Origin of the sequence: Rhizobium acidisoli (genome assembly GCF_002531755.2) — a bacterium.
GTDB classification, from domain to species: Bacteria; Pseudomonadota; Alphaproteobacteria; order Rhizobiales; family Rhizobiaceae; genus Rhizobium; species Rhizobium acidisoli.
This window is the reverse complement of record NZ_CP035002.1, coordinates 173015-229867: the sequence shown is the minus strand read 5'-3', so window position 1 is coordinate 229867 and position 56853 is coordinate 173015. Positions and strand designations below refer to the sequence as shown.

At 62.7% G+C, this 56853-nt stretch carries 50 protein-coding genes and 4 pseudogenes (2 of these 54 only partly in view); 20 read left to right on the top strand and 34 right to left on the bottom strand.

The window, feature by feature from the left end:
* From CO657_RS33475 to CO657_RS33465, 3 genes are all read right to left on the bottom strand, one after another.
* Nucleotides 1-1590: the 5' portion of a GGDEF domain-containing protein gene (locus CO657_RS33475; protein WP_054184270.1), read on the bottom strand. 66 nt of this gene lie to the left of the window's left edge; the window shows 1590 of its 1656 coding nt (coding positions 1-1590); its start codon is at nt 1588-1590; the stop codon falls past the left edge of the window.
* 177 nt (nt 1591-1767) lie between these two features.
* Entirely contained in the window at nt 1768-2637 is an 870-nt protein-coding gene (locus tag CO657_RS33470; RefSeq protein WP_197283905.1) for a glycerophosphodiester phosphodiesterase, read from the bottom strand.
* Between the two features lie 141 nt (nt 2638-2778).
* Nucleotides 2779-3531 (bottom strand): GntR family transcriptional regulator, encoded by a 753-nt coding sequence (locus CO657_RS33465; RefSeq protein ID WP_054184272.1) that lies wholly within the window; start codon nt 3529-3531, stop codon nt 2779-2781.
* A gap of 259 nt (nt 3532-3790) precedes the next feature.
* Between CO657_RS33465 and CO657_RS33460 the strand changes: the two genes are divergently transcribed.
* Together CO657_RS33460 and ligM are read left to right on the top strand one after the other, a co-directional pair.
* On the top strand, nt 3791-4669 hold the full coding sequence (locus tag CO657_RS33460) for a methylenetetrahydrofolate reductase (RefSeq protein ID WP_054184273.1): 879 nt from the start codon (nt 3791-3793) through the stop codon (nt 4667-4669).
* Between the two features lie 48 nt (nt 4670-4717).
* Entirely contained in the window at nt 4718-6121 is a 1404-nt protein-coding gene (gene ligM / locus CO657_RS33455; RefSeq protein ID WP_054184274.1) for a vanillate/3-O-methylgallate O-demethylase, read from the top strand.
* Nucleotides 6122-6194: 73 nt separating this feature from the next.
* Here ligM and CO657_RS33450 read toward each other — a convergent pair whose 3' ends face one another.
* The 9 genes and pseudogenes from CO657_RS33450 to CO657_RS33410 form a co-directional block, all read right to left on the bottom strand.
* Complete coding sequence (locus CO657_RS33450) at nt 6195-7289, bottom strand: pyridoxal-phosphate-dependent aminotransferase family protein (protein ID WP_054184275.1); 1095 nt, start codon at nt 7287-7289, stop codon at nt 6195-6197.
* Between the two features lie 11 nt (nt 7290-7300).
* A pseudogene (locus CO657_RS33445) lies at nt 7301-8082 on the bottom strand (ABC transporter ATP-binding protein).
* Nucleotides 8079-8876, bottom strand: coding sequence for an ABC transporter ATP-binding protein (locus CO657_RS33440; protein WP_054184276.1), 798 nt, complete (start codon nt 8874-8876; stop codon nt 8079-8081). Before CO657_RS33440 ends, CO657_RS33445 begins: the two are co-directional and overlap by 4 nt.
* Nucleotides 8873-9706 carry an ABC transporter permease gene (locus CO657_RS33435; RefSeq protein ID WP_054184277.1) on the bottom strand — a complete coding sequence of 278 codons (834 nt, stop codon included), beginning with the start codon at nt 9704-9706 and terminating at the stop codon, nt 8873-8875. Before CO657_RS33435 ends, CO657_RS33440 begins: the two co-directional genes overlap by 4 nt.
* Nucleotides 9703-10692 carry an ABC transporter permease gene (locus CO657_RS33430; protein WP_054184278.1) on the bottom strand — a complete coding sequence of 330 codons (990 nt, stop codon included), beginning with the start codon at nt 10690-10692 and terminating at the stop codon, nt 9703-9705. The genes CO657_RS33435 and CO657_RS33430 overlap by 4 nt, the downstream gene beginning before the upstream one ends.
* Nucleotides 10693-10834: 142 nt before the next feature.
* On the bottom strand, nt 10835-12445 hold the full coding sequence (locus CO657_RS33425) for an ABC transporter substrate-binding protein (protein ID WP_054184279.1): 1611 nt from the start codon (nt 12443-12445) through the stop codon (nt 10835-10837).
* 168 nt (nt 12446-12613) lie between these two features.
* Entirely contained in the window at nt 12614-14011 is a 1398-nt protein-coding gene (locus CO657_RS33420; protein ID WP_054184280.1) for an LLM class flavin-dependent oxidoreductase, read from the bottom strand.
* Between the two features lie 16 nt (nt 14012-14027).
* Nucleotides 14028-15089: an ABC transporter permease gene (locus tag CO657_RS33415; protein ID WP_054184281.1), complete on the bottom strand. Its 1062-nt coding sequence runs from the start codon at nt 15087-15089 to the stop codon at nt 14028-14030.
* Nucleotides 15086-16570 carry a sugar ABC transporter ATP-binding protein gene (locus CO657_RS33410; protein WP_054184349.1) on the bottom strand — a complete coding sequence of 495 codons (1485 nt, stop codon included), beginning with the start codon at nt 16568-16570 and terminating at the stop codon, nt 15086-15088. The genes CO657_RS33415 and CO657_RS33410 overlap by 4 nt, the downstream gene beginning before the upstream one ends.
* A gap of 229 nt (nt 16571-16799) precedes the next feature.
* On the opposite strand from CO657_RS33410, the gene CO657_RS33405 reads away from it, so the two are divergent.
* Both CO657_RS33405 and CO657_RS33400 read left to right on the top strand, forming a co-directional pair.
* Nucleotides 16800-17846 carry a substrate-binding domain-containing protein gene (locus CO657_RS33405; protein ID WP_054184282.1) on the top strand — a complete coding sequence of 349 codons (1047 nt, stop codon included), beginning with the start codon at nt 16800-16802 and terminating at the stop codon, nt 17844-17846.
* Nucleotides 17847-17924: 78 nt separating this feature from the next.
* Entirely contained in the window at nt 17925-19133 is a 1209-nt protein-coding gene (locus CO657_RS33400; protein ID WP_054184283.1) for an acyl-CoA dehydrogenase family protein, read from the top strand.
* Between the two features lie 80 nt (nt 19134-19213).
* Here CO657_RS33400 and CO657_RS33395 read toward each other — a convergent pair whose 3' ends face one another.
* From CO657_RS33395 to CO657_RS33380, 4 genes and pseudogenes are all read right to left on the bottom strand, one after another.
* The gene (locus tag CO657_RS33395; protein ID WP_054184284.1) at nt 19214-20431 is read right to left on the bottom strand and encodes an SfnB family sulfur acquisition oxidoreductase; all 1218 of its coding nucleotides are present in this window, start codon (nt 20429-20431) and stop codon (nt 19214-19216) included.
* A gap of 255 nt (nt 20432-20686) precedes the next feature.
* A pseudogene (locus tag CO657_RS33390) lies at nt 20687-20997 on the bottom strand (type II toxin-antitoxin system RelE/ParE family toxin).
* Nucleotides 20987-21268, bottom strand: coding sequence for a ribbon-helix-helix domain-containing protein (locus CO657_RS33385; protein WP_003595651.1), 282 nt, complete (start codon nt 21266-21268; stop codon nt 20987-20989). The pseudogene CO657_RS33390 and the gene CO657_RS33385 overlap by 11 nt, the downstream one beginning before the upstream one ends.
* Before the next feature lie 146 nt (nt 21269-21414).
* A complete protein-coding gene (locus tag CO657_RS33380; RefSeq protein ID WP_054184285.1) occupies nt 21415-22458 on the bottom strand; it encodes a substrate-binding domain-containing protein in 1044 nt (347 codons plus the stop codon).
* A 215-nt stretch (nt 22459-22673) separates the two neighbouring features.
* Between CO657_RS33380 and CO657_RS33375 the strand changes: the two genes are divergently transcribed.
* From CO657_RS33375 to CO657_RS33345, 7 genes are all read left to right on the top strand, one after another.
* On the top strand, nt 22674-23708 hold the full coding sequence (locus CO657_RS33375; protein ID WP_054184286.1) for a Gfo/Idh/MocA family protein: 1035 nt from the start codon (nt 22674-22676) through the stop codon (nt 23706-23708).
* Nucleotides 23709-23719: 11 nt separating this feature from the next.
* Complete coding sequence (locus CO657_RS33370) at nt 23720-24622, top strand: sugar phosphate isomerase/epimerase family protein (protein WP_054184287.1); 903 nt, start codon at nt 23720-23722, stop codon at nt 24620-24622.
* A 62-nt stretch (nt 24623-24684) separates the two neighbouring features.
* On the top strand, nt 24685-25917 hold the full coding sequence (locus CO657_RS33365; RefSeq protein ID WP_054184288.1) for an ABC transporter substrate-binding protein: 1233 nt from the start codon (nt 24685-24687) through the stop codon (nt 25915-25917).
* A 321-nt stretch (nt 25918-26238) separates the two neighbouring features.
* On the top strand, nt 26239-27141 hold the full coding sequence (locus tag CO657_RS33360; RefSeq protein WP_003595640.1) for a carbohydrate ABC transporter permease: 903 nt from the start codon (nt 26239-26241) through the stop codon (nt 27139-27141).
* On the top strand, nt 27138-27968 hold the full coding sequence (locus CO657_RS33355; protein ID WP_054184289.1) for a carbohydrate ABC transporter permease: 831 nt from the start codon (nt 27138-27140) through the stop codon (nt 27966-27968). Before CO657_RS33360 ends, CO657_RS33355 begins: the two co-directional genes overlap by 4 nt.
* The gene (locus CO657_RS33350; protein WP_054184290.1) at nt 27965-29035 is read left to right on the top strand and encodes an ABC transporter ATP-binding protein; all 1071 of its coding nucleotides are present in this window, start codon (nt 27965-27967) and stop codon (nt 29033-29035) included. The genes CO657_RS33355 and CO657_RS33350 overlap by 4 nt, the downstream gene beginning before the upstream one ends.
* 111 nt (nt 29036-29146) lie before the next feature.
* Nucleotides 29147-29980, top strand: coding sequence for an inositol monophosphatase family protein (locus CO657_RS33345; protein ID WP_054184350.1), 834 nt, complete (start codon nt 29147-29149; stop codon nt 29978-29980).
* 5 nt (nt 29981-29985) lie between these two features.
* On the opposite strand, the pseudogene CO657_RS33340 reads toward CO657_RS33345, so the two are convergent.
* The 4 genes and pseudogenes from CO657_RS33340 to CO657_RS33325 form a co-directional block, all read right to left on the bottom strand.
* Nucleotides 29986-31065, bottom strand: a pseudogene (locus CO657_RS33340) (ABC transporter ATP-binding protein).
* A 29-nt stretch (nt 31066-31094) separates the two neighbouring features.
* A pseudogene (locus CO657_RS33335) lies at nt 31095-31676 on the bottom strand (ABC transporter permease); the annotation flags it as partial.
* A gap of 49 nt (nt 31677-31725) precedes the next feature.
* Complete coding sequence (locus tag CO657_RS33330; protein WP_054184291.1) at nt 31726-32616, bottom strand: ABC transporter permease; 891 nt, start codon at nt 32614-32616, stop codon at nt 31726-31728.
* A complete protein-coding gene (locus CO657_RS33325) occupies nt 32616-33761 on the bottom strand; it encodes an extracellular solute-binding protein (RefSeq protein WP_054184292.1) in 1146 nt (381 codons plus the stop codon). Before CO657_RS33325 ends, CO657_RS33330 begins: the two co-directional genes overlap by 1 nt.
* Nucleotides 33762-33950: 189 nt before the next feature.
* Here CO657_RS33325 and msrA point away from each other — a divergent pair, with 189 nt between their 5' ends.
* Nucleotides 33951-34460, top strand: coding sequence for a peptide-methionine (S)-S-oxide reductase MsrA (gene msrA, locus CO657_RS33320; RefSeq protein WP_054184293.1), 510 nt, complete (start codon nt 33951-33953; stop codon nt 34458-34460).
* Between the two features lie 242 nt (nt 34461-34702).
* Nucleotides 34703-35482: a class I SAM-dependent methyltransferase gene (locus CO657_RS33315; protein ID WP_054184294.1), complete on the top strand. Its 780-nt coding sequence runs from the start codon at nt 34703-34705 to the stop codon at nt 35480-35482.
* A 51-nt stretch (nt 35483-35533) separates the two neighbouring features.
* On the opposite strand, the gene CO657_RS33310 is transcribed toward CO657_RS33315, so the two are convergent.
* From CO657_RS33310 to CO657_RS33285, 6 genes are read right to left on the bottom strand one after another with little or no spacing between them, the layout of a single operon-like run.
* Complete coding sequence (locus tag CO657_RS33310; RefSeq protein ID WP_054184295.1) at nt 35534-36823, bottom strand: amidohydrolase family protein; 1290 nt, start codon at nt 36821-36823, stop codon at nt 35534-35536.
* 26 nt (nt 36824-36849) lie between these two features.
* Nucleotides 36850-37794: an ABC transporter permease gene (locus CO657_RS33305; RefSeq protein WP_054184296.1), complete on the bottom strand. Its 945-nt coding sequence runs from the start codon at nt 37792-37794 to the stop codon at nt 36850-36852.
* A complete protein-coding gene (locus tag CO657_RS33300) occupies nt 37791-38840 on the bottom strand; it encodes an ABC transporter permease (protein ID WP_054184297.1) in 1050 nt (349 codons plus the stop codon). Before CO657_RS33300 ends, CO657_RS33305 begins: the two co-directional genes overlap by 4 nt.
* Entirely contained in the window at nt 38830-40362 is a 1533-nt protein-coding gene (locus CO657_RS33295; RefSeq protein WP_054184298.1) for an ABC transporter ATP-binding protein, read from the bottom strand. The genes CO657_RS33300 and CO657_RS33295 overlap by 11 nt, the downstream gene beginning before the upstream one ends.
* Complete coding sequence (locus CO657_RS33290; RefSeq protein ID WP_054184299.1) at nt 40359-41771, bottom strand: amidase; 1413 nt, start codon at nt 41769-41771, stop codon at nt 40359-40361. Before CO657_RS33290 ends, CO657_RS33295 begins: the two co-directional genes overlap by 4 nt.
* 8 nt (nt 41772-41779) lie before the next feature.
* Entirely contained in the window at nt 41780-42766 is a 987-nt protein-coding gene (locus tag CO657_RS33285; protein WP_003595613.1) for a BMP family protein, read from the bottom strand.
* Nucleotides 42767-43033: 267 nt separating this feature from the next.
* Here CO657_RS33285 and CO657_RS33280 point away from each other — a divergent pair, with 267 nt between their 5' ends.
* The 3 genes from CO657_RS33280 to CO657_RS33270 are packed head-to-tail and all read left to right on the top strand — an operon-like array spanning nt 43034 to nt 45206.
* The gene (locus CO657_RS33280) at nt 43034-43663 is read left to right on the top strand and encodes a CDP-alcohol phosphatidyltransferase family protein (RefSeq protein ID WP_054184300.1); all 630 of its coding nucleotides are present in this window, start codon (nt 43034-43036) and stop codon (nt 43661-43663) included.
* Nucleotides 43660-44280: a lysophospholipid acyltransferase family protein gene (locus CO657_RS33275; protein WP_003595611.1), complete on the top strand. Its 621-nt coding sequence runs from the start codon at nt 43660-43662 to the stop codon at nt 44278-44280. Before CO657_RS33280 ends, CO657_RS33275 begins: the two co-directional genes overlap by 4 nt.
* Nucleotides 44277-45206, top strand: a complete 930-nt coding sequence (locus CO657_RS33270; protein ID WP_054184301.1) for a phosphatidate cytidylyltransferase — start codon at nt 44277-44279, stop codon at nt 45204-45206. The genes CO657_RS33275 and CO657_RS33270 overlap by 4 nt, the downstream gene beginning before the upstream one ends.
* Nucleotides 45207-45228: 22 nt before the next feature.
* Here the strand turns inward: CO657_RS33270 and CO657_RS33265 are convergent, their stop codons facing one another.
* From CO657_RS33265 to CO657_RS33255, 3 genes are all read right to left on the bottom strand, one after another.
* Nucleotides 45229-45552 (bottom strand): chaperone modulator CbpM, encoded by a 324-nt coding sequence (locus tag CO657_RS33265; protein ID WP_054184302.1) that lies wholly within the window; start codon nt 45550-45552, stop codon nt 45229-45231.
* A 2-nt stretch (nt 45553-45554) separates the two neighbouring features.
* Complete coding sequence (locus tag CO657_RS33260) at nt 45555-46469, bottom strand: DnaJ C-terminal domain-containing protein (RefSeq protein ID WP_054184303.1); 915 nt, start codon at nt 46467-46469, stop codon at nt 45555-45557.
* A gap of 93 nt (nt 46470-46562) precedes the next feature.
* The gene (locus CO657_RS33255; protein WP_054184304.1) at nt 46563-47030 is read right to left on the bottom strand and encodes a universal stress protein; all 468 of its coding nucleotides are present in this window, start codon (nt 47028-47030) and stop codon (nt 46563-46565) included.
* 212 nt (nt 47031-47242) lie between these two features.
* Here CO657_RS33255 and CO657_RS33250 point away from each other — a divergent pair, with 212 nt between their 5' ends.
* Nucleotides 47243-48109, top strand: coding sequence for an NAD(P)-dependent oxidoreductase (locus CO657_RS33250; protein ID WP_054184305.1), 867 nt, complete (start codon nt 47243-47245; stop codon nt 48107-48109).
* Between the two features lie 191 nt (nt 48110-48300).
* Complete coding sequence (yghU, locus tag CO657_RS33245; protein ID WP_054184306.1) at nt 48301-49176, top strand: glutathione-dependent disulfide-bond oxidoreductase; 876 nt, start codon at nt 48301-48303, stop codon at nt 49174-49176.
* A gap of 82 nt (nt 49177-49258) precedes the next feature.
* Here the strand turns inward: yghU and CO657_RS33240 are convergent, their stop codons facing one another.
* Genes CO657_RS33240 through CO657_RS33220 form a run of 5 tightly spaced genes read right to left on the bottom strand, consistent with a single transcriptional unit; the run spans nt 49259 to nt 55226 of the window.
* Nucleotides 49259-50773, bottom strand: coding sequence for an ABC transporter substrate-binding protein (locus tag CO657_RS33240; RefSeq protein WP_054184307.1), 1515 nt, complete (start codon nt 50771-50773; stop codon nt 49259-49261).
* A 21-nt stretch (nt 50774-50794) separates the two neighbouring features.
* Nucleotides 50795-52504 (bottom strand): dipeptide ABC transporter ATP-binding protein, encoded by a 1710-nt coding sequence (locus tag CO657_RS33235; RefSeq protein ID WP_054184308.1) that lies wholly within the window; start codon nt 52502-52504, stop codon nt 50795-50797.
* The gene (locus tag CO657_RS33230; RefSeq protein ID WP_054184309.1) at nt 52501-53349 is read right to left on the bottom strand and encodes an ABC transporter permease; all 849 of its coding nucleotides are present in this window, start codon (nt 53347-53349) and stop codon (nt 52501-52503) included. The genes CO657_RS33235 and CO657_RS33230 overlap by 4 nt, the downstream gene beginning before the upstream one ends.
* The gene (locus tag CO657_RS33225; protein WP_054184310.1) at nt 53346-54284 is read right to left on the bottom strand and encodes an ABC transporter permease; all 939 of its coding nucleotides are present in this window, start codon (nt 54282-54284) and stop codon (nt 53346-53348) included. The genes CO657_RS33230 and CO657_RS33225 overlap by 4 nt, the downstream gene beginning before the upstream one ends.
* Before the next feature lie 51 nt (nt 54285-54335).
* Nucleotides 54336-55226, bottom strand: coding sequence for a proline iminopeptidase-family hydrolase (locus CO657_RS33220; protein ID WP_054184311.1), 891 nt, complete (start codon nt 55224-55226; stop codon nt 54336-54338).
* A 128-nt stretch (nt 55227-55354) separates the two neighbouring features.
* On the opposite strand from CO657_RS33220, the gene CO657_RS33215 reads away from it, so the two are divergent.
* Both CO657_RS33215 and CO657_RS33210 read left to right on the top strand, forming a co-directional pair.
* The gene (locus CO657_RS33215; RefSeq protein WP_012560003.1) at nt 55355-56131 is read left to right on the top strand and encodes a helix-turn-helix transcriptional regulator; all 777 of its coding nucleotides are present in this window, start codon (nt 55355-55357) and stop codon (nt 56129-56131) included.
* Between the two features lie 83 nt (nt 56132-56214).
* Nucleotides 56215-56853 carry the 5' portion of a proline iminopeptidase-family hydrolase gene (locus CO657_RS33210; RefSeq protein WP_054184312.1) on the top strand. It continues 264 nt past the right edge of the window, so only the first 639 of its 903 coding nucleotides appear in the window; it begins with the start codon at nt 56215-56217; its stop codon lies off the right edge, out of view.

The following is a 56853-nucleotide window of genomic DNA, read 5'->3' as shown; positions in this document are numbered from 1 at the left end:
AATCTCGGTCGGAGAATTGGCCGACAGCGTGCCGGCCACACCGATGCTGATCGTGACGCGCAGTCCGTTGCAGATCTCCGACCAGTTCCATTGTTCAACGGCCGTGCGCAACCTCTCGCAGACATCGGCGGCGCCTCGGGGAGTGCCAGCCAGCAGGACGACGAACTCCTCGCCGCCGAAGCGGATGGCCTGATCGGTAATCCTGAGCTGTTTGCGCAATATGGTTCCGATGGCGCTTAGAACCTGGTCGCCGATCATGTGAGAGAAATTGTCATTGACCGACTTGAAGTGATCGACATCCAGCATCGCGATGGAATAGGGACGTTTCTCTGACGTCAGCTCCTTGAAGCGGCTGTCGAGATATTTGCGGTTATAAAGTCCGGTCAATGCATCCAGATAGACGGCATTGGCAAGAATATCGGTTTCTTCCTGCAGTTTCTGATAGGAAGCCTCCAGCGTATCGGCGCGTTTCGCCTCGGTTTCGGCAACTTCCTTCAACCGCTTGGTTTCATAATAGATTTCGGCCAGACGTGCGCGCTGTTGGGTTCTCTCGGCACTGTTCTGCAGATAGGCCTGGTGGTATTTCTTGTGAGCCTCCAGCGCCAGGTCGAACTGCCCCAGCCCTTCATGGGCCTGCGACAGATAAAAATAGATCTGGATATAGGAATCGAAACTGCCGCCCTCGCCGATCGACTCCATCGCTTCGATGAGCACCGATCGGGCTTCCTCGAATTTTCCGTGATTATTGTAGATCTGGCCGAGCGTGTAGAGAAATTGCTGCCGGTCTCTGACATAGCTGTTTTCCTGAAACAGCTGATAGCGCTCCATGCACCGGACCGCTTTGTCGTGTTCGCCCAGGTGGCTGTAATAATCGGCGTTGTTGCCGAGGCAGATGCGCGCAGCCCAGCTGTCGCCGAGTTCAATGGCGAGATCGAGCGCCTGATCGGTCAGCTCAAGCGCTCTCGTCAGCATCCGGCGCCCCTCTTCCGGCTGGCCGAGCGCTTGTGCAATATATCCGCCTTCCGAATGGGCGCCGCCAAGATTGACGAGCCACCAGCATTCATAGGTCTTGTCACCGATCGATCTGGCGAGCTCGACGGACCGCTCGCTCATCAGGATGGCCCGGTCGGGCTGCTTGTTGTACCAGAAGATAATTCCAATGACGTTGGTGGCGAGGCTTTGCGCCTTCGGGTCTGCGATCCTGTCGGCCAGGTCCAGCGCCCGCGTGGCCTCTTCGATCGCTTCCTCGGGCAGGCCCATTTCCAGCAGCAACCATCCGAAATAGGCCCGAGCATAGGCTTCCTCGGCCGGCTCGCCGGTTGATTTCCAGAAGTCCACCGCCCGGCGGACATGCGTCAGCCCCAGTTCGGCCTTGCCGGTTTGAAAACAGTACCAGGCAATGTCCGTATCGCATCGAGCGGCGAGCCGGTCGTCGCCCCGCGCCCTGGCATCGGCAAGAATTTCGCCGGCTAGCGTGAGTGCCTCGAGCGAACGGCCCGTACACCCAAAATGCCACGCTTTCTGTAAGCTGGAATCTGCCTGTTGAGTAAATGCTAAAGTATCAATAACTTGCATATCGCACACCAACATTTGTCTGTTGGAGATGGATAACATCAGAAGTTTAAAATGGTGCAAATTGTGCAAAACATGCGGCAAGCCCTGAAATAATGCATGTCGCCGGCAGTGTGCCGCGGTTCCGGGATAGCGACATGCCTAAATACCAAGAGCTAAAACCGCTCGCACCTTTCGGCAGTCAGGGCACCTATGTCACTCCGCCATGCGGAGCTTCCAGGCGCGTTCGGTCGCCGGCGCCTCGTCGGTGGTGATCTGATCCGGCTTCAGGGCCATCAGCGCCTGAAAGTTCCGCCATTCCTCGTCGCTGAAACCGACCTCGGGATGCTTCAGGGTAAAGGTCCAGGCATCGACGCGTTTGCCCTCGTCCTGGCAGAGCGCGATCATATCGAGACCTTCCCTGGCGGCATCAAGGATCAGCCGCCAGTGGAGATAGATCGTGTCCGGTTCGGTCGGGCCGCGCAGGTCGGCCCGCAATTCCATCTCCACCGCCTTCCAGCCGCTGGCCTGCCAGATATTGTAGAGCTTGTCTGTGGGATCAATGCCGCGCAGGAGATGCGGAAGCTTCTCCTTGACCGCCACGATGAGGTCGAGACTGCCGGCGCTGACGATCACCGAGGCGGCGATATCGCGGAAATGCGTCGCAAGGTGCTCGATGCCCCTGGTGCCGGTCGCCTCATATTCATCCTTCATGTCGAACTGCAGCAATGCGGCCGGATGCGTCGATTGCATCATGGCGGCGAGATCCTCGCTGAGGATCAGCGGCCGGTCGCCCTCTTTCATCCTGATATCGCCGAGATCGCCGATGGTCTTTTTGGCGATCGGCCCATGTCCTGTGGTTTCACCGTCGAGCTCTTCATCATGCAGGACGACGAAGCCGCCATCGGCACGCACCCGCAGATCGAGTTCCATCGAGGCGCCGGCTGCAAAACCCTCCGCCATCACTTCGGCGGAGAACAGCGGATCGGCAAACCGCTTGCGCAGCCGGTGCCATTTCAGGCGGGTGCGATGTCCCTCATGCGAAATCTCCAGGCCCTGCGCATCCAGCAATCTCGTCATCTGCATCAAATCTCCGCGATGCTACTCTCCTGCCTTGACGAGCCGTGATTATCAAGAGCCGGATACGGCTGCATCGGGATGCTGGAGTGGCAATCACGGCTTTTCTCCTCCTCTTACCGGCGATCGATACGATCCGCCGGCCGCGTCTCACGTCGATATCAGCGTCAGTCCCGGAACGCGGGTGATCAGGCTGCGATCCTCTTCCATGACGAATTCCAGATTGTGGCGCGCAAGCCGCGCATGTTCCCGCGCCAGCGCTTCGGCGCGGGTGCCTTCGCGCATCTCGATCGCCGCAACGATGTCGCGGTGCTGACGCTGCGCATGCACCAGCGACAGGCGGAAGGCCAGCACATCCTCCTGCTTCTCCAGAAAGGCGCTCGGCGAGGCGAACGGCAGCTGCGCTGCCCGTTCCACCTCGCGCCGCATCGTCTCGCTGCCGGCAAGACCGGCGAGCATGGAGTGGAATTCCGCATTGAGTTCGACATACTGGGCAAACAGCATGTCCTCCGGCCGATCGCGAAAGCATTTATCGAGTTCGAGGATCAGTCCTTTGATCGCCTTGAGTTTGGCTGGCGTGACGCCGCGTTCGGCGGCAAGCCGCGCTGCCGTGCCTTCAAGCACGCCCCGCAGCTCGATAGCGTCGAAAACATCCGCCGTGGTGAAGCCGCGCACGGCATAACCGCCGGAGGGGATCTGCTCGAGCAGGCCTTCCTGTTCGAGACGGGCAAGGGCAGCGCGCAGCGGTGTGCGCGAGATGCCGAGCTTTTCGGCGAGCCAGACCTCCGAAAGACGCTCGCCCGGCGAAACACCGCCGCCGAGCACGAGATCGCGCACGCCGAGAAGGCCTTTCAAGGCCTGGCTGTCGCGCTTGCGATCCACGTTTCCCTTCTCCGCAGCCATCTCTCATCCCTATTCCGGCGCTTGGGCTCTCACGAAATCCGTCCCTCTAGAAGGGAGTACGACGTGTATACCGCCTTCTGTCAAGAGATTATTGCATGACGGCCTACATAGCAATTCATATCCAAAAAGTTATCTATATAGTGCAATCTGGAGATTTTTCCATGATATTTGTTATGTCACTTGCTGACGGCGTAATTTTCGGCCTATCATTGTATACAGGATGGACACATGAGATCCTGCACGGTGAGGAGAGAGGCTTATGATGATTGCGCCGCAAAGCGAGAGCCGGGAGAAGACGCCTCTTGCCGATCTTCTTTCGCATTATTCCATCGAGGTGACGTCGCGCGACCTTCCGTCGCTGCAGAGCATGACGGCGACCCTGCCGCCGGGCTCCGAGGTCTTTGTCGCCCATCTTCCGAACGAGGATATCGGGCTTCTGGTGAGGGCCGCAGCGGGTTTGAGAGACGCCGGCTTCGTGCCGGTTCCCCATATCGTCGCCCGCAACATCCGCAACCGCCCGGAACTCGACACCATGCTTGCCCGGCTATCCGAGGAGGCCGGCGTCCGCCGTGCGCTGGTCCTCGGCGGTGATCGGGACGATGCCGCCGGGACCTTCGGCTCCGCCCTGGACCTGATCGAAACTGGGCTCTTCCAGACATATGGCATCGGCCGTATCGCCATCGCCTGCTACCCGGAAGGGCATCCGCGCATCGCCGGCGCCGTCCTCGACACCGCGCTGACGGCAAAGGTCGATGCGGCTGCCCGTGCCGGGCTCGATCTGTTATTGGTGAGCCAGTTCCTGTTCGATCAGAAACCGCTCCTCAGCTTCGCACAGCGGCTTCGCGAACGGGGCTTAACAGTGCCGCTCAGGGTCGGCATCGCCGGACCGGCCAGCCGCACCAAGCTTCTCAAATACGCGCTTCGCTGCGGTGTCGGCGCATCCTTGCGGGCGCTGCGCGAAAGAAGCGAGATCGCCCGCAACGTGCTTTCGGGCGAAACGCCGGAAGAGTTGCTGATCGATATCGCCGCAGCGCAGGCCGCCGAACCGGATCTCGGCATCAGCGGCGTGCATTTCTTCACCTTCGGCGATCCGGCCCAATCCATCCGCTGGGCAGAACAGCAGCAGCCTTCTGACTGAAACCGGCCGCAAGGCCTCGACCATCACTCGTTCAATGGGAGGAATATCATGACGAAACAGAGCCTGGAGCAGAAGCTGAGCGCCGCCGGCAATACGGTGAATATGCTCCGCAATTCGCAAATCGGCGCCTATATCTATCCCGTCGTGCCACCGGAATTCAGCAACTGGCGCGACGAGCAGCGCGCCTGGCGCGAAACCGCCGTGCTCTTCGACCAGTCCCACCACATGGCCGAACTGATGATCGAGGGGCCGGATGCGGTGAAGCTCATCTCCTATCTCGGCATCAACAGCTTCGCCAATTTCCCGGTCAACCGCGCCAAGCAATTCGTGCCGGTCAGCCATAGCGGCCATGTCATCGGCGATGTCATTCTCTTCCATCTGGCCGAAAACCAGTATCTCATCGTTGGCCGCGCGCCGACGATCAACTGGGTGGAGTTCCACGGGCAGACCGGCGGCTACGACGTCAAGCTCGACCGCGACGACCGTTCGCCATCGCGTCCGGGCGGCAAACTGGTCGTGCGCCGGCGGTACCGCTATCAGATACAGGGGCCGAACGCCTGGAAAATCCTCGAAAAGGTCAATGGCGGGCCGCTCGCCGACGTCAAATTCTTCAACATGGACACGATGAACATCGGCGGCCGGCGCGTGCGCACCCTGCGCCACGGCATGTCGGGCGCTCCTGGCCTCGAGATTTTCGGACCCTATGAAGAAGGGGACGAGATCCGCAACGTCATCCTGGAAGCCGGTGAGGAATTTGGCCTGCGCCAGGTCGGCGCCCGTGCCTATGCGACAAACACGCTGGAATCCGGCTGGATTCCCTCGCCGCTGCCGGCAATCTATACCGACGAGCGCATGAAGCCCTTCCGCGAGTGGTTGGGCGCCGACAGCTATGAAGCAACCGGCTCGATCGGCGGCAGCTTCGTCTCCGACAATATCGAAGATTATTATCTGACCCCATACGAACTCGGCTACGGCCCGTTCGTCAAATTCGATCACGACTTCATCGGCCGCGCCGCGCTGGAAAAGATAGCCGACAAGCCGCATCGCAGGAAGGTGACATTCGCATGGAACCAGGACGATGTCGCCAAAGTCTTCCAATCGCTGTTCGACCCTTCAGGCGATAACTATAAATATATCGACCTGCCGCTGTCGAACTACGCGTCATCGAGCTACGACCAGGTGACGAAGAACGGCCGGACGATCGGCGTGTCGATGTTCTCAGGCTACAGCCACAACGAGCGCACCATGCTTTCGCTCGGCACCGTCGAGCCGGACGTTCAGGTCGGCGACGTGCTGACCCTCGTCTGGGGCGAACCGGATGGCGGAACTCGGAAGACCACCGTCGAACGTCACAAGCAGATCGAGATCCGGGTCAAGGTCGCGCCGGTCCCTTACGCGCGCGATGCCCGCGAGGCCTATGCCGACAGCTGGCGCACCCGGCAGACGGCGTAAACCAAAGCAGGCCGCCTGGCCATCCACGCCGGGCGGTCCCCCATGCCGCTTTGTCGATTGCGACAGTACGCTCTCAGCGGCTGTAGACCTCACATACCGCCTCCGCAGCAGCGGCGATATCGCAGTCATGGCCGGCCTGGCTGAGGGCCGCGCCATAGGCCACGACATTCGAAAGCACCGTCTGGAACGAGGCGCGCGGTCCGGTGTGGTTCAGCCGCATCAGCCGGACCGGCGTGGTTCCCACACCTTCGGTCACCTCCACTCCCAGCCGCCCGGCGGCGGCGATCAGCGCATCGGGCGCCAAGCCCGCCGGCATCGGCACCGCGGTCACCAGGTTCGAAGCCTTTGCTGCTGGCACCCAGGCCGGGGCGCCGAGGGCGGTTAGTCCTGCCCGCGTCGCCGATGCCGCCAGCGCATGGCGAGCGACGACATTCTCCAGGCCTTCGGCCTCGATGCGGTCGAGTGCGACCTCCAGCGCGAAGAATTCCAAGGGCGCCGGCGTTCCCGGCAGAGCCCGCCGGCCGCCATCGACCCATGTTCTGAGGTCGGCCAGCGACAGGATTGAATCGCGCGGGGCGCCGCCGCTCAGGATCAGATCCCAGGCGCGAGCGCTGAGCGAAAGCGCCGACACGCCGGCCGGTCCGCCGAGCGCCTTCTGCGGGCCGATCACTGCGATGTCGATGCCGAGATGATCGACATCGAGCCGATGGCCGCCGACCGAGGCGACCGCATCGACGACGGTGACGATGCCACGGGCGCGCGCCAGCGCGAGTATCTCTGGCAGCGGGTTGAGAATGCCGTTCGCCGATTCCGCATGAACCACGGCGAGTACATCGATATGAGGGCCGGCATCGAGCGCCCTGGCAACCGCTTCGATCTCGATCGGCAGGCCCGGTTCGGCGACGACATCCTGGACCGCGGCACCACCCCGCCGCAGCCATTGCCCGAACCAGCCGCCATAGGGACTGGTGACGATATTGAGGGCGGAAAGGCCGGGGCGCGCAAGGCTGGCCGCGACGGCTTCGAGCGCCACAACCGCCTCGGCCTGCACCAGCACGATGTCGCTGCGGCTGCGCAAGATGCCGCCGATCCTGTCGGCGAGGATGGCGTAGCGCTCCGCAGGATAGGAGGGCACGCCGTGCAGGGGATTCCAACCAAGATCGGACATGGGCTTCTCCTTCAGGACGGATCGGTCACCAGAGACGAGGGACGGCGGCAACGAGCGCGCGGGCGGCCTCGGATTGCGGCGCTGCAACGACTGTCGCCGCCGGACCGGTCTCGACGACCCGCCCGCCGTCCATGACGGCAATGCGGTGTGAGACGGCGCGGACCACGGCAAGATCGTGCGAAATGAACAGACAGGCAATGCCCTGTTGCTTCTGCAGATCGACCAGAAGTTCGAGGATCCTGCCGCGCACGGTGACGTCAAGCGCCGAGACCGCCTCGTCGAGCACCAGCAGCGACGGCCGTGTCGCGATCGCCCGGGCAATCGCCACACGTTGGCGCTGGCCGCCGGAGAGCGCGCGGACCGGCCGGCAGGCATACTCGGCAGGCAGGCCGACATGTTCGAGAAGCGTGGCGATCTCGCCGGCACGCCGGTGTTTCGAAGCGACGCCGTGGATGCGCAAGGGATCGTCGAGGACGGTGCCGACATTCGCCAGCGGGTTGAAGGCGGCCAGCGGATCCTGGAACACCATCTGCATTCGCGCCCGCCTGCGGCGCAGGGCGGCACCCTTCAGCGTCAGCCAATCCTCTCCCTCGAAGCGGATCGCACCGGCATCACAGGAGAGAAGCCGCAGCAGGATGCGCGACAATGTCGATTTTCCGCTGCCGGAGGCGCCGACCAGACCGAGCGTTTCGCCGGCTGCGATCGCCAGCGACACCTTGTCGAGGGCGACAACCCGGCGGCCCGACGACGAAAAGCCTTTCGAGATGTTCTCGATGGAAAGCAGCGGGCTCACGGCGCTACCTCTGAAATCAGCGGTGGTGTCGCCAGGTCGCGATGGCTGGCAATGAGGGCCGCGGTATAGCTGCTTTCGGGCGCCGAAACCACCGAGCGGACGGGACCGGCCTCGACCAGCCGTGCATGCCGGAAGACGGCGATCCGGTCGACGAAGCCGGAAGCGAGCGCGATATCGTGGGTGATGAAAAGCAGCGTCATGCCGTCCTCGCGCACCAGCCCGTCGAGCAGACGGACGATCTCGGCCTGGACAACGACGTCGAGGGCGCTGGTCGCCTCATCGGCGATCAGCAGCGCAGGTCTTGCAGCGATCGCCGCCGCGATCGCCACCCGCTGGCGCTGGCCGCCGGAAAGCTGATGCGGAAAGGCCCGCAACGCCTTGCCGGGCTGCGGCATCCGCACTCGCCCAAGCAATTCTTCGGCTCTGAGAGAGGCCTGTTTCCAGCTGAGCCCGAGATGACGCCTGGCGCCTTCGGCGATCTGCTCGCCGATCGTCAGGACGGGATTGAGGCTCGTGCCGGGATCCTGGAAGACGAAACCGAAATCGCGGCCCGGGCGGGGCGGGTGGCCGAGGGCGGGCCAGAGCATCTCGCCGGCGACTTTCGTTCCCTCGGGCAGCAGACCGGCGAGCGACCGGGCGAGCGTGCTCTTGCCGGAGCCGCTTTCACCGATGATTGCCAGCCTTTCGCCGGCGGCGATATCGAGATCGATACGGTCGAGAGCGGCGGCAGCATTGTTTTTGCCGCGCCGATAGGTGACCGAAAGCTGCCGGAGGCTGCAGAAGATGTCGCTCATGCCGCCCTCCCGCCGTCATCGCCAAGCGCACTGCCGAGACCTTCGCTGAAGAGATGAACGCCGAGCACGGTCACGGCAAGTGCGGCGCCCGGTATGACGGAGAGATAGGCGGCCGAGCGCAGGACACTGCGGCCCTCGGCGATCATCGAGCCCCAGGTGGCGATATTCGGATTGCCGAGGCCGAGAAAGGAAAGGGCGGCCTCGGTGAGGATCGCGCCGGCGACGATGGTGGCGGAGAGCGCCAGCACGGGCGGCAGCGCGTTCGGCAGGATCTCGCGGAAGGCGATCTCCGCGGGATGCATGCCGATCACCCTTGCCGAGGCGACGTAATCCTGTTCGCGAATGGAAAGCACCTGCGCCCGTGTCAGCCGCGCCGGATCGGCCCAGGCGCCGAGCGCGATGGCAAGCACGACGATCGGGGTCGAGACGCCGATGGTGCTGACGAAGGCGAGGGCAAGCAGGAAGGCCGGCACGATCTGGAAGGCGTCGACCACGCGCATCAGCGCCTCGTCGACGATGCCGCCGGCAAAACCGGCCGCCATGCCGACACAGACGCCGAGGATCATCGCCGAAAAGGCCGCCGCAAGGCCGACGGCAAGCGAGGTGCGCGCGCCATAAAGGAGGCCGGCGAGCACGTCGCGGCCCAGCCGGTCGGTGCCGAGCGGAAAGGCCGGATCGGTGAAGGGCGGCAGCAGCGCCCGCCCGGCGATCCTGAGTGGATCGCCGGGCGAGATGATGGGGGCAAGCAGCCCGAACAGAAGCAGGATGACAAGGATCGCAAGCCCGATCACTCCTTCCGGTGTGCTGAGGATGCGGCGGAGACGGCTCATGCATCACCCTCCGAAGCGCCGATGCGCGGGTCGAGCCCGGCATAGACGAGATCAACGAGGAAATTGACCGCAATGACAAGCACGGCGCTGGTGAGGATGATCCCCATCAACAGCGGCGCGTCGCGGCCGTTGACCGCTTCCTGCGCCAGGCGCCCGAAGCCGGGGACCGCAAAGACACTCTCGATCACTACGCTGCCGCCGAGCATGGCCGCCGATTGCAGCCCGAGCATGGTGACGAGCGGCAGCAGCGCATTGCGCGCGACATGGCTCAGCACGATGCGGCTGCGCGACAGGCCTTTGGCGCGGGCAAAGAGGACGAAATCGAGCTTCCACACCTGCCCCATGCCGGCGCGCATCACCCGCAGGAACAGAGCGAGATAGATCAGGGCAAGCGCGCCAACCGGCAGGATCAAGTGATCTGATATGTCGAGCGCGCGTGAAAACCCGGTCTTTCCTGAAGCGATCGTCTCGATGCCAGCGATCGGAAACCAGCGCAGTTTCACCGAAAAGACGATGCTGAGAACAAGGCCGAGCCAGAAGCTCGGGATGGCGTAGACGATCAGCGAGCCGATCGACAGCATCCGGTCGCGCAAGGACCCCGGCCGAGCCCCGGCAAGAATGCCGAGCGCCGAACCGAGGCCGAAGGAAAGCGCGGTCGCACTGCCCATCAGCAGCAGCGTATTGGGCAGGCGTTCGGAGATGAGTTCGCCGACCGGCCGGCCGAAGGCGACCGACCAGCCGAGATCGAACCGCGCCAGCGAGGAGAGATAAAGCCAGAGGCGCGCCAGCATGGAGTGGTCGAGGCCGTAGCTCTCATGCAGCGACTGCCTGAGCGCCGCATCGCCGCCGCCGATCGAGCCGAGATAGGCGTCGACGGCATCGCCCGAAGCGGATTCGAGCAGGAAAAAGGTGAAGATCACCACGATCAGCAGCACCGGAAGGCTGCTGATCGCCCTGCGCCGCAGGAGTAGGATTGCACGTTTCACGCCGGACAGGGCCTCCGGAAGAGAATTGCCGCCGATCCTAGAGCATTTCCGTTTTTCTTCGAATCACGAAAATGTTCTATCTCTTTGTTTTTACGCAATTCCGAACGCAAAACCGCTTCGCATTTTTGCTGGAGTTGCTCTATCACGACTGCAGCGCGGTATCGCCCCAGTTCGAGACGGCCCAGCGCGGATTGTCCGAGACGTTGAGCACCGTGTCGCGGGCGACGGTGATGAAGCCCCACTCCGCAACGTTGATCAGCGGCAGGTCGGCGACGACGAGCTGTTGGAACTTGCGGTAGAGATCGGTGCGCGCCGCCGTATCGACTGTCTCGGAGGCCTGCTTGATGATCTTGTCGAGCTCCGGATTGACGTAACCGCCCTGGTTGGAGAAGGGAACACTGTCAGGCGTGCCGGATTGGACGAGAATGGTGGTGGAGATCGCCGGATCGCCGCGGAAGACCGGCGGGCCGACAGCAAGGTCGAAATCGTGATCCGTATAAACAGCCTTCAGGTGCGCGGCCGCATCGGCATTGACGATCTCCGCATCGATGCCGATCACGGCGAGCGCCTGGCGAAGGTAATCGCCGAATTGCCGGGTCTCGTTGAAATAGGGTGCGGGGCGAAGCTTCAGCTTGAAGCGGTTGCCGTCCGCTCCTTGTTTGTACCCCGCCTTGTCGAGAATATCGTTGGCGGCGGCCGGGTTGAAATCATAACTCGCGACATCGGATGTATAGAATTCCGGCGCATTCTTCGGCACCGGGCCCGTGGCGGCGGCGGCATAGCCGAGGAAGATCGTGTCGACCACGAATTTCTTGTCGATCGCCTGCGCAATCGCCTGTCGGACCCGGAGGTCGGCGAGCTCCTTGCGGCGGTGATTGATCTCGACGACGAGCTGGTAGGTCAAGGCCTCATACCCCTTCGAGATCACCTTGATGCCGTCGACTTTGGAGATGCGGTCGAGATCGGCCAGCGGCACCGCCGAGAAGGCTGCCAGCTGGATTTCGTCGGCTTCGAGCGCCGCACCGGCAGACGCGCGGTCGGGCAGCACCCGGAAGACAATCTCGTCGAGCTTCGGCTGGTCCTTGCCCCAATAGTTCTCGTTGCGCGTCAGCCGGTAATATTCGCCGGGCTTGTATTCGGCGAACTTGAACGGACCGGTGCCGACGAGCGCGTTGTTGGCCGGATTGGCGGCGATATCGCTCCCGTCGAAGATGTGCTTGGCGACGACGCTGGTGACGACCGGCAGGGCATTGCGGATGAGCTGGAACGGCGTCGGCTTGGAGAAGCGGAACACGGCGGTGTAATCGTCGGGGGTATCGACGGCTTCGAGATTGGCAAAGACCAGGCGGCCGAGATTCTGCAACGGCTTCCAGATATTGAGGGCGGAGAAGGCGACATCGAGCGAGGTGAACGGCTTGCCGTCGTGCCAGGTAACGCCGTCGCGCAGCTTGAAGGTGACGGAGAGACCGTCCGCCGAGCCCTCCCAGGAGGTGGCAAGCCGCGGTGCAAGCCCGTCCTTGCCGTCGAACGAGGCTTCGGCCAGCGGCTCGATCACCTTACTGGCGATGAAGAACACGCCGTTCGAGGCGACGATGGCAGGATTGAGATTCTTCGGTTCGGAATCGGCCGCAACAATCAGCCGGCCACCGGCCGGCGCGGCCTGCGCCAGCCCCTGTCGGGCGAGCGCCGTCGAAGCAAGCAGCAGGGCGGTGCCCTTCATCAGCGTGCGCCGCGAGATAGATGCTACGGTCATGACCTCTCCTGATCGATCAAAATCCAAGCGCCCATATTCAGGGCGAAATACCGATTGTCATAGAGATTAAATTCGAATGATCGGGCTTCCGCGAGACATTTTTTGTCACCCAACCATTATTCGTTCAGAACAGGATGTCGCCCGAAAACCGCTCACACTTTTTCGGCATCATGCTCTGGCAGCGATGCGTGCTGGCTCGCCGAAAAGATCGCGATAGGCCGCACCCGGATGCGGCGCGGCAAGCCGCGGCCCCGCTCCGCCAAGTTTTTCCCGCAGCGTTCCCTTGGCATAGTCTGTCTTGTAGACGCCGCGCTTCTGCAGTTCCGGCACCAGCAAATCCACAGCATCCTCGAAACTCTCAGGCGTCACGGCATAGGCAAGGTTGAAGCCGTCGACATCGGTGTCCTCGATCCATTCCTGCATCAGATCGGCGACGGTCTGCGGCGAGCCGACGAAAACCGGGCCGAAACCGCCGACGCCGACCCAGTCGGCCATTTCTCGCACCGTCCATTCCTTGGTCGGATCGATGGTGGTGAAGGTTTCGACGGCCGATTGCACCGCATTGGTATGACGGTGGCGCAGCACTTCGTCCGGCCCGAACTGGCCGAAATCGATGCCGGTCCAGCCGGAAATCAGCGTCAGCGCGCCCTCGAAGGAGGCATATTTGCGGTATTCGTTGAACTTCCGCTGCGCCTCGGCATCGGTTTCGCCGAGGACGACGGTCTGCAGGTTGAAAGCGAGAATGTCGCGCGGGTTGCGGCCGATACGTTCGGCCGCCTCGCGGACATTGGCGACGTAGCGCTTCAGCACGGGTTTCGACGGCGACGCCACGAAGATGCATTCGGCATGGGCGCCGGCGAAATCCTTGCCGCGGCTGGAGGCGCCGGCTTGGTAGAGCACCGGCGTGCGCTGCGGCGAGGGCTCGCTCAGGTGAATGCCCGGCACGGTGAAATGCCGGCCGGAATGGCCGATAGGATGGACCTTGTCGGGATGGGTGAAGATGCCGGCTTCCCGGTCGCGGACGACGGCGCCATCCTCCCAGCTGCCCTCCCAGAGCTTGTAGCAGACCTCGAGATATTCCTCGGCAAGATCGTAACGATCATCATGCCGGGTCTGCGCCGGCTGGCCGATATTGAGCGCGCCGCTGTTGAGATAGGAGGTGACGATATTCCAGCCGACGCGTCCCTTGGTCAGATGATCGAGCGTCGAGATCCGGCGGGCGAAGGTGTAGGGATGCTCGAAGGAAAGCGAGGCCGTCAGGCCGAAGCCGAGGTGCTCGGTGGCGTAGGCCATCGTCGGGATAAGCTGCAGTGGATCGTTGACCGGCACCTGCGCCGAATGGCGAAGGGCCGCATCGACATTGCCGTTCAGCACATCATAGACGCCGAGCACATCGGCGATGAACAGCCCGTCGAACTTGCCGCGCTCCAGCGTCTTTGCCAGATGCACCCAGTAATCGAGATCCTTGTAGGTCCAGGAGTTGTCGCGCGGATGGCGCCAGAGCCCCGGCGACTGATGTCCGACGCAATTCATGTCGAAGGCGTTCAGCCTGATTTGGCGGGTCATGTCTTTTTCCTTGGGATTAGGGATTGCTGCGGCCGAGGCCGTAGGTCAGGGCCAGGGCGCTGACGAGCACAGCGCCCTTGACGAAATCCTGGGTGTAATAGGGAGCGTTCAGCATGGTGAGACCATTCAGGAGCACGCCGACGAAGACTGCGCCGGCAATGGCGCCAACGACGTTCGGACGCCGCAGGTTGAGAACGGCAAAACCGATCAGCGCGGCGGCAACCGAATCCATCAGCAGCGAGCCGCCGGAAGAGATGTCGCCACGCCCGACGCGGGCGGCAATCACGATGCCGCCGAGCGAGGCGAGTGTACCCGACAGGACATAGGCGAGCGTCTTCAGCCTGACGGTCGAGGCCCCCGCGAGCCGGGTGGCAACCTCGTTGCCGCCGGTCGCAAACAGCAGCCGGCCGATGCGGGTGCGTTCGGTGAGAACGAAAAGCAGGACGGCGACCGCCGCCATCAGCACCACGGAAACGGGCAGGGTGCCGAGGATGCTGTAGCGGCCGATCAGCAGGAAGGCCGGGTCGTAGGCCCCGGTCGCCTTCGTGCCGTCGGGCAAGGTGAGGCCTGCTGAAATCGACCGGCCGGCCGTCGGAATCAGCTGCAGGCCGGAAAGCAGGAACATCATCGCCAGCGTCGCCAGCAGATCCGGCACCTTCAGGCGCACGATCAGGAAGGCGTTGACGAGCCCGACCAGAGCGCCGAAGGCAAGCACCAGCGGCACCGTCGCATAGGCGTCGAGGCCCCAGACGATCATCGCGTAACTCGCCGCCATCACGCTCGATGCGGCAACGGCGCCGATCGACAGATCGAAACCGCCGACGGCGAGCGTGACGGTGACGCCGGCGCCGAGGATGGCGACGACCGACACCGCCTGCAGGATGCTCATCAGATTGGCGATGGTGATGAAGGCGGGCTCGGCGATGGTGAAGCTGACGATGAGCAGCGCAAGCAGGATGAACACCGCGCCGGCCCGCAGAAATGCGCCGAGAGCGGCAAGATGGCCGCCAGCGGCTTGCGGCGACGCCCTTGGCCGGGTGCCAGTCTTTGAAAGAGCGTCGTCGTCGATCGTCGTCATGCGGATATTCCCTGAATGGCGAAAGGAGCGGCTAGTCCGCCTGCGACGGGGCCTAGCACATGGCGATCGATGACGAGGATGCGGTCGGCCACCTCATAGGCCTCCTCCGGATCGGAGGTCGCGATCAGCGTCGCCCGGTCGGTGCGGGCGCGGATTGCCTGATTGATGTCGCGGCGGGCGCCGACATCGACGCCCTGGAAAGGTTCGTCGAGCAGCAGAAGCCGGCTTGGCTCCGCCTCCCAGCGGGCAATCACCGCCTTCTGCTGGTTGCCGCCGGAGAGCGACCAGACCGAGGCCAGCGGGCCGGCGGCCTTGATGCCGAAACGGGCAATCGCCTGTTCGGCCTCACGTCGTTCGCGGGCGCCGACAAGGAAACCGCGCGGATACCATTTGGAGAGATGCGGCAGGCTGATCGTCGCCGCCAGCGAATGGCCGGGCCACGCCGGCGGCATCAGCGAGGAGCGGTGACGGTCTTCCGCTGCCATGGCAACACCCGCCGCAATCGCTTCGGCCGGACTTTTCGGCCGGTAGGGCCGGCCGTCAAGATACATCGCGCCACCCTTAAGCGCCGTCACGCCGAAGATTGCCTGGAGCAGCCGGCTCTTGCCGGCGCCGAGCACGCCGGTCACCGCCACCACCTCGCCCTCATGCAGCGACAGATCGAAAGGCGCGCCCGCCGGCAGCAGACTGGCATCGCGCATTTCGAAAATCACAGGGCCGGTCGCGGGCCGAGCATGCGGCCGCGCTGCATCGAGCCTGCGGCCGATCATCGTCTCGATGGCGCTCGAAAAATCGATTGGCCGGGTGAAAGTGCCGACGACGCGGCCGCCGCGCATCACCAGCGCGCGGTCGGCGATCGCTTCAAGATCGGCGGTGCGATGCGAGATATAGAGGATCGCCAGCCCGCGGCTGCGAAGCCTCAAAAGAATATCGAAGAGCCGGCGGCTCTCTTCCCCGGAAAGGCTCGCCGTCGGCTCGTCGAGAATGAGGAGATCGGCGCGGTTGGCAAGGGCGCGAGCGATCGCCACGAGTTGGCGGTCGGCGCTGGCGAGTTCGCCGAAATCACGGTCGAGCGGCAGGCTGAAGCCGGCGGCATCGAGCATTGCCTGCGCGGCGCGGCGAATGCCGGCGCGCGAGACGAAGAAGGGCGTGCTGCGATGGGCGAAACGGTTGAGAAGCAGGGCGTCGGCGACGGTCAGGCCGGCAGCACCGACCAGATCCGTCGATTGATGCACAGTGACGACGCCGGCGCCTGCCGCTTCGGCCGGGCTCTGCGGAGCGAAGAGGCGGCCCTCGAGACGGATCGCGCCACCATCGGCCGGAAGCACACCGGACAGGATCTTCACCAGCGTTGATTTACCCGCGCCGTTTGCGCCCATGAGCGCCACGATCTCGCCGCGCTCGATCGAAAGATCGGCGCCCGCAAGCGCCCGCGTCGAGCCGAAGCTGCGGCTTATGTTTTCAACGTGTAGAAGCGGCATCGACCAGATCCGGAACTGCATTTGTCCCGGGAGTGTGCCCCGTTCGGACGGTCGAATTCCAGGCAAGCCTTTCCCCGATGGACAGCGCCGGGGAAACAAAGAATCTCCCGCAGACGGCAAAATCGGATCATTTAATCTACTAAAAACATAGAGATTATATCTAATAACTTAACGCGTCGCGGGGGCTGCCTGTCAGACGACGCCGCTTGTTGTTAAAAGGAACGCGACGATGAAATCCCTCGCACGGCTTGCACTGTCTGCCGCCGTCATTCCGTTCATTTTCATTCACGGTGCAAAGGCTGACGGCCTGTCCGGTGCTCCGGCTCCCTTCGACAAGGGCGGCGTCAAGATAGCACTGATCAGCTACATCTCGGCCGGCGATTTCTTCCAGGCCTATCAGGCGGGCGCCGAGGCCCAGGCCAAGGCGCTGGATATCGACCTGCGCATCTTCCCCGGGCGCCAGGATGCAGCCGAGCAGCGCGAACAGATCCTGCAGGCGATCAATCTCGGCGTCTCCGGCATCGTCATCGACCATGGCCTGTCGGAATCGCTTGGCGACGTCGTGCAACAGGCGCTCGACAAGGGCATCAAGGTCGTCGCCTTCGACGTCAACCTCAACAATCCCAAAATCCCGCAGGTGGAGCAGAGCGACCACGAGCTTGCCTCGCTGGCGCTCGAACAGGTGGTGAAGGACAACGGCAAGAGTTTTAACGCCGGTTACGTCTATGTTGCAGGCTTTGCGCCGCTCGACCGCCGCAACGAGGTTTGGGACAAATTCAAGTCGGACAATTCGGGCGTCGTCGAAAAAGCCCGCTTCGGCAATGTAAGCGACACCACCGCGACCTCGACAGCCGACCAGGCGAAGGCCGCGCTCACTGCCAATCCGGATATTTCGGTGGTCTTCGCCCCCTATGACGAATTCGCCCGCGGCGTAAAACTCGCCGCCAACGATCTCGGCATATCGAAGAAACTCAAGATCTATTCGGCCGACGTCTCCACAGCCGATATCCAGGAGATCACCGAGGAAGGCAGCCCGTGGGTTGCGACCGTCGCCACCAATCCGGCCGTCGTCGGCGCCGTCTCCATCCGCGCCGCGGCCCTCGAAATCGCCGGCCAGACTGTTCCCCATCAGATTACCGTCAAACCGACGCTGCTGACCCAGGAGAGCCTGCGCGCGGCCGGCGTCAAGACGATCGAGGATCTGGCGCAGAAGATCCCGGCCTTCAGCACCAGCGATGCGGCGACCGCGACCTGGATCCCGGACAAGCTGTTCTAAGGCTTTTCACCTCGATCCTTCCGGCGGGGGCGTACGGCTCGCGCCGGATCGTCTTTTTGCAGAATTGGAGTTCCGCCCATGAGCCAGTCCAATGTCGTCTACGCGGCGAGCCGCAACCCAACGCGGCAAGACCTGTTTGCACGCGCCGAGGAGATCTCGGCCGACCTTTCCCAGCGCGCGGCCGAACTCGACCGCGACGGCCGCCCGCCGCTTGCAGAAATCGTCAAGCTGAAGAATGCCGGACTGCTCAATGCGCTGCATCCGATAGAGATCGGCGGCGGCGGTCTCGATTGGGTCGACGGGCTGAGGCTGGTCCGCATTCTCGCCCGCGGCGAGAGCTCGATCGGGCAGCTGCTCGGCTACCATTACGTCAACAGCCAGTATGTCTACTGGGCGCTCGATGCAGCGCGCGCCCATGCGCTGGGCAGCGAGACGGTGGCGAAAAACCTCTATTGGGGTGCAGCCGTCAATCCCCGCGATCCCGGACTGGTGCTGACCCGCCGCGGCAACGGCTATGTGCTGAACGGCCGCAAATCCTTCTCCACGGCGGCGCGGGTCTCCGACTATATCAATGCCAATGCGGCGCTCGACGACAAGATCGCCGGCTTTGCCGTGCCGACCAATCGCCCGGGCTACGTCGCCAATGACGACTGGGAGAATATCGGCCAGCGCCTGTCCGACAGCGGCAGCGTCGAGTTCCACGATTTCCCCGTCTACGAGGAGGATTTCGTCGGCGCCCCCACAGCACCCGATGTGGCGCCGCCGGTGCTGTCGACCTTCAACACGCCGTTCATCCAGCTGGTTTTCGTCAATTTTTACCTCGGCACCGCCGAAGGCGCGCTGCAGGCGGCGGTCGACTATGTCAGAACCACGACGAGACCGTGGATCACATCCGGTGTCGAGCGGGCAGCCGACGATCCCTATATCCTCGAGCGCGTCGGCGAATTCACCGCGGCGCTGAAGGCCTCCGCAGCCCTTGCCGACAATGCCGCTGCCGCCGTGCAGGCGGGTCTTGCCCGCGGCCGCGACGTGACGGCGCGCGAGCGCGGCGAGGCGGCGGTCGAAGCCTATGCCGCCAAGGTCCATGCCACCCATGTCTCGCTCGACATCACCTCGCGCGTCTTCGAACTGACGGGCGCGCGCTCGACGGCGGACAAATACCGCTTCGACCGGTTCTGGCGCAATGTCCGCACCCATACGCTGCACGATCCGGTCTTCTACAAGGCCAAGGAAGTCGGCGAATTCGTGCTGAACGACAGGATACCGGAGGTCAGTCTCTACAGCTGAGGCGAGTGCGTCGATATCGAAAGCAAAACCCCGCTGCCGGCGCCGGCAGCGGGGTTTTCATTTGGGAATGAGACAAAAGCTCAGAGCGCGCCGTTCTTCGGCGGCGTGACGCCGTTCAGATGATAGTTGCCGACGACGTGGTACTTCCAGCGCACGGGGTCATGAAGTGTGTGGGTGCGGGCGTTGCGCCAGTGGCGGTCGAGATTGAGGCCAGCCTGCACCGACGAGGTGCCGGCAAGCTCGAAGAGCGTATTCGAAGCCTCGAGCGCCACTTCCGTTGTCAGCACCTTGGCGGCGGCGACCGCAAGCGTTGCCTCGATCACTTTCTGCTCAGTCGTCTCGACCTGCGCGGCATCGACCTTGTGGCCGGCGCGCTCGACGAGGGCGGTCGCGGCTTCGAGCCGGATGGCGATCTGGCCGACCCTAGCGATCGTCAGCGGATCGTCGGAGGCGCGGTCGAGGCCGCTATCCATCCAGGGGCGCGATCTCGTCCTGACGAACTCAAGCGTTTCGGCGAAGGCCGCCCGAGCAATGCCGAGATCGACGCCGGCATGGATGATCTGGCCGACGGAGCCGATCGTCGTCGGGCGCTCGAAGCCCTTGTGATGAAACACGACGGAATCGGCGCTGACATAGACATTATCGAGAACAGTCGTGCCGCTGCCGGTGGTGCGCTGGCCGAAGCCGTCCCAGTCGTCGACGATCTCGACACCCTCGGTGCCCTTCGGGACGAAGGCCATGGTCAGCCGCTCCTCGGCATCGAGCGCGAAGACAGTGATCCAGTCGGCGAAGAGCACGCCTGTGGAATAGAATTTGCGGCCGTTTATCCGGTAGCCCGGACCGTCGCGGGTGATGCGGGTGTTGTAATGCCCGACCGTCTTCGTGCCGCGCTCGGAAAGCGCATTGCCGAAACGGTCGCCGGCAAGCACCCGGCTGAAGAAATAGCGCTGCTGCTCCTCGCTGCCGTCGGTGCGGAGCGCCTCGAGAATATAGAAATGGTTTTGGGGAATCTGGCCGATCGAACCGTCCGCCTGCGACAGGATCGCCGTGATCTCGGCAAGCACCGCGTTCGAGACGTCGAGCCCGCCAAATTGCGCCGGCACGGTGATCGCCAGGAGACCGGACCGCGCGAGGAGATCGAGTTCGCTGAAAGGCAGGATCCGATCGGCGTCGCGCTCGGCAGCGCGCGCGGCAAATTGCGCCGCCAGCCTGCGGGCGGTTGCAATCGCTTCCTCATCGCTGCCGATACGGTCGGCCACGGGCCGGATCTGATCTGCTTGCCTCAGCACGGTATTCATCGATGTCTCCAATTCTGACGATCCTATCGGTGAAAGAAATCGAACGCCGAGATAAGAGTACAAATTCTATAGATGTGGTAGAAAATAAAAAGTGTTTGCTTATTCCCCTTCGACCGCCGTGGTTAGGGTTTCGCTCCAAGCTTCGCGCGGCGACGCGCCCGGAGGGGAGATGAAATTTCCGCCTTCTAATATTCTGGAAATGGAGAAGACCGAGGTGTTTGAGAAGCATCCGATGCTCCCGCGTCGCGCGCCGGCTTAATCGAGCGATGCGAGATCACGCCTGCCGTGAAGGACGCGCACGATATTGACGGTTTGGATGGGTCCTTCGTCCCTGTCCGGAACGGTCTCATAGAGCATAACAAACGGCGCTTCGACCAACATGCGCGCGCCTGGCCGGATTTCCGGTCGGCGCCTGCCGAGACGCGGCTGTTCGCTCAACAGCTTCGCCTTCCGCTCAAACTATCGAAAAGCCGCTCGGCGGCCTGCGGCTGTTCCAGACCGACCTGAACATAAATATCACGAACGTCGGCCAGGGCCCGGGGCAACCAAACGAGATCAACGGGCATTGTTCAGGGCAGCGCTCAGTTCCTGACGAGCCTCTTCGCGGAGTTTGTCGAAATCGACCCGCACGGGGTCGCCGCTGGCCTTGCCTTCGTCCCAAAGTTCCCGCAAGCGTTTGGCATCAGCCTGTCGGGCTTCCCATTTGGCCTCCCAGTCGCGGACTGCTTCGCGCACGATTTCACTTGTGGTGGCGTAGGCGCCGGTCTTGACCGCGTCGCGAAGAAGGGCCGCCTGATGCGTGGTAACGGCCACGCTCACTTTCTCGACATTCGGCATTTCACGTCTCCTGGACCTTATAGTAGTAAAGTTTACTACCGTCTCAACACTCTGCCAAGTACCCATCTCAATTCGATTCCGGAGATTTTCCAACCGTAGTCGCCGGTCGCTCAGCGCCGCGTGCCGGCAAAATCGGCAAAGAGCGATCAGACCATGGCTCCCACGTGAAAGGCGTCGCTTTCCCCCGGCACCAGTTCGAGCGGCCAGACGACGTTGCGGCCGGCATCAGGGTAGAACTCGCGATAGGCCGGCACATTGGCGAGAAGCGTCTGTCCGAGCGCGACGCCGAGATCATAGAGCGACATACGGAAGCAGCTGAGCGAAGGGTTTAGGAACCGTGCGCGCGGGGCATCGCGGAAGCCGATCACGGCCAGGTCGCGGCCGGGCATGACGCCCGATTCCATCAGGCGGCGGTAGAGACCGATCGCCATCAGCTCGTAGATCAGGATCACCGCCGTCGGCCGCTCTTCGAGGAGCAGCAGCTCATGGGCCGCCTGGTAGCCGCCCTGTTCACTCGATTTGACGCGGATGACGAGCGACGGATCGAAGGCGATACCGTGCCGCGCGAGCGCGCGGCGATAGCTCTCAAGAAAAACATAGCCGAGGTTGACCTCGCTCGACGGCGCCGTGATCGCAATCCGGCGGTGACCGCGCGCGACTAGCCGGTCGACGGCGCGTTCGGCCACGCCTTCAAAATCGAGATCGATCCAGGGAAAATTGCCTGGGGAAAGGCTGCGGCCGACCGCAACGAAGGGGATCTTTGCCCGCGACAGAAGATCGATGCGCCGGTCGATGCGCTGCGTGTTCGAGATGATCATCGCATCGACGATGTGGCGCGCCACAATGCGCTTCAGATATTCGTGCGGATCCTCGTCGCTCGGGCAGGGCAGCATGATCAGGTCGAGTTTGTGGCGGGCAAAGACGCTTTGCAGGCCGCTGGTGACGCCGAGGAAGAAGTTGTCGGCATTTTCGACCGACTCCATGCTGGATTCGATCATCAGCCCGATGACCTTCGTCTCTCCTTGTCTGAGACTCCGTCCCGACTGGTTGGCGACGTAACCGAGTTCCTCGGCTGCCGCCAGCACGCGCTGCCGGGTTTCCTCATTGACATCGGGCTTGCCGTTCAGCGCCCGGGAGACCGTGCCGATCGAAATACCCAGGTGTTCGGCAAGCTGGCGAATCCCTTTCATCGGCCGCTTTTTCCTGGAGCATGATGTCGTCCTAAAACTGCGCGGTTTTCGGACGACATCATGCTCCTCCTTTGATGATTTAGATCCATGCGCATCCGGGTCCGCAATTTCGTATTTGGCGTCTCTTGACATCGCAAAATCTTTCCGCCAACATTCGTAAACGTTTACGGAGTGCGTGTCACGAGGAGAGTTGGCGCCATTCCCTGGAGGAAATCGTGAAATTTAGTGCCATTCTGTGCGGGTGCGGAGCTATGTCCAAAGGTTGGTTGCGCGCCATCGCGTCCAACCCTCAACTGGCTGAATCCATTGCCATCGTCGGCCTCGTCGACCTCAACCGCGAGACGGCGGAAAAGCTTGCCGCCGAGTTCGGCCTCGAGAGCGCCGTCATCGGTTCGGATCTTTCCGAGGTCATCGCTACGACCAAGGCCGACCTGGTCTTCGACATCGTCATCCCGGCCGCTCGTTACGATGTCGTTTCGACGGCGCTCAAAGCCGGCTGCCATGTGCTCAGCGAAAAGCCGATGGCCGCCTCGCTCACCGAGGGCGCCGCGCTGGTCGATCTCGCCGCGCAAACCGGCCGCATCCACGCCGTCATCCAGAACCGCCGCTTCATCTCCGGCATCCGCCGCCTGCGCCGTTTCGTCGGCAGCGGCGCGATCGGCGAACTCACCGGCATCCATTGCGACTTTTTTCTCGCACCGCATTTTGGCGGTTTCCGCGAGGAGATGGACAATGTCCTGCTGCTCGATATGGCGATTCACACCTTCGATGCCGCCCGCTACGTCGCCGACCGCAAGCCGCTTGCCGTCTATTGCGTCGAGCGCAATCCGAAGGGATCGTGGTACCGGCACGGCGCTTCGGCCAATGCCATCTTCGAATTTTCCGACGATATCGTCTTCACCTATCGCGGCTCCTGGTGCGCCGAAGGCGAGCGCACCAGCTGGGAAAGCCGGTGGCGCCTCGTCGGCTCGAAGGGCATGCTCACCTGGGATGGCGAAGAGAATTTCACCGCGACTGTCGCCGGCGAGGAACCCGGCCTTTTGCGCGGCTTTGCTGCCGTAAACGTTCCCGGCCCGGAACATGCCGCGGAAACCCATGGCCACGCCAGCGTCATCGCCGATTTCATCGCGGCGATCGGCACCGGCAAACAGGCCGAGACGGTCAATTCCGACAATATCAGAAGCCTCGCCATGGTCTTCGGCGCCATCGAAAGCGCCAAGACCGGCAAGCGTATCGAAATTTCAGCATAGGATGACGTGACGTGAGCAACCCTGCAAAATCCATTCGCATCGGCACCATGGTCAGCGGCAACAAGGGCGATGCCGCCACGCGCATCGGCGAGATCGCCGACATGGGCTTCGAAAGCTTGGAACCCTTCTTCTGGCAGACGACCAAGGGACAGAACCTTGCCGAGCTCGGCAAACGCTGCCTCGACGCGATTGGCGACCGCGACATCACCATCTCGACGCTCGGCATGTTCGGCAATCCGCTGGAAGAGAGCGCCATCGACCTCGAGACGCTGCAGGGCTGGAAGGACTGCATCGACAATGCCCATCATTTCGGCGCGACCTGCGTTGCCGGCTTCACCGGCCGCGTCCGCGGCAAGCCGCTGACCGACAGCCTGGGGCGTTACAAGCAGATCTGGAGCGAGCTTGCCAAGCGCGCCGCCGACAAGGGTATCAAGATCGCCTTCGAAAATTGCGCCATGGACGGCAACTGGCAAAGCGGCGACTGGAACATCGCCCACAATCCGGATGCCTGGGAACTGATCTTCAACGAGACGCCGGATGATCATATCGGGCTGGAATGGGAGCCGTGCCATCAGATGGTCTATCTGATCGACCCCATGCCGCAGATCCGCAAATGGGCGCACAAGTTCTTTCACGTCCACGGCAAGGACGCGACCATCCGCTGGGAGGTCATCAAGGAACACGGCATATTCGGCAAGGAAAAATTCGTCTTCATGCGCACGCCGGGCTTCGGCGACAGCAACTGGACCGATATCATTTCCGAACTGCGGCTCGCCGGCTGGTCCGGCTCGATCGACATCGAAGGCTGGCACGACCCGGTCTATCGCGACGAACTCGAAATGACCGGCCAGGTCTATGCGCTCAACCACCTCAAGCATGCCCGGGGCGGCGAATTCGTCGTCGATCCGGCCTAATGAAATCGGTTCCGGCAAGGAGGAATTGCCGGAAACGGGGATAACCACAAAGGAGGAGAACCATGGCTATCCGCAAATATGCAATTCTCGGCGCTCTGGCGCTTGCAGGCGTTTCACTCTTCGGTCTTTCGGCCAAGGCCGAGGACGTCACGCTGACGCTCTGGTCGCTGGATAAAGACACCCAGCCGGCGCCCAATCTCGTCAAGGAATTCAACGCCCAGAACAACGGCATCAAGATCGAATACCGGCTGATCCAGTTCGACGACGTCGTCACCGAGGCCATGCGCGCCTATGCCACCGGCCAGGCGCCCGACATCATCGCCGTCGACAATCCGGAGCATGCGATGTTTTCGTCGCGCGGCGCCTTCCTCGACCTGACCGACATGATCGCCAAGTCGACCGTCATCAAGCCGGACAATTATTTCCCCGGGCCGCTGAAGTCGGTCGAATGGGAGGGCAAATATTTCGGCGTGCCGAAGGCGACGAACACGATCGCGCTCTACTACAACAAGGACATGTTCAAGGCCAAGGGCCTCAACCCGAACAAGCCGCCGCAGACCTGGGACGAGCTGGTCGATGATGCGCGCAAGCTGACCGACCCCGCCAAGAACGTCTATGGCCTTGCTTTCTCGGCCAAGGCCAATGAGGAAGGCACCTTCCAGTTCCTTCCCTGGGCGCAGATGGGCGGCGGCAGCTATGAGCATATCAATGCCGAGGGCGCAGTGCAGGCGCTCGGGATCTGGAAGACGATCATGGACGAGAAGCTCGCTTCTCCGGATACGCTGACACGCGGCCAGTGGGATTCCACCGGCACGTTCAACTCCGGCAATGCGGCCATGGCGATCTCCGGCCCCTGGGAACTCGACCGCATGACGCAGGAAGCGAAATTCGACTGGGGCGTCACCCTGCTTCCGGTTCCGAAGGAAGGGGCTGAGCGCTCGTCGGCCATGGGCGACTTCAACTGGGCGATCTTCGCCAGCAGCAAACATCCGGCCGAAGCCTTCAAGGCGCTCGAATATTTCGCCTCGCAGGACGACAAGATGTTCAAGAATTTCGGCCAGCTTCCGGCCCGTTCCGACATCTCGATCCCCGAGAGCGGCCAGCCGCTGAAGGACGCTGCCCTCAAGGTGTTCCTCGAACAGCTGAAATACGCCAAGCCGCGCGGCCCCCATCCGCAATGGCCGAAGATCTCCAAGGCGATCCAGGACGCCATCCAGGCGGCGTTGACCGGCCAGATGAGCCCGAAGGACGCGCTCGACCAGGCCGCGGATAAGATCAAGGCTGTATTGGGCTAGTTAGCATCGTGCCAGCCGTTCGCTCCCTCTTCTCCCCGGCGGGGTCCGAAGGACGGGGCGAGACACGCGGCTCGACCCAGGTATGGATGCCCGAAGGGCAGATGAGGGGGGTGAGGAGCGCAAGCGACGAGCATTCTGAACGCAAGTGAAGAATAGCAAACGTCGAATTCGCCGCCCCCTCATCCGGCTGCCGCCACCTTCTCCCCGCTGGGGAGAAGGGGACCACCCACCGATGGCGAAGGCCATCAACCATTTCCTCCCGGCAGGGGCCGTCTATCGCATCATGCGCCAGGCGGCCCCGATCGGAGCATCGGAGGACGCATGAAGAGGATCCTGATGAGCGTCAGGGACGGCCGCGGTTTCGATATCGTGCTCGTCGCCTTCCCGCTCGGCTTTCTGTTCCTGATGGCGGGGCTTCCGCTCATCTACAATGTGGTGATGAGTTTCCAGGAGGTCGACATGTTCAGCCTCGGGACCTTCTCGCGTCCCTTCGTCGGCTTCAAGAATTATACCGACCTCTTCGCGCAGCCGGAAACGCTGCCGATCCTCTACAACACCGTCATCTTCGTCACCGGCTCGATCGCCGGCCAGTTCCTGATCGGCTTCGGCCTGGCGCTGTTCTTCTGGGTCAATTTTCCCGGCGCCTCGTGGATGCGCGGCCTGTTCCTCGTCTCCTGGGTAATGCCCGGCCTCGTCGTCGGCGCCATCTGGAACTGGATTCTCTCAGGCGATTTCGGCGTGCTGAATTTCATTCTCAGGGAAAGCGGTATCATCTCCGGCAATATCTTCTGGCGCTCGGATCCGCATTATTCGCTCTATGCGGTGATTATCGCCAATATATGGCTCGGCACCTCGTTCAACATGATCCTGCTGTCCGTCGGCCTTGCCGGCATTCCCGCCGATCTCTATGAAGCCGCCGAACTCGACGGCGCCAATGTCTGGCAGCGCTTCTGGACGATCACCTTGCCAATGATGCGCTCGACCATCGGCGCCATCATCGCGCTCGGCCTGATCTTCACCCTGCAGCAGTTCGATCTTTTCGCCGCCATCACATCGGGCGGGCCGAACAATTCGTCGAATGTCACCCAATATTGGGCCTGGGATCTTTCCTTCCGGCAATATGATTTCGCCAAGGGCGCGACGATCTCCGTCATCATGATCGTCTTCGTCATGTTCGCATCGGTCGTCTATGTCCGCTCCACACGCCATGAGGTGCGCGGATGAGCACGACGACGAACCGCGACCGCCTGATGCTGGCAATATCGATCGTCATGGCGGCGATCTACCTCTTCCCGCTCTACTGGATGTACATCACCGCGCTGAAAAGCGGCTCGGAAATGTTCGCGACGCCACCCAGCTTCTGGCCGGTCGCCCCGCAATGGGGCACCTACACCTATGTCTGGGAAAGCCGCGACATGGGCCGCTATCTCTGGAATTCGCTGGTCATCGCGCTCGGTTCCATGGCGCTCATCACCGTGCTCGGCGTCGGCTGCGCCTATGTGCTCGCCAGATACCGCAATGTCTGGGTGGATATCGGCCTGTTCCTGATCCTGATGCTGCAGGTTCTGCCGGCCTCGCTGATGATCACGCCGATCTTCGTCGGCTTCTCGCAGATCGGCATGCTCTCCTATCCGCGACTTGCCGTCATCATTGCGGTCGCGGCAAAGAGCATGCCTTTCTTCGTCATCCTGGTGCGCGCCACCTTCATGAGCGTGCCCCAGGAACTGGAAGAGGCGGCCCTCGTCGACGGCAATTCGCGCGTCGGCGCCTTCTTCAACATCGTGCTGCCGCTCGCCCGCAACGGCATTCTCGTCAGCGCCATCCTCATCTTCATGCAGGCCTTCGGCGAATTCGTCTATTCGAAGTCGATGATCCAGGCGGTCGACCTTCAGCCGGCAAGCGTCGGTCTCAACTCCTTCATGGGGCCGAACACCAATGAGTGGAACAACATCATGGCTTACGCCACGATGTATGTGACGCCGATCCTTGCCATCTTCGTTCTCTTGCAGCGCCGCATCGTATCCGGCCTCACCTCTGGAGCCCTCAAATGACCACGCAGATCGAGCTCAGAGGCGTCAATAAATATTACGGCGCCTTCCACGCCCTGAAGAACATCGACCTTTCGATTGCCAAGGGCACCTTCGTCGCGCTCGTCGGCCCTTCGGGCTGCGGCAAGTCCACGCTGCTGCGCTCGCTTGCCGGCCTCGAAAGCATCTCGACCGGCGACCTCCGGATTGCCGGCGAATTGATGAACGGCGTACCGCCGCGCAAGCGCGACGTCGCCATGGTCTTCCAATCCTATGCGCTCTATCCGCATATGACGGTCGAGGAGAACCTGACCTACAGCCTGCGCATTCGCGGCATCGCCAAGCCGGAAGCCAAGAAGGCGGCCGAAGAGGTGGCGGCGACGACCGGTCTTTCGCATCTCCTCAAGCGCTACCCGCGCGAACTGTCCGGCGGCCAGCGCCAGCGCGTCGCCATGAGCCGCGCCATCATCCGCCATCCCAAGGCCTTCCTGTTCGACGAGCCGCTGTCCAACCTCGACGCGGCGCTGCGCGTCCATATGCGCAAGGAAATCCGGTCGCTGCACGACCGGCTGAACGCAACCTTCGTCTACGTCACGCACGATCAGGTCGAAGCGATGACGATGGCCGACCATGTGGTGGTGATGCGCGACGGCGTCATCGAACAGCAGGGGGCGCCACTCGATCTTTACGACCGGCCGACAAACCGCTTCGTCGCCGGTTTCATCGGCTCGCCGGCGATGAATTTCATTCCCGCGATCGGCGCCGAAGACGGCAAGAGCCTGATCCTGGATTTCGGCGCGGTGAAACAGTCGCTTGCGCTCACCCGCACCGTCGAGCCAGGGCGCAAGCTCGTCGCCGGCATCCGGCCGGAACATATCGGCGTCGTCGAGCCCGGGCATGGCAGTTTCGATGTGCCGATCGCCTTCGTCGAATCCACCGGCTCGTCGACCTTCATCGTCGCGGAGACCCAGCCGGAATTGACGATCGTCGAGACGCGCCGCGACAGGGTCAAGACGGGAGACAGGATCGGACTTTCGATCGATCCGAGGCAGATCCATCTGTTCGACGCATCGACGGACCGTGTGATATAACATCGCCGGCGCAGGAACGCTGACGGCTTCATAAAACCATCATCAGCCTCTGCGAAGGGATTGCTCCCGCACGAGTCACTCCGTCACATCTGCAGCATCCGGATCTTCATCATGACATCCTCCCCGATTTCAGCGCGCCTTTCCCGCACGGCGTCGTCCCGCCTTCTCGTGCTTGCCGAAACGGTCGTAAAGGCGGGCGAAACCGCCCGAGGCTCGCTGCGGCGGCGAACCTCTCGGGAAATGCTCGCCAAGGCGCCGCGTGACTATCAGACCGAGATCGATGTCGCCGTCGAGCGGATCATCGTCGACGAAATGATCAAGGCCTTTCCTGATTATGCTATCCAGGGCGAGGAAGCCGTCGGCAACCGTGTGGGCGGGCCGGAAACGCCGATCATCTACATCGACCCGATCGACGGCACCACCAATTACGCCTGGGGCCTCCCGCATTTCGGCATGACGATCGCGATCGCCGAAGGCGGCAGGCTCGTGGCCGGCGTCGTCTATGACGCCATGCAGGACGAGTTGTTCAGTGCCGAGCGCGGCGGCGGCGCCTATCTCGACGGTGAGCGCATCCGCTGCGCCGATGTCGGCGACATCGAGAACGTGCTCATCGGCGCCGGCCTGCCGATCCCCGGCCAGGTGCGGGCGGTGGCGGAAGAGACCTATTTCGACGCCATCAAACGACTGATGGCCAACACGGCAGGCGTGCGCCGCCTCGGCTCGGCGGCCCTGTCGATCGCCTATGTCGCCTGCGGCCGGCTGGACGGATTCTTCGAGGACGGGCTTTCGATCCATGATTTCGGCGCCTCGGCGCTGATGGTCGAGGAGGCGGGCGGCATCGTCACCCGTTTTTCCGGCGCCGCCGTCGACGGGAAGGGCGATATCCTCGCCGCCAGCCAGGCGCTGCATCCCTGGCTTAGGGAAGGTTTCCTGGTGAAGGCGTAATTGCTTTACACCGGCAGCAACCGTCCGAGCTGCGCACCGGTCGTTGCTGGGGCTCCCTGGTGAACGAGCGTATTGTCGCGGAAGACGAAGAAACTCGTAAAATTCGGCTCGACCTTCATCCCGGCCTCTATCCGATCGTCGGGCGCCACCATTGCCTTCAGGCGGCTGCCGTCGGCAAGATCGATATCGACCATCTTGTGCGTGCCGAAATCGACGATGCGATGGACGCTGGCCGCGTCTGCTCGGTCCGAAGGACGGATCGTCAGCGCTTCCGGGCGGGTGGCCAGCGTCACCGGCCCATCCTCGACGGGAACGGCAAGCGGGAAGAGCGGATGGTCGCAGACGCCGTTCCGGGTGCGGCTCCGGACGAAATTCATCGAGCCGATGAAACCGGCGACAAAGGCCGTCTGCGGCTGGCGGTAGATGGTGCTCGGCGGCGCAATCTGCTCGGTGCGCCCATCACGCATGACGACGATGCGGTCGGCAAGCGCCAAGGCCTCGTCCTGGCCATGGGTGACGAAGAGCGTGGTAATGCCGAGGCGCTGCTGGATATCGCGCACTTCCTCCCGCAGCCTTTCGCGCAGGTGCTGGTCGAGGCTGGCGAAGGGTTCGTCGAGCAGCAGGATCTTCGGCTCGAGCACCAGCGAACGGGCAAGCGCCACGCGCTGCTACTGACCGCCCGACAGCTGTGTCGTCATCCGCCGCCCGTAATCGGCAAGGCCGACCATATCAAGCGCATGCTCGACGCGCGCACGGATTTCGGATTTCGGCAGCCGCCGCAGCTTCAGGCCGAAGGCGATATTGTTGAAGACATCCATATGCGTCCAGAGCGCGTGGCTCTGAAACACCATGCCAGTCGGGCGCCGCTCGGGCGGCAGGTTCGTCACATCCCTGGCATCGATGCGGATCGTTCCGCCGCTCGGACGCTCGAAGCCGCCGATCATTCTGAGAAGCGTCGACTTGCCGGAGCCGGACGGGCCGAGCAGACAGACAAGCTCGCCGTCGCCGACTTCGAGCGAAAAGTCGTTCACGGCAAAGGTGGTTCCGAACAGTTTCGAAACGCTCTCGATCGCCAGATGTGCCATTCTCAAACCCTTTCCTCGATTGAGGCCTCTCAGGCGCCAAAACCTCTGGCAAAGGCGCCGGTGCCGATAACGCGGCGGGCAAACATCAGCGCGATGAACGACGGCACCCACAGCATGACGGAAAGCACGGCGCCGTATTGCACGACGATCTGATTGTTGATGAAGCTAATCATCAGTACCGGCATGGTGCGGATCCCCGGCGCGCCGATCAGCCAGGCGCCTTCGGTCTCGTAGAAGGTGCCGACGAAGGTCAAAAGCAGGGCGGCTGATATCGTCGGTGCGGCCTGCGGCAGGGTGATGGACCAGAAGACGCGCAGCGGCGCAGCACCAGCATCGCGGGCCGCCTCTTCCATGCGCCGGTCGACATTCTGGAAGGCTGCGACCGGGATCCAGATCATCAGCATCAGCGTGCCGACGAGCTGGATCAGCACGACGCCCCAGAAGGTGCTGATCAGGCCGAGCTGCAGGAAGATCCCGGCAATGGCGACCAGCAGGCCGAATTTCGGGAAGGCATGCGATGCGAGAAACGACAGGAACAGGATGTTCCGGCCGGGAAAGCGCAGGCGCGCAAAAGAATAGGCAGCGGGAAGGCAGATGACGGCGGACAGGAGACGAGGCCGACCCAGTCGAAGCGGAGGGTGATGCGCGAACCGCCGGCACTCATGGCCGGGCCTCGCGGTTGCGGGCGATCGACCGGATGTAGAAGATTCCGAAGACCAGGCAGAAGCCGAATGTGATGACGGCCTGGGTCATGGCATCAAGCGGATCGTTCATGTCGGCGAAGGTGCGCTGCATGAACGGCCCCATCATTTCAGGCGAAGCCGGGCCGAGCACATAGGGAAGGGTGAAGGCGGAGAAGATGCCGAGCACGGCGAAGGACGCGGTGACCAGCAGCGAATTGCCCATGCGCGGCAGGATGATCGAGATGAAGACCCGAAGCGGCCTTGCGCCGACGTCGCGGGCGGCCTCGACGGCGCTGTTCGAAACGGAGGAGAGGCCGGCCGTCAGCATCAGCACCGTCAGGGGAAGATTATCCCAGACGAGGCCGATGACCGGTCCCCATGGCGTCAGATAGGGCGTGCGCAGCTTGGGCAGGCCGACGGAATTCAGCAACAGGTCGACGGTGCCGTTCGGCCCGACGGTCCTGATCAGCGCATAGGCGAGAATGATCGACGGCACGAACATCGGAAAGATCGCCAGGCCCTGCACGTAAGCCGCAAGGCGCCCTTGCGAGAAGCGAAGATAAAGCGCGATCGGAAAGCCGATCGCCAGCAGCAGGGTGCCGCAGACGGCGGTGGTCCAGAGCGTCAGCCACAGATTGCCGAGGCTGTAGCCATCGGTAAAGAAGAAGCGGTAGGAGGCAAGTGAGAAGGCCGTCGCGCCGTCAGGCCCTCGAACAAAAATCGTGCCGAAAACCGCCGAAAAGATCGGAAAGACGATCAGCCAGGCAAGCAGGAAGACCGGCAGGGCGACGAGAAGGAGCCCGATCGAGCTCCCCCTGCTGATCGATTGGTGACGGCGCGGTGCCGCCAGCGTGGTATCGGCGGACATCAGGTGCGGCTGATACCGGGAGCGACGCTGCGGTACGAGCCGTCGTTGATCGCCTTTTCCCAATCGCCGCTCGGGAAGGTCGGGATGGTCGACGGAATGACGTCGGCATATTTCTTGCGCAGATCGTCGGAGATGTGATCCCAGGAGATGGCGGGGAAGCCGCCGATCTGGGTAATGATCGCTTCCTGCATCTCCTTCGTCAGCATAAAGGCGGCAAGCTTCAGCGCCGCATCCTTGTTGGCGCCGTTCGAGAAGACGGTGATGCTGGAGAAGCCGCCGCAAAGGGCGAGATCGCCAAGCTGCACCAGGCCGGTCGTCTCCGGCAGCACGCCCTGGGCGATCGCCTGCAGCACCTGGTCCGACCAGACCGGCACCATGGTGACGACACCCTGGGCAAGCAGTTGGATCGACTGGGTGTTGCCTGATGTATAGGCGCCCTTGTCGTAGAGCGAAGGGGCGAGATCGTTGAGCAGTTTCCAGGCCGGCGTCAGGGCCTCGGTGCCGTAATCGGCCGTGTAATTGTCGACCTTGAATTTCTTCGGATCGCGGCCATTCACCTCATGAATGGCGCGGCGGACGAAGTTGCTGCCCGAACCGCCCTTGTCCGGACGGTTGTAGATGAACTGGCCCGGATTGGCCTTGATCCAGGTGGTGAGCTGCTCCCAGCTCTTCGGAGCATCCTTCGCATCGAGCTTGGTCGTGTCGTAGGCAAGCAGAACCTGGGAGCCGCGATAGGGAAGCGAGTAGGGAGTGTCTAGGGCAAGCGGATTGATATGGTCGTAGCCTTCGATGTTCTCGGAGGACACTTTCACCCAGAGGCCGGCATCGATGCCGCCCGCCGGCAGGCGCGGATCGAACTGCTCGAAAAGATCGGCCTGCGGATCGGTTTTGGTCTTCAGCGCGGCGAGCGCGCGGTCGGCGATGGCGCGCAGGCCGTTATTGTCGCCGGCATCGGTCACCTTCAGGGCGACTTCAGGATGGGCCTTTTGGAAGGCGGGGCGGATGATGTTGTTCCAGAGGTCGATGATGTTGGCATCCGAACCGCTGTAGAGATCGATCTTGCCGGCCGCTGCCGATGCGAAGCGCGGAAGAGCCAGAAGACCGGCCGCGGCCGACGAAGTGATCAGAAATTCACGCCTGTTCATAATCCATCTCCATCAGGTATCGAGGCTCTGCCTCGGCAGGATTGTTCAGGACTTTGCTAGCGCCGGCGCGTAACATCGACATGACAGGATTGGCGCTATCCGGAGAGAATTGCACAGCTGTGCTTATTTCCGCCCATATGGAAATCGGCGGCTGCAGACACTATCTCTGGGCAAACAAGGAGACACCCAATGACCGAAGAACGTGCAGTGCTCGCCGGTGGCTGCTTCTGGGGCATGCAGGACCTCATCCGCCGATACAAAGGCGTGCTTTCGACCCGCGTCGGCTATACCGGCGGCGACGTGCCGAACGCCACCTACCGCAACCATGGAACCCATGCCGAGGCGATCGAGATCATCTTCGATCCAGCCAAGATCAGCTATCGCGAAATCCTCGAATTCTTCTTCCAGATCCATGATCCGAGCACGCGCAACCGCCAGGGCAATGATGTCGGCGCGAGCTACCGCTCGGCGATATTCTACACCAGCCCCGAGCAGGAACGCGTCGCAAAGGATACGATCGCCGATGTCGACGCATCCGGCCTCTGGCCCGGCAAGGTCGTCACCGAAGTCGTGCCGGTGAGCGATTTCTGGGAAGCCGAACCCGAGCACCAGGATTATCTGGAGCGGATCCCCAACGGCTATACCTGCCACTTCGTCCGGCCCGGCTGGAAACTGCCGATCCGCCAGAAGATCGCCTGACGCAATCATGCGTGCATGCCGGAAGCGACGCCGGCATGCACGGCGCTTCCTGTCGGGTCAGAACCCAGTATAATCGGCCAATGACGCACCATCTCATCGATGTCGTGATCGTGAATTTCGTTTCCTCCGCCGGCAATCACAGATTGCAGCCGATCTTCATCTTGCCAAACTGATCCTAACATGCAACCTGTTTTGCGTGGCGGCTCCTCGGACTGCCCATCGAACAAAGCAGAGTGAGTGTTATGGCGTTGGATCGTGCCGACTTTTATGATGCGGAATTGGCAAGACATAATCGGCATCTGCAAATTGCCGCCGGCGTTGGCGCGGATGATCGCGTGCTCGATATCGGCTGCGGCGCAGGGCAAACGACGCGCGAGGCCGCCCGCGCCGCAGCGCAAGGAGAAGCGCTCGGTGTGGACGTTTCGGCTGAAATGCTCGAGGTCGCAAGGCGACGGAGTGCCGCGGAGGGTTTGCGAAATGTGGCTTTCGATCAAGCAGACGCGCAGTCCCACATCTTCCCGCCGGCCAGTTTCGACCTCTGCATCAGCCGGTTCGGGGTAATGTTTTTTGCCGATCCGGCGGCGGCCTTTGCCAATATCGGCCGGGCGCTGCGGCCGGGCGCGCGCCTTGTGTGGATGGTGTGGCAGAGCCGGGAGCGCAACACATGGTCCGGCGCCATCCGGCAGGCCCTCGGGACCGAAACTGCCGTTTCCGCAGGAGCTCCCGATCCGTATTCGCTCGGCGATCCCAGCGTAGCCACGGAGCTATTGAGCACGGCCGGCTTTACCTCCATCGACTTTATCGACGTGCGGGAGCCGGTTTTCTATGGACCGGACGCCGATGCCGCATCCAATGCAGTTGCCGGCCTCTATCTTGTCACGGACGCGCTCGCCCGCACGAACAAACAGCCTGACAGGCCATTGCAGCGGCTGCGCGATTTAATGGAGGCGCATATGACCCCGGAAGGTGTGTTGTTCGACTCGCAGGCGTGGATCATCACCGCTCGCCGGGCGCCGGGGTAACGGAGAGGCGGACAGCGCGCGAGTCTTACCGACGGTCAGCGCCATCCCATCTCAATAGCGAGGGATATAGTCCAGGCCGCCATCGATCCGGGCGGGGCGCCCGTCCAGGAAAAGCTCGCCGATGCGCGGCGCCGAGTGGGCGACGACCTTGCCGCGCCGGATCACCGCCAGCCGGTTCGGCTTCAGCCGCAGCGCTTCCAGCGTGTCGCTCGCCTGGAGGATGACGAGGTCGGCGTTGCATCCCTTTTCAAGGCCATAGCCTGCAAGCCCCATCGTCCTCGCCGAATTGACGGTCAGCGCCTCGAAGATCCTCTTCTTGTCGTCGATGCCGGCCATCTGCGCGACATGGATCGCCATATGGCCGACTTCCAGCATGTCGCCCGATCCCATCGAGTACCAGGGGTCCATGACGCAATCGTGCCCAAAGGAAACATTAAGCCCCGCATCCATCAATTCGCGCACGCGGGTCATGCCGCGGCGTTTCGGATAGGTGTCGTGCCGGCCCTGCAGCATGATGTTGATCAGCGGGTTGGGGATGACATTGATCTCAGCCTCCGCCATCAACGAAATGAGCTTGGAGACATAATAATTGTCCATCGAATGCATCGAGGTCAGATGCGAGCCGGCGACGCGCCCCTTGAGTCCGAAGCGAATGGTCTCCGCTGCCAGCGTCTCGATATGGCGCGAGTGCGGATCATCGGTTTCGTCGCAATGCATGTCGACCGGCAGGCCGCGGTCGGCAGCGATGCGGCAGAGCGCCTCGACCGACGCCGTGCCTTCGCCCATCGTCCGTTCGAAGTGGGGAATGCCGCCAACGATATCGACACCCATGTCGAGGGCGCGGTTGAGGGTGTCGATCGCGCCGGGCGAGCGGTAATAGCCATCCTGAGGAAAAGCGACCAATTGCAGGTCGATATAGGGGGCGACCTTTTCGCGAACCTCGATCATCGCCTCGACGGTCACCAGTCTCGGATCGCTGGTGTCGACATGGCTGCGAATGAAGAGCAGCCCCTGGGTGACAGCCAGGTCGCAATAGCGCAACGCACGATCGACCAGTTCTTCTCTCGTCACGATCGGGCGCAGCTCGCCCCAGAGCGCGATTCCTTCAAGCAGCGTGCCGGATACATTCATGCGTGGCAAGCCGAGAGACAGGGTGGCATCCATATGGAAATGCGGATCGACGAAGGGCGGGCTGACCAGCCGACCGGTCGCGTCGATCTCTTCACCCGCCTGCGCCTGGAGATTGCGCTGAAGAGCGATGATCTTGCCGCCCTGGATGCCGATATCGATACTCTCTGAGCCATCGGGGAGATTTGCATTTCTGACGATCAGATCGAACATCGGAACCTCGTTGGATGTGAGCGGTTTCAGCGTTCGCCGCGTCGATAGGGCTGCATCAGCGCCTGCGGAACGCGGGCGCGGCGGGCCATGACGGCAAGGGCGGCGATGGACAGGATATAGGGGGTCATCAGGAACAGCTGATAGGGCACAAGCCCGCTCAGCGCGGTTTGCAGACGAAGCTGAAAGGCGTCGAAAAAGGCAAAAAGCAGGGCGCCAAAAAGCGCGCGGCCCGGGCGCCAGGAGGCGAACACGACGAGTGCGATGCAGATCCAGCCGCGTCCCTGCACCATGGTCGGGAAGAAACTGTTGAACGCCGACAATGTCAGGAAGGCCCCGCCCATTCCCATCAACGCGCTTCCAGCGATCACCGCGCCATAGCGCACCTTCATTGGATTGACGCCCTGTGCTTCCGCCGCGTGCGGATTTTCGCCGGTCATGCAGATCGCAAGCCCCACCGGTGTGCGAAAGATGATGTAGGCCATCAGCAGGGCGATGGTGATCGCGAGATAGGTCGGCGCCGTCTGCGTGAAGAAGGCCGGCCCGATGAAAGGCAGGGTCGAAAGCCCAGGAATGGCGATCGGCTGGAACGGCACGATGGTGGGTGGCGTATTGGCAAGCGGCACGATCAGCCGGAAGACATAATAGCTGAAACTGGAGGCAAACAGCGTGACGCCGAGACCGGAGACATGCTGGGAGAGGCCGAGCGTCACCGTCAGCGACGCGTGCAGCAGGCCGAAGACGCCGCCGGCGATGCCGGCGATCAGAAGGCCGGTCCAGAGATCGGCGCCGTGATAAACGGAAAGCCAGCCGATCATCGCCCCGAAGGTCATGATGCCTTCTATACCGAGATTGAGCACGCCGGCCCGTTCGCAGAGCAATGCGCCAAGCGTGCCGAAAATCAGCGGCGTGGCGATGCGCAGGATTGCCGCCCAGAGCCCCGCGGAACCGATGATGTCGAACAGTTGCATCATCGCCGGATCCTGTATTGGTTGAAGAACAGTGCGATCAGCATCGTCAACAGCGACAGCGCCACCGTGACATCGGCGATATAGGTGGGGATACCGAGGCCCCGGCTCATGCTGTCCGCGCCCACGAACATGATGGCCGTGAAAATGGCGGCGAAGACGACCCCCAGCGGATTGAGGTTGGCGAGCATCGCGACAACAATGCCGGAATAGCCGAAACCCGGCGACAGATCGGTCGTCACGTAGCCCTTGACGCCCATCACCTCGATCGCTCCGGCCAGCCCCGCAAGCCCGCCGGACAGGCAGGCGACTTTCACCAAGGTCTTGCCGAGCGGGACGCCGGCGAAGATCGCGCCGGTGGGATTGAGGCCGGCGGCGCGTGACTGCATGCCGAAGACGGTGCGAGACTGAACAAAATGGACGACGACAGCCAGCCCGATCGCGATCGCAAAGCCGATATGCAGGCGTGAGCGGGCAATCAGCTTCGGCAGCATGGCATGATCGCTGACCGATTGCGACTGCGGCCAGCCGAAGGCGAGCGGGTCCTTGAGAACGCCGTCGATCAGCATCGAAACGAAGAGCACGGCGATGAAGTTCAGCAGCAGGCTGGTGACGACCTCATCGACCGAGAAGCGCAGCCTGAGCCAGAGGGGAATGAGAATGAGCACCATGCCGGCAATGGCGCCGATCAGCAGCAGCAGCGGAATGAGAATCGGAGCCGGCAGATTGCCGAGCAGCTTCGAACTCGCCGCCGCAACGGCGATGGCGCCGAGATAAAATTGGCCCTCGGCGCCGATATTCCATAGCCGCGCCCGAAAAGCGACGGCGGCGGCAAGCCCCGTCAGCATCAGCGGCGTTGCCCGCGTCAGCGTTTCGGTGGCCGACAGGCGCGAGCCGAAGGCACCGGTCAGGATGCGCCAATAGGCATCGAGAACAGGCGCGCCGGCGATAGCGATCAGGACACCCGAGAGCGCCAGCGCGGCGATGACCGCGACGACGGGCGTGACGATCAGCAGGTAAAGCGGGCGGTGCTCGCGGCGCTCAAATCGCATGGCCGGCCTCTGGGGTCTCGTGCCATTCGCCGGCCATCATCAGCCCCAGCCTGCGGGCATCGGCACCGTCGGCCTCGACCGGCGGCGATAGGCGGCCGGCGACGATCGCCTGTATGCGATCGGCAAGCGCGATCACCTCGTCGAGGTCTTCCGAAATCAGCAGCACGGCGGTACCCTGCCGGCGGGCTTCGAGCAGGCGGGCGTGCACGGCCGCCACGGCCCCTTCGTCGAGACCGCGCGCGGGCTGCGCGGCGATCAGGATACGCGGCCGCCGGTGCAGGTTGCGGCCGAGAATGAGCTTTTGCATATTGCCGCCGGAGAGCAGCCGGGTGCGGATGGCAGGGCCGCCGCCGCGAACATCGAATCCGTCGATAATTTCGCTCGCGAAGGCCATGCCCGCCTTGCGGTTGACGAAGCCGTGGCGCGAAAAGGCCGGCGAGGCGATGCGCTCCAGCAGAGCGTTTTCCCAGATCGCCATTTCGCCGATCACGCCCTCCTCGTTGCGGTCCTCGGGAATGCGGCCGATGCCGGCTTCGACGACATCGGCGACGCCGAGATTGCCGGCGGCTTGCCCGAACAGCAGAAGGTCGCCGCCGCTGCGCGCCAGCGTGCCGGAGAGAAGATGCGCCAGGGCCGTCTGGCCGTTGCCGGAAACGCCGATGATGCCGAGGATCTCGCCCTGGTGCAGCCGGAAGCTGATTGATTTCAGCCGATCGACGCCACCGGTGCGCACCGTCACATCGGCCGCTTCGAGGGCAACGGCACCCGGCGTCGACGGCTCTCGCACCGGCCGCGTCACGCGGCGGCCGACCATCAGTTCGGCGAGTTCTGCCTTGCTGGTTTCAGACGCCTTGCGTTCGGCGACCATCTTGCCGCCGCGCAGCACGACGATGCGGTCGGCTGCCGCCATCACCTCGTCCAGCTTGTGGGAGATGAAGATCAGCGACAGCCCCTGGCGGGCCATCTCCTTCAAGGTAGTAAACAGCCGTTCGGCCTCGATATTGGTCAGCACTGCCGTCGGCTCGTCGAGAATCAGGATGCGGGCATCATTATAGAGCGCCTTGAGGATCTCGACGCGTTGTTGCTCGCCGACCGACAAGTCGCCAACACGGGCATCCGGATCGACCTTGAGGCCGAAGCGCTCGGAAATCGCCTGGAGCTTCTTTCGCGCCGCTGCTGTTCCCGAGCGCCAGACCCACAGGCTTTCGGTGCCGGTCATGACATTTTCGAGAACGGTCAGATTGGGTGCGAGTGAGAAGTGCTGATGCACCATGCCGACGCCGGCGCGGATCGCCGCACGCGGCTTGCCCTGCGGTACCTCCAGACCCTCGATCAGAATCCGGCCGGCGTCGGGCATGTAGTGGCCGAAAAGGATGCTCATCAGCGTGGTCTTGCCGGCGCCGTTTTCGCCGAGCAGAGCGACGACCTCACCCCGGGCAAGCGTCATGGAAATATCGTCATTGGCAAGATTGGCGCCGAAGCGCTTGCTGACGCCGATAATCTCCAGCACAGCTCCGGTCATGACGGTAATCCTGCGACTGGAAAACGGTGCTGCCATCGCCCCTCGGCCTCCAGGCGTGCGGCAAGCGACAGCAGCCGCGGCTCGTGACCCATCGGCGCCATGATCTGCACCGGCAGCGGCATGCCATGCTCATCCTGTCCGAAAGGCAGCGTCAAAGCAGGAAAACCCGAAATATTACCGAGGCAGGCAAGCGGCGCGAATGCCGTCATCCGCTCGAGATGCAGATCCGTGTCGCCATGATCGGACGGAAAGGAGCCGATCGCAAGAGGCGCAGACGAGAGCATCGGCATCACGATGCAATCAACCCTGTCGAACAGCGCCCAGAGGTTATGGCTCACCAGGACGGCGTCGTTCAGCGTATTCCAGAGCTTGGTGGCGGGAAGCGCCCGTCCGCGCGCCGCGAAAGCCCGTGTCAGAGGCTCGGCCCTGCTTTCATCGAGAGCCAGCGCCTTGATCAGCGCCGCGAGATTGACGGAGACGATATCGGCGAAGGCGCGGCCGCTTGACGTGACGCTCCCTTCGAACTCCGCCCAGCTCAGCGGAACGAGTTCGTGTCCGTCGTTCTCGAAGGCACGAGCCGCATCCTCAACGACTGCCAGCCGATCGCCCTCGGTCGGATAGGCCGATCCGGTATCTGCCAGCAAGCCGATCCGCAAACGGCCGTTGCCGATATCGACAGGAGAAGGATCCGGAAAGGGGCCTCGTGAATTGCCGCTCAGCCTGTCGAATATCCGCGCGGTATCCCGCACCGAGCGGCAAACCGCGAGTTCGCTGGCGATCCCGCCGAGATGATTTCCAAAGGATGGTCCGCCCGGCATGGCGCCGCGTGTCGGCTTCATTCCGACAAGGCCGCAGCAGGCGGCGGGCACGCGGATCGAGCCGCCGGCATCGGTGGCGTGCGCAATGGCGACGATGCCGGCGGCAACCGCTGCTGCCGCGCCGCCGGAAGAGCCGCCTGGCGTCCGTGCCGGATCGAGTGGATTGCGGCAGATTGGTCCGATCGCCGGTTCGCTGGAAAGCGACAGGCCGAATTCCGGGCTCGTCGTCAAGCCGAACAGACAGAAGCCGGCGTCGCGGAACCGGGAAGCAAGGTCGGAATCGGCTTCGCCGCCTTTTCTTTCGAAGAGGCAGGACCCGGCCGCGACCGGCAGGCCGGCGAAAGGCCCGCCAAGATCCTTCGCCAAGGTCGGCGCGCCGGCAAACGGCCTGGCGGCAAACTGTTCGGGCTCACTCCGCCGTTCCCGGTCGCGGCCTTCCGCCGAAGCGAGGCCCATCGCTGTATCGAGACAGGCGATCGCGCCGAGCTTCTCTTGCCGCCGAGCGGCGTCAAGAGAAGCCCGCATCGCCTCCGCGGCGCTCAGCCTGCCATGCCTGATGGCTGCCGCCAGGTCTGTTGCATCGCCCTGCATGAGCCGAATTACTTCGGCTCTTCCATCATCTTCGGGACTTCGAAGGTGCCGGCCTTGATTTCCGCCCGCTTGGCTTCCATCGCAGCCTCGGCTTCAGCGGGCGCGACACCCTTGACGAAGACGATATCGCTGCCGCCTTCCTTCATCAGGCCGTAAGACGTGTAGTTTCTGCCGACCGGCTTTCCGGCAGCGACATCGGCAATCGCCGCATTCAGGATCGGGCGGAAGTACCACATGGCGTTGGCGAATACTGTATCCGGGTAGCGCGGCGTATAGTCGATTAGCGAGCCGACCGACTTGATACCGCGCTCCTTGGCGGCATCGGCAGTGCCGATACGCTCGCCGAACAGGATGTCGGCGCCGGCGTCGATCTGGGCAAGGCCAGCTTCCCGCGCCTTCGGCGGATCGAAGAAGGTGCCGATGAACGAGACCAGGTGCTTGGCGTCCGGATTGACGGCCTTGACGCCGGCGGCAAACGCATTGATCAGCATGTTGACCTCAGGGATCGGAATGGCGCCGACGGAACCGACAACATTCGACTTGGTCATTTTGCCGGCCAGCATGCCGGCAAGATAGGCGCCGTCATGGTTCCAGGTGCCGAAGACACCGAAATTGTCGCCGGCCTGTTCGCCGCTCGAACCCAGCACGAAAGCGGTATCGGGATAATCGGCTGCGACCTGTCTGGCCTCTTTCTCCACCGCGTAGGCTTCGCCAATGATCAGCTTGTTGCCCTGTTCGGCATACTCGCGCATGGCGCGCGGATAATCGGTGCCGGAGACGCCTTCGGAGAAGACATATTCGATGGCACCGTCCTTGGCTGCGTCCTGCAGGGCCTTATGCAGACAGGAGTTCCAGGCATTTTCGACCGGCGACGCATGGATGCCCGCAACCTTCAGCGGTGCGGCAGCTCTTGCCAGCGGGACAAAGCCGCTGACGCCAAGCGCAAGGCCCGACGCGATCACTGCCCGGCGTGAAATAAGGATGTCTTTGGTCATTGACTGCTCCCCTTTTTTTACCGTTTGGTTCAAAAATCATAGGTAGCGCCCAAAAAAGTGTCAAGCGTCGAATGGGCTTAAAAATCAGGCTGTTCGATCCATGGGCCCGTGCCCTTCAGCCGATTTTCCGAACTCGTATCGTGTCGGGATTCGGCCGAAAGAACGCGGCATGGCGGGCGGGACCTTGAGCCGAATTTACAGAGCGCGACGGCTTGGCGCGACGACATCGGCAGGATATGCAAGGGGATCGGGTTGAGGGAAATGAAAATGGGGGAAGAAGAGGACGCCTCACGGCGGCCGATCGCGAGCCGGTCGTCGTCCTGGGCGATCGGCATGAGCGCATGGCTGGCGCGCACCGGCGTCACGCCGAACGGTATTTCGCTGCTGTCGATCCTGTTTGCCGGCATCGGCGCGGCGCTGATCCTGCTCACAACGCACCCAATCGCCATGATCGGTGCCGCGATCTCGGTGCAGCTGCGGCTCGTCTGCAACCTGCTCGACGGCATGGTCGCAATCGAAGGCGGCAAGAAAACCAAGAGCGGGCCGATCTATAACGAATTCCCCGACCGGATCGCCGACAGCCTGCTGCTCGTCGCGGCCGGTTATGCCTGCGGCTTTGCCTGGCTTGGCTGGCTTGCTGCGCTGCTCGCCGCACTCACCGCCTATATCAGGGTCTTCGGAGGATCGGTGGGTCTTGCCCAGGACTTCAGCGGCATCATGGCCAAGCAGCGCCGCATGGCGGTGTTGACCGCCGGCCTCGTTGCCCAGAGTGTCGAGACGCTGGTCTTTGCCAGCCATCGGTCGCTGATCCTGACCTCCGCCATCATCGCGGCCGGCAGCCTCATCACCTGCGTCACGCGCACGATAACGCTTGCCCGTTCGCTGGAGAGACCATGATCCCTGTTATCCGTCGTCTTCTCGTGCTGTTCGTCCGTATCATGGTCGGCGCCCGAAGCGAGTGGCGGGGCTGTTCGCCCGATACGCGCCGCCGCATCTATTTCGCCAATCACAACAGCCATGTCGATACGGTCGCCGTCATGGCCGCCCTGCCGTATCAGGTGCGGCGGCTGACCCATCCGGTGGCGGCGCGCGACTATTGGGGAACCAGCGCCTTTCGCCGTTTTATCGCCGAGAAAGGCTTGCGCGCCGTGCTGATCGACCGCAAGCCTCTGCCGGACAGCAACCCGCTGGAGCCCCTCGAGCGCCTGCTCGAAGAGGGGCGTTCGATCCTGATTTTTCCCGAAGGCACGAGAAGCGCCACCGAAGAGATCGCCCCGTTCCGCAGCGGCATCTATCGCCTGGCCTGCCGTTTTCCCGATGTCGATCTCATACCGATCCATCTCGACAATCTGCAGCGCATCCTGCCGAAAGGAAGCTGGCTCATCGTGCCGATCACCTGCACGGCGCGTTTCGGCAAGCCGCTGCGCGTCGAACCCGGCGAGGAAAAGAATGCCTTCCTGGCCCGCGCCCGGGCCGCGGTCATCGAGCTCGCAGACGGAGGGGCCGCCAGATGACCAGCCTGTTTGCCCTGGTACTTGCCGCCATCCTCGGCCTGCTTGCCGTCGCCTCGGCCATCGGCTTCATCCTGCAGCGGCGCGCGACCGAGCCCGGCTCCGTCGCCACCGTCCACAACCTCAACGCCCGTATCCGCTCCTGGTGGATCATGGTCGCCATATTCGGCGGCGCGATCCTGCTCGGCGATACGGCGGTGGTCATCCTGTTCGCCTTCCTCTCCTTCATGGCGCTTCGCGAATTCTGGACGCTGACACCGTCGCGGCGCGGCGACCACCTGGCATTGTTCCTCTCCTTCTTCGTTGTCCTGCCGGTGCACTATGTGCTGCTCGGAACGCTATGGTACGGCCTTTTTGCGATCTTCATCCCGGTTTACGCCTTCCTGATCCTGCCGGCGGTGGCGACCCTGACCGGCGACGTCAACGAATTCCTGGCGCGCAGCGCCAGGGTGCAATGGGGCCTGATGCTGACGGTCTATTCGATCAGCCACGCGCCGGCGCTGCTGATGCTGCAGACCGGCACACCGTCGGCACTTCTTCTCGTCTATCTCGTCATCGTCGTGCAGCTCAGCGACGTCTTCCAGTATGTCTGGGGCAAGCTTCTCGGAAAGCACCGCTTCTCGCCGAACATCAGCCCGTCGAAAACACTGGAAGGCCTGATCGGCGGCGGTGCCTCGGCCATCCTTGTCGGAACGCTGCTTTATCGCCTGACACCGTTCTCGCCGCTGCAGGCCGCGGCCGTCAGCACCGTCATCGTCGTTGCCGGCTTCTTCGGCGGCTTCGTGCTGTCGGCGATCAAGCGCGATCTCAATGCCAAGGACTGGGGCTATGTAATCGAAGGCCATGGCGGCGTGCTCGACCGGCTGGATTCCATCACCTTCGCCGCACCGCTGTTCTTCCACATCGTTCGCTACTGGTTCACCACCTGAGGTAAGGCCCGCCGGCGATCGTTCAAAACCGGTCGATATCCTCGAGGCTCTCGAGGAGCCGGCGCTGAACATCCCGCTCCTGCCTGCTGATGGCAGCCACCAGCCTTTCCATCGTTCCCCGCAGGCCGTGCAACTGGTCGACCAGGTCCATGACGACATCGACGCCGGCTTCGTTGACGCCCATGTCACCCATCAGGTCCAGGATGAGCCGGGCGCGCGCGACGTCGGCGTCGTGAAACTGACGCCCTTCGTCCGACATCTCCGGGATCAGCCAGCCCTGTTCGATCCAGAGATCGAGCTGGACGACATCGATTTTCAAGCAAAGACGGAATTCGAGATCATCCATGATCAGGCCTCCATGTTCTTCCTCGGATCGTATGGATTTGCCGTCGCCCATTCTTTCATCAGGGCCGCCAGCCGTTCGTCGGGCTTGTCGGGCAGCATGATCTTCAGGGCGACATAGACGTCGCCGTGCCCGCCGCCGCGGGTGGCAGCCCCCTTCCCTTTGAGACGCAGGACCTTGCCGGTATTCGAGTGCGGGGGCAGCGTCAGATTGACAGGACCCGACGGTGTCGGCACGCGGACCTTGCCGCCGAGCACCGCCTCGCCAAGCGAGATCGGCAGTTCCAGGCGGATGTCGTCGCCGTCGCGGGTGAAGAAACGGTGAGGACTCACGCGGATTTCGATGAGGGCATCGCCCGGCGGCCCGCCTCCAATGCCCGGCTCGCCCTTGCCGCGCAGCCGCAAGGTCTGGCCGTCGCGGGTTCCGGGCGGGATCTGCACATCGAGCTGCGGCCCGTCCGGCAGCTTGATCTCGGTTCGGGTGCCGTTGACGGCCTCGAGAAAATCGACCTCCATGGCGAAACGCCGATCCTGGCCATGGCTGCGCATCCTGCCGCCGCCGGCGCGGCGCGAAAAGAAATTGGCAAAGGAATTGTCGGCATCGGCGAAATCGGCAAAGCCGGAACTGTTGCGGTAGGGATTGCCGGAATCGCTCGCCGAGGCATAGTCGCGGTAATAACTCCGCTGCGCCCGATCGGCGCCGGTCATATCGATCTCGCCGCGATCGAAGCGCCCGCGTTTTTCCTCATCGCTCAGGATCTCGTAGGCGGTCGAAATTTCCTTGAACCGTTCCTCGGCCTTTTTGTCACCGGGGTTAAGGTCGGGGTGAAGTTTCTTGGCGAGCTTGCGGAATGCGCTTTGAATATCCTTCTGCGTCGCATCCCGTTTCACGCCCAGAAGCTCATAGGGATCCTGGCTCATGCATATCTCCGGTCAAGGCAGTCGGTACTGCCGGTTGGCTTACCAGAGATATAGGCTCTTCGGCCGCCGCAGGGGAGGGGAGGCCGCATTGGATTAGAGCAGCGCTGTGTCTTCCGCTTGCGCCTCCGAGCCGGAGTGCCTGCGATCGACCCGCCGATCGATGAGAACCGAGCATCCGGCGTGGCGCACCACCTTGTCGACGATCGAAGAGAAGACGTAGTCGGTGATATCGCTCACATGCGATGACAGCAGAATAAGATCGGCCGACATCTCCCTGGCGACGGCGACGAGCAGGGAGGCGGCAACGCCGACGCGAACCTCGATTGTCGCCGGAATCCCGAGTTCCTTGCAGAACGCTGCAAGTTTCCTTTCCGCCTCGGCAATGGCTGTCGTTTCGAATTCCTCGGGAAGCTCCGTCAGGTGACGGTGCGGGATATTTTCGATGACGTGCATGACGACGATGTTTCCGCCGTCCTCCACCAGCGCCGCCGCCCGGCGCAGGAGACGGTTTGCCGTTTGCCTGGAACCCATGCCGATGCCGCAGATGATCGTTCGATACATTCAAATCTCTATCCTGGAATACAATCGCCGACCCGATCATACCCCTATCGACCGTGTCTGCTTTGACCAAAATCAAACAGAAGGCGCAACGACCCATCTGCGGACCGAACGGAAACGCCCTTTCAAGACTAGAGTTCTGCCGGTTTGTCGCAGTTGACGGCGGCCCGATCGGCCATAGCTCTCATGCGATACCGTCACACCATGAGGTTCACATGTCGGATTTTGCAATCATCGGAGCGGGCGCGATGGGGAGCGCTGTCGCCAAACGGCTGATCGACCATGGCGCCACGGTGCTGACCTGTCTCGAAGGCCGCAGCGAACGGACGATCGCGCGGGCTGCGGCAGCCGGCATGGTGCCGGTCGGCAGGCAGGGTCTGGCGAAGGCCGCGCTCATCCTGTCGATCGTTCCGCCGGCCGAAGCGATAGGCGTTGCCGAGCTTGTCGCGGAGATATCGTCGGGGCTGCAAGCGCCACCGCCCTTCATCGACCTCAACGCGATTGCGCCGAAAACCATGCAGGCATTGGCGGCACGGTTCGGCGGCAGCACTGTGGAGGTGTTGGACGGCGCCATCATCGGCGGGCCGCCGGCTGCCGGCAAACCAGGCCCGACCCTCTATGTCAGCGGCGATAGCGCGGAGCGAAGCAGGCTGCTCCAAGATTACGGCTTGCGGGTCCGCAGGCTCGATGGGCCGCTCGGCGCGGCTTCGGCGCTGAAGATGTGTTATGCCGGCATCAACAAGGGCTTTATCGGCCTCGGCGCCGCGATGCTGCTTGCCGCATCCCGCTCGGGCGCGGCCGAAAGCCTGAAGGCCGAGCTCGCCGAAAGCCTTCCAGACGTCGACCGCAAGTTCTCGAAATCCATTCCCGACATGTATCCCAAAGCCTATCGTTGGGTCGCCGAAATGCAGGAGATCGCCGATTTCCTCGGAGAGGATGATCCGGCCGCAACGATCTTCCGGGGCATGGCCGGGGTTTTCTCCAGGCTGGCCGACGACGTGGAAGGCGACCACGCGCTGGTCGGGCAGTTGGACGAAATTCTTGGCTCTCGAGACACCGGCGGCGCGATGGTCATGCCATAGTTCTTCGTCGCTTGCGGGCTGCCAGCGGACGCCGAGGCGGCCATCCTCCTGCATTTGCTAATATTCTGACGATTGTGTGAACCCGCGCCGACCCCTCTGACAAACCGCATCGCCTCTGCTATGTCAGGAAAAATGCGGTGGCCAGCCGATTGCCGCCGCGCTCTATCCGATCAATGCCAGGAGTTTGAAAGATGAGCGGTTCTTCCGATTATATCCCCCCGAAGGTCTGGACCTGGAACAAGGCGAATGGCGGCCAGTTCGCCAGCATCAACCGTCCGATCGCAGGCCCGACGCATGAGAAGGAGCTTCCGATCGGCCGTCATCCGCTGCAGCTTTATTCGCTCGGCACGCCGAACGGCCAGAAGGTCACGATCATGCTCGAGGAGTTGCTGGCGCTTGGCCACAGCGGCGCCGAATATGACGCCTGGCTGATCCGGATCGGCGATGGCGACCAGTTCGGCAGCGATTTCGTCAAGATCAATCCCAACTCGAAGATCCCGGCGCTGATGGACCGCAGCGGCGAAAAGCCGATCCGCGTCTTCGAGTCCGGCGCCATCCTCACCTATCTCGCCGAAAAGTTCGGGGCCTTCCTGCCGACCGAGCCGGCCGCCCGCGCCGAATGCCTGTCGTGGCTGTTCTGGCAGATGGGAAGCGCCCCCTATCTCGGCGGCGGCTTCGGCCATTTCTACGCCTATGCGCCGACGAAGATCGAATATGCGATCGACCGCTTTGCCATGGAGGTAAAGCGTCAGCTCGACGTGCTCGATCGCCGCCTTGCCGAAAGCGAATATCTGGCCGGCAGCGACTATACGATCGCCGATATTGCCGTCTGGCCCTGGTATGGTGGCCTGGTGAAGGGCTGGACCTATGGTGCGGCCGAATTCCTGCAAGTCGAGGACTATAAGAACGTCCAGCGCTGGGCCGACGCGATCTTCAGCCGGCCGGCCGTGCAGCGCGGCCGGATGGTCAACCGCCTCTCCGGCGACCCTTCGAGCCAACTGCACGAGCGCCACGACGCCAGCGACTTCGACACCAGGACGCAGGACAAGCTCGCGGCCGCCGAGTAGCGGGCGGCACCAGCGACATTTCGCAGCCATAAACGATGCTCCGCCGCTTTACGGCGACGGAGCATTTGCATGCTGCCGGACCTTAGTTCTTCACCGTATCCTCTAGGAAAAACCGGCCGAGCGGGTTCTGGTAGAAGTTCTCAATATTCTTGCGCGAGACGTTGATATAGGGGCTGTAATAAAGGTCGATCCAGTTGACATCGTCCTTGGCCATCTTCTGCAGATCGACATACATCGCTTCTCGCTTCTTCGGGTCGAGTTCCAGACGGGCCTTGGCGACGAGGTCCTTCACCGCCTCGTTCTTGTAGTTGGTCGCATAATTGTTGTTGGAATCGTGGCCGAGCACGAAGGTGGTCTTCTGGTCCGGATCGAGAATGTCGTTGGTCCAGTAGTTGACCGAGACGTCATAGTCGCCGGCAACGATCATGTCCCATTCCTGGCTCGGATCGACCTTCTGCAGGTTGGCGGTGATGCCGGCCTTCTGCAGCTGCTGCTGGACCAGCACGGCGGTCTGTTCGTCGACTTCATCGCCGGCGCGCACCAGGTAATTGAGCGTCAGATCGGACGCACCGGCCGCCGCCAGCAACTCCTTGGCCTTGGCGGGATCATAAGGTCGCTGCAGATTGTCGGCGTAATAGTAGAGAGCCCCCTTCGGGATGTAGGAATTGGCGATGGTGCCCTGGCCGAAGGTGACGGCATCGACGATCGACTTCTTGTCGATCGCCAGATCCAGCGCCTGGCGGACTTCCTTCTTGGCGAGCGCGCCATGCGCGTGGTTGATCAGCAGATGATCCTCGCGCGTCGAGGCGTCGATATCGACATTGAGGTTCGGATCCTTCTTCAGCTCCTCGACGCGGGAGAAGGGCACGAAAATCGCGGTATCGAGCTCGCCGGCCTGAACGTTCAGCATGCGGGTATTGTCGTCGGGTACGGAGATCCACTCGACGCCGTCGAGCTTGACGCGATCGGCCTGCCAGAAGTTCGGGTTCTTCTTCAGGATGACACGATCGCCGCGCCGCCATTCGTCGACCGTGAAGGCGCCGGATGCGATCGGTTTTTCGCCATAGGCGTCTGCGCCAAGCGTTTCCATGCCTTTTTTGGAGATAACGGAGGCATTCGGCAGCGCCAGCGTGGAAAGGAACGGCGCGGATGGGTTCTTGAGTTTGATCGTCAGCGTGTGCGCATCGGTCGCCACCGCCGTGTCGATCACCTTGTAGGAATCGCTCCACAGCGAGGCGGCGTCATCGCGGATGCGCAGCAGGCTGTAGGCGGCGTCCTCAGCCGTCAGCGGCGAACCGTCGGAGAATTTCGCGTCGCGGATCTTGAATGTGTAGGTCAGCCCGTCATCCGATGTGGTCCAGCTTTCGGCAAGGCCCGGCTCCAGTTTCGTGCCTGTCTTGTCGACGCGGATCAGCACGTCGTAGACGTTGGAGAACACCCAGTTGTCGATGTTCTGGGCGGTTTTGATCGGATCGAACGTCGTCGAATCCTCGCGGCGGCCGATGGTGAGCACACCGGCGGCCTCGGCGTAGCTTGCACTGAGCGTCAGGCCAGCGAACAAGGCCGCGAGCCCGATTGATTTCCAGCTGTTTGTCATGAATTTTCGTTCCCTTCGTTGTTATGGCATGCGTTTGACGGGTTGGATCGGTATCGATTGCCGATCGTCCTTGCCGCCGGCGTCTTGCAGCAGCGGCTTGTCAGGATCGATGTCGGGAATGGCGGCGATCAGCGACGCCGTATAGGCATGTCTCGGCCGCGCGAAAACCTCTTCGGAACGGCCTTGCTCGACGATCTCGCCGCGATACATCACGACGACGCGTTCGCAGAGATTGCGGACGATCGCCAGATCATGGGCGATGAAGATCAGCGTCAGGTTCATCTTCGCCGTCAATTCGCGGAAGAGCTCGATGATCTGCGCCTGGATGGTGACGTCGAGGGCAGCGACACATTCGTCGGCGATGATCAGCTTCGGGTCGACGGCGAGCGCCCGGGCAATACCGGCCCGCTGGCACTGGCCGCCGCTCATGCTGCGCGGTTTGCGGCCGGCGAATTCGCGTTCGAGGCCGACGAGATCGAGCAGTTCGTCGATCCGCGCCGGGATGTCGGCCTTCGCTACCTTGCCCTGCACCTTCAGCACCTCGGCCAGCATCTGCCCGATCGTCAGCCGCGGATTGAGCGCATTATAGGGGTCCTGGAAGACCATCGCCGTCTCGCGCCTGAGCTTTGCCAGGCCGGCACTTTTCTGCTGGGCCAGATCGACGCCGTCGAAGGTGACGTGGCCGGACGAAATCCGTGTGAGACCGAGCACGGCGCGGGCAAGCGTGCTCTTGCCGCTGCCGGATTCGCCGACGATGCCCACCGTCTCGCCGGGCATGATCTGCAGGCTGACGCCGGCAACGGCGCTGACATTTCTGGGACCGCCCTTGAACAGGCCGCCGCCGGCTTTGAAGCGCACGTGGAGATCGTCGATTTCGAGCAATGGCCTCACCGGCTGGCCGGCTTCGCCAATGTCCGGCAGCGGCGCTGATATCTCGCCCGGCAGGGAAGGGTGGCTGTTGATCAGGTTGATCGTATAGGGGTGCTGCGGCCGCGCCAGGATCGCCCGCTTCGGCCCCTCTTCGATGAGCTTGCCGCCGCGCAGCACGGCGATGCGGTCGCAGGTCTGAGCGACGATGCCGAGATCGTGGGTAATCAGAATGATCGACAGCCCGCGCCGGTCGCGAATCTCCATCAGCAGCCGCAGGATCTGCGCCTGGATGGTCACGTCGAGCGCCGTTGTCGGCTCGTCGGCGATCAGGATCTTCGGGTTGCAGGACAGAGCCACACCGATCATCGCGCGCTGCCGCATGCCGCCGGAAAATTCGTGCGGATAGCTGTCATATTGGCCCACGGGATCGGGGAAGCCGACCTGCGCCAGGATCTCCGTCGCAGCAGTCCGGGCTTCGCGGGCGCCGAGGCCTTGATGATAGCGGATGCCCTCGGCGATCTGATCGCCGATCCGCATCACTGGGTCGAGATGGCTGGTCGGGTTCTGGAAGATCATGCCGATCTCGCCGCCACGCACCTCAAGCATCTCGCCGTCGCCAATCCGCATCAGGTCGCGCCCGTCGAGCAGCACGCTCCCGCTTTCGATCTTCAGCAGCGGGGAGGGCAGCAGGCGCACCAGCGAACGGCAGAACAGGCTTTTGCCCGAGCCGCTCTCACCGACGAGACCGAGGATCTCGCCCTTGCCGAGATCGAGCGAGACCGCATCGAGCAGGGTGCGCCGGCCGGAATCCAAATGGGCGCGGACGGTGAGATCACGGACGGAGAGCACGGCGCCGCTCATTCATGCACCCCCAGCAATTCGCCGAGCGCATCACCCAGCATGCTGAAGCCGAAGGCGAGGCTGACGATGGAGAGGCCGGGAAACAGCGTGATCCACCAGGCGGTGGTGATGAAACTCTGCCCTTCCGCGACCATGACGCCCCATTCGGCGATCGGCGGCTGAACGCCGAGGCCGAGATAGCTGACGGCGGCGCCGCTGAGCAGCACCAGCGTCGCATCGGACATCGAAAAGACGATCGAACCGGCGACCGCGTTCGGCAGCAGGTGACGGAACATGATGCGCGAACGGCTGAAGCCGAGGCTGACGGCGGCAACGGCGTAGTCGCTGCTTTTCAGCACCAGCATCTGCGCCCGGATCAGCCGTGCATAGGAGACCCAGCCGACCAGCGCCATGGCGATATAGAAGCTGCCGAGGCCCGGGCCGAGGATTGCGATGATCGACAGCATCAGCACGAGAAAGGGGAAGGCGAGAATGATATCGACGAGGCGCATGAACAGGGCATCGACGATGCCGCCGAAGAAGCCGGCGACCGTGCCCACGGTCGTGCCGATCAGGAAGGGGAAGATGATGCCGATCAGCGCCATCTGCAGGTCGAGGCGCGCCCCCCAGATGACGCGCGAGAGGATATCGCGGCCGAAATTGTCGGTGCCGAACGGATGCAGCAAGGAAGGTGCCTGCAGGCGCACCTCGGCGTTCTGCAGGATCGGGTCGTAGGGCGCGATAACAGGCGCGGCGATCGCCAGCAGGACGAAGAACAGCAGCAGGCCGGCACCGACGGCAAGCATCGGCCGCCGGACGAAGAGCCGGCGCCAGGCGGGGGCAGGGGCGATCGCCTCGATGCTCATAGCGTCACCCGCGGATCGACGGTGACGGTGACGATGTCGGCAATGAAATTGATGAGCACGGTGGCGCAGGCAAAGACCATGGCGACGCCCTGCACCACCATGTAGTCGCGCGAAAAGATCGCCCTGACGAGCAGCTGCCCCATGCCGGGCAGCGCAAAGACGGTCTCGACCACGACACTACCGCCGATCAGCCAGCCGATGTTGACGGCAAGCAGATTGATCGTCGGCACCAGCGAATTCGGCAGCACATGCCGCCAGAAGACGATCCCCTCCGGCATGCCGCGGGCGCGCGCCGCGGTCGCTACATCCGATTTCAGCTGCTCGATCATCGCCGCCCGCAGGCTGCGCGTCAGCACGGTCGAGAGCGACAGTGCGACCGTCAGGCTCGGCAGCACCAGATGCGACAGCTTCTCGCCGATCGTCGCGCCATAGCCCGAAACCGGCAGCACGCCGAGTTCGACACTGAACAGGATGATCAGCATCAGCCCCAGCCAGAACGGGGGAAAACCGATGCCGAGGGTCGAGACGATGCGCACCGCATGGTCCGGCGCCCGGCCGGCATTGCGCGCGGCGATCGAGGCCATCGGCACTGCGATCAGGACCGACAGCACGACGCTGGTAACGACGAGCGCCAGCGTCGGCTCGATGCGGGTAACGATCAGTTTCAGCACGTCGATCTTGTAGAGGATCGACTTGCCCATCTCGCCATTGGCGAGGTTCTTGAGGAAATAAACATATTGCAGCCACATCGGCTGATCGAGGCCGTATTGGGCGCGGATGCCGGCAAGGGCTGCCGGCGTCGCGCGCGTGCCGAGGATATTGCGGGCCGGATCGCCAGGGATCAGCCGGACCAGAATGAAAGTAATGACGCTGATGCCGAAAATGACCGGCAGAAATTGCAGCGGTCGCGTCAGAACGAATTTATAGCGATGCATGACGGCGATCGCCCCTCTGTCTTCGTCGGGTTGGAGCCGCTTCCATTTGCATCAGTCAGCCTTGTGCCGGGCTAGAAAACCGAGAAGCGCCGGATAATAATCCTGCGGGTTCTCATAAAACGGCATGTGGCTGGCATTGGCAAATACCTTGAGCTCCGCATTCGGCAGCGCAAGCTTCATCCTGAGCGCGCAGGCCGGGGTCAGCTCGTCATGCTCTCCGGCCGTGATCAGCACCGGCAGCATCAGCCGCGGCAGATCGGGGATGCGGTTCCAGTCCTTGAGGTTGCCGATATAGAGAAACTCGTTCGGCCCCTGCATGGTCTCATAGGGCGCCATGTTCCAATCTTCGAGCGAGCGGCGCACCGGCGCCGGCCATTCCGCCAGGCGGCAGACGTGGCGATAGTTGAGAATGGTGACGGCTGCGAGATATTCCGGGTGATTGTAGGTGCCCTGCGCCTCGTGCTTCTGCATCATCGAGACCGTTTCGGGACCGAGTGCCGACCGCAGCCGTTCCAGTTCCGAGATCAGATGCGGCATGTCGGCAACGGTATCCTCGAGGATCAGCGTCTTCAAATTTTCGGGGTAGGTCAGCGCGTAGTCGATCGCCAGCCACCCGCCCCAGGAATGGCCGAGCAGATGGACTTTGCCGAGCTCCAGCGCCTTGCGCACGGTCTCCGTTTCCTCGACATAGCGGCCGATCGTCCAGAGCGAGAGATCGTCGGGCCGATCGGATGCGCCCGTGCCGAGCTGGTCGAAGGCGATGACGCGATAGCCCTTGTCGATCAGGCAGGAATGCGCCTCGCGCAGGTAATCGCAGGGCAGGCCGGGTCCGCCGTTCAGGCAGAAAACCGTCTCGCCGCCGGTCCCGAAGCTATAAGCAACGACGCGATAGCCATCGACATCGATCTCGAACTGCTGGTCCGGCCGTATTTCACGCCACATTGATCGCTCCGGCAGAAGATTTCGCTTGCTCAATATTTGGGCATGGTTAATTTTTTACCGTAAATCGCGCGCCATGCCAGCTATAAGAAGTGATAGGGTGGGGCGCATGGCGTATCGCGGAGCCGCCCATGATTGACGACATCGGAACGATCAGACGGCAGTTTACGGCGCACGAAACGCTGGATGGCCGGATCGACCAGGCTTTCGAGGCCATGAAGCAGATCGGCTTCGAGGCGCTGATCTACGACTATACGCCGGTGCCCTACGATCTCGACGGCGCGATCATGATACCGTCGCTGCTGAAGCTCCGGAATATCGCCGACGACATGCACGACTATTGGTTCGACCGCGGTTATTTCCGCATCGATCCAGTCCAGCAGGTGGCGCTGCGCAGCACGGCGCCGTTCTTCTGGAACTACGACACCGATGCCGACACGCTGATCAACCGCTTCATGAGCGACGACACCGCGCCGGTCGCGCGCTACCTGAACGAACGCGACATGTCGACCGGCGTCACCGTGCCGGTCCATATGCCGGGCGGCGACTATGCGACAGTTACCGGCATCCGCTTCGGTGGGAACAGTGAGTTCGAACGGCATGCGCTGCGTTATATCGCCGACTTCAACCTGCTGGCCCATGTCTTCCACGAGACGGCGTATTCGCTTTTCGACAAGAAGGCGTTGAGCGTCGGCACGGTCCGCTTGACCGAGCGGGAACGCGAGTGCCTGCGCCATTCGGCGGAAGGTTTTTCCGCCAAGGAAATCTCCCGCATCATCGGCCGTTCGGTGCCGACCGTCGTGATGCATCTCAATGCCGCGGCAAAGAAACTCGGTGCGCGCAACCGCACCCAGGCCGTGGTGCGCGCCACCCATTACCGCCTGCTCGAGGACCGGCCGGCCGATTAATGGTCACCCTATAAGTTGTGATAGCTGCCTTCGCCGCTGCCGCCGCGTTATGGTTTCCGACATGCCAAGAGATGGAGACGCCGGTGGCCGAAACCGTGACGAATGAAGCCTATTTGCCTTTTCACGACTATCGCACCTGGTATCGTGTCACCGGATCGCTGGAAAGCGACAAGCTGCCGCTCGTCGTCGCCCATGGAGGACCCGGCTGCACCCATGATTACGTCGATTCCTTCAAGGACATCGCCGCGCTCGACGGCCGCCCGGTCATTCATTACGACCAGCTCGGCAATGGCAACTCCACCAGGCTTCCCGACAAGGGGCCGGATTTCTGGACGGTCGGCCTGTTTCTCGAAGAGCTGGACGCGTTGCTTGCCCATCTCGGCATCCAGCATCGTTATGCCTTTCTCGGCCAGTCCTGGGGCGGCATGCTCGGCGCCGAACATGCGGTGCGCCGGCCGCCAGGCCTGAAGGCGCTCGTCATCGCCAACTCGCCGGCCAACATGCACACCTGGGTTTCGGAAGCGAACCGGCTGAGGCGGGAATTGCCGAAGGAGGTGCAGGACACGCTGCTGAAGCATGAACTGGCGGTAAGCCTCACCGATCCGGACTATATCGCCGCCTCCCGCGTCTTTTATGACCGCCATGTCTGCCGCGTGGTGCCGTGGCCACCCGAAGTGGCGCGGACATTCGCGATCATGGACGAGGACAACACTGTCTACCGC

Excerpts from the sequence above, each read along its gene's own strand:
- CO657_RS33470 (WP_197283905.1), bottom strand. The coding sequence starts at position 2,637 with ATGCAGATGACGAGATTGCTGGATGCGCAGGGCCTGGAGATTTCGCAT.
- CO657_RS33465 (WP_054184272.1), bottom strand. The coding sequence starts at position 3,531 with ATGGCTGCGGAGAAGGGAAACGTGGATCGCAAGCGCGACAGCCAGGCC.
- CO657_RS33460 (WP_054184273.1), top strand. The coding sequence starts at position 3,791 with ATGATGATTGCGCCGCAAAGCGAGAGCCGGGAGAAGACGCCTCTTGCC.
- ligM (WP_054184274.1), top strand. The coding sequence starts at position 4,718 with ATGACGAAACAGAGCCTGGAGCAGAAGCTGAGCGCCGCCGGCAATACG.
- CO657_RS33450 (WP_054184275.1), bottom strand. The coding sequence starts at position 7,289 with ATGTCCGATCTTGGTTGGAATCCCCTGCACGGCGTGCCCTCCTATCCT.
- CO657_RS33440 (WP_054184276.1), bottom strand. The coding sequence starts at position 8,876 with ATGAGCGACATCTTCTGCAGCCTCCGGCAGCTTTCGGTCACCTATCGG.
- CO657_RS33435 (WP_054184277.1), bottom strand. The coding sequence starts at position 9,706 with ATGAGCCGTCTCCGCCGCATCCTCAGCACACCGGAAGGAGTGATCGGG.
- CO657_RS33425 (WP_054184279.1), bottom strand. The coding sequence starts at position 12,445 with ATGACCGTAGCATCTATCTCGCGGCGCACGCTGATGAAGGGCACCGCC.
- CO657_RS33420 (WP_054184280.1), bottom strand. The coding sequence starts at position 14,011 with ATGACCCGCCAAATCAGGCTGAACGCCTTCGACATGAATTGCGTCGGA.
- CO657_RS33415 (WP_054184281.1), bottom strand. The coding sequence starts at position 15,089 with ATGACGACGATCGACGACGACGCTCTTTCAAAGACTGGCACCCGGCCA.
- CO657_RS33410 (WP_054184349.1), bottom strand. The coding sequence starts at position 16,570 with ATGCCGCTTCTACACGTTGAAAACATAAGCCGCAGCTTCGGCTCGACG.
- CO657_RS33405 (WP_054184282.1), top strand. The coding sequence starts at position 16,800 with ATGAAATCCCTCGCACGGCTTGCACTGTCTGCCGCCGTCATTCCGTTC.
- CO657_RS33400 (WP_054184283.1), top strand. The coding sequence starts at position 17,925 with ATGAGCCAGTCCAATGTCGTCTACGCGGCGAGCCGCAACCCAACGCGG.
- CO657_RS33395 (WP_054184284.1), bottom strand. The coding sequence starts at position 20,431 with ATGAATACCGTGCTGAGGCAAGCAGATCAGATCCGGCCCGTGGCCGAC.
- CO657_RS33385 (WP_003595651.1), bottom strand. The coding sequence starts at position 21,268 with ATGCCGAATGTCGAGAAAGTGAGCGTGGCCGTTACCACGCATCAGGCG.
- CO657_RS33380 (WP_054184285.1), bottom strand. The coding sequence starts at position 22,458 with ATGAAAGGGATTCGCCAGCTTGCCGAACACCTGGGTATTTCGATCGGC.
- CO657_RS33365 (WP_054184288.1), top strand. The coding sequence starts at position 24,685 with ATGGCTATCCGCAAATATGCAATTCTCGGCGCTCTGGCGCTTGCAGGC.
- CO657_RS33360 (WP_003595640.1), top strand. The coding sequence starts at position 26,239 with ATGAAGAGGATCCTGATGAGCGTCAGGGACGGCCGCGGTTTCGATATC.
- CO657_RS33355 (WP_054184289.1), top strand. The coding sequence starts at position 27,138 with ATGAGCACGACGACGAACCGCGACCGCCTGATGCTGGCAATATCGATC.
- CO657_RS33350 (WP_054184290.1), top strand. The coding sequence starts at position 27,965 with ATGACCACGCAGATCGAGCTCAGAGGCGTCAATAAATATTACGGCGCC.
- CO657_RS33345 (WP_054184350.1), top strand. The coding sequence starts at position 29,147 with ATGACATCCTCCCCGATTTCAGCGCGCCTTTCCCGCACGGCGTCGTCC.
- CO657_RS33330 (WP_054184291.1), bottom strand. The coding sequence starts at position 32,616 with ATGTCCGCCGATACCACGCTGGCGGCACCGCGCCGTCACCAATCGATC.
- CO657_RS33325 (WP_054184292.1), bottom strand. The coding sequence starts at position 33,761 with ATGAACAGGCGTGAATTTCTGATCACTTCGTCGGCCGCGGCCGGTCTT.
- msrA (WP_054184293.1), top strand. The coding sequence starts at position 33,951 with ATGACCGAAGAACGTGCAGTGCTCGCCGGTGGCTGCTTCTGGGGCATG.
- CO657_RS33315 (WP_054184294.1), top strand. The coding sequence starts at position 34,703 with ATGGCGTTGGATCGTGCCGACTTTTATGATGCGGAATTGGCAAGACAT.
- CO657_RS33310 (WP_054184295.1), bottom strand. The coding sequence starts at position 36,823 with ATGTTCGATCTGATCGTCAGAAATGCAAATCTCCCCGATGGCTCAGAG.
- CO657_RS33305 (WP_054184296.1), bottom strand. The coding sequence starts at position 37,794 with ATGATGCAACTGTTCGACATCATCGGTTCCGCGGGGCTCTGGGCGGCA.
- CO657_RS33300 (WP_054184297.1), bottom strand. The coding sequence starts at position 38,840 with ATGCGATTTGAGCGCCGCGAGCACCGCCCGCTTTACCTGCTGATCGTC.
- CO657_RS33295 (WP_054184298.1), bottom strand. The coding sequence starts at position 40,362 with ATGACCGGAGCTGTGCTGGAGATTATCGGCGTCAGCAAGCGCTTCGGC.
- CO657_RS33290 (WP_054184299.1), bottom strand. The coding sequence starts at position 41,771 with ATGCAGGGCGATGCAACAGACCTGGCGGCAGCCATCAGGCATGGCAGG.
- CO657_RS33285 (WP_003595613.1), bottom strand. The coding sequence starts at position 42,766 with ATGACCAAAGACATCCTTATTTCACGCCGGGCAGTGATCGCGTCGGGC.
- CO657_RS33280 (WP_054184300.1), top strand. The coding sequence starts at position 43,034 with ATGGGGGAAGAAGAGGACGCCTCACGGCGGCCGATCGCGAGCCGGTCG.
- CO657_RS33275 (WP_003595611.1), top strand. The coding sequence starts at position 43,660 with ATGATCCCTGTTATCCGTCGTCTTCTCGTGCTGTTCGTCCGTATCATG.
- CO657_RS33270 (WP_054184301.1), top strand. The coding sequence starts at position 44,277 with ATGACCAGCCTGTTTGCCCTGGTACTTGCCGCCATCCTCGGCCTGCTT.
- CO657_RS33265 (WP_054184302.1), bottom strand. The coding sequence starts at position 45,552 with ATGGATGATCTCGAATTCCGTCTTTGCTTGAAAATCGATGTCGTCCAG.
- CO657_RS33260 (WP_054184303.1), bottom strand. The coding sequence starts at position 46,469 with ATGAGCCAGGATCCCTATGAGCTTCTGGGCGTGAAACGGGATGCGACG.
- CO657_RS33255 (WP_054184304.1), bottom strand. The coding sequence starts at position 47,030 with ATGTATCGAACGATCATCTGCGGCATCGGCATGGGTTCCAGGCAAACG.
- CO657_RS33250 (WP_054184305.1), top strand. The coding sequence starts at position 47,243 with ATGTCGGATTTTGCAATCATCGGAGCGGGCGCGATGGGGAGCGCTGTC.
- yghU (WP_054184306.1), top strand. The coding sequence starts at position 48,301 with ATGAGCGGTTCTTCCGATTATATCCCCCCGAAGGTCTGGACCTGGAAC.
- CO657_RS33240 (WP_054184307.1), bottom strand. The coding sequence starts at position 50,773 with ATGACAAACAGCTGGAAATCAATCGGGCTCGCGGCCTTGTTCGCTGGC.
- CO657_RS33235 (WP_054184308.1), bottom strand. The coding sequence starts at position 52,504 with ATGAGCGGCGCCGTGCTCTCCGTCCGTGATCTCACCGTCCGCGCCCAT.
- CO657_RS33230 (WP_054184309.1), bottom strand. The coding sequence starts at position 53,349 with ATGAGCATCGAGGCGATCGCCCCTGCCCCCGCCTGGCGCCGGCTCTTC.
- CO657_RS33225 (WP_054184310.1), bottom strand. The coding sequence starts at position 54,284 with ATGCATCGCTATAAATTCGTTCTGACGCGACCGCTGCAATTTCTGCCG.
- CO657_RS33220 (WP_054184311.1), bottom strand. The coding sequence starts at position 55,226 with ATGTGGCGTGAAATACGGCCGGACCAGCAGTTCGAGATCGATGTCGAT.
- CO657_RS33215 (WP_012560003.1), top strand. The coding sequence starts at position 55,355 with ATGATTGACGACATCGGAACGATCAGACGGCAGTTTACGGCGCACGAA.